Source organism: Glaesserella sp., from assembly GCF_041814905.1.
GTDB lineage: Bacteria > Pseudomonadota > Gammaproteobacteria > Enterobacterales > Pasteurellaceae > Glaesserella.
The window spans coordinates 1-53,798 of sequence record NZ_JBGXYA010000063.1; the positions used below are offsets into that span (position 1 = coordinate 1).

The window sequence follows — 53,798 nt, forward strand, 5'->3', positions numbered from 1 at the left end:
CAAACTTAATGCCGGAATTTGTAAGAAAATATTGGCAATTACACCGACAAGTAAGACGACGAATAAGGCAATCATCATACCGGATAAGAAGGACATGTCTTTCTTCGTTGTCAACACATAAGCGGAACACGCAAAGAATACAGCCGCCGTTGCCCCGAACGCTAATGCGACAACATCTCCCAAACCTGCACCGATATAGGCATTTAAAATCGGTCCTAAGCTATAACCTAAGAAACCGGTTAAAGCGAATACGCTTGCAATACCCGCCGCACTATTAGCCGTTGCATTAGTTAAGAAAAGTAATCCGTAGAAACCGATTAACATTCCCCACCAAGGCAAAGCAGGTAAATTTAATGTCATTGCCGCTAGCGCAACTACCGAAGAAAATGCTAACGTAAGCGCTAAAAGGAAATAGGTATTACGTAACACTTTATGTGTGCTGATTAACGATTCACCACGACGGACGTCTGTGACTAAACGATCTTGCATAGATTCTCCTGTTAAATAAACGTTGTTTTAGTGTAAAAAACGGTGAATAAATTACCATAACCGCCTTTAAAGTCAATGGATAAAATCAGGGCGCCTCACTTGCGCCCTTTCGTATCACAAATTATTGAACAGCCACGATTCTCTCATTTTGATAATCCACCACCACATCCTTATTCGGTAATAAGTTACCGGACAAGATTTGTTGGGCAAGGGTATTTTCAATCTCTTGTTGAATCGCACGTTTAAGCGGTCTTGCGCCGAATAACGGGTCGAAACCGGCAGCACCGATATGATCAACGGCAGCATCGGTTACTGTTACGTGGTATCCACGTTCCGCCATACGTTTGATTAAGCGTTGTAACTGAATACGTGCAATAGCACGAATATTCTCTTTATCAAGCGGATGGAATACCACGGTTTCATCGATACGGTTGATAAATTCCGGGCGGAAATGTTTACTAACGACCGACATGACAACTTCTTTCATTTCATTGTAGTTCATATCTTCCGCATTTTCTTGGATTAAATGCGAACCCAAATTCGAAGTCATAATCACCACGGTGTTACGGAAATCCACGGTTCGACCTTGACCATCAGTCAAACGACCGTCATCAAGCACTTGCAACAAGATATTAAACACATCCGGGTGAGCTTTCTCCACTTCATCTAACAAAATGACGGAATACGGACGACGACGAACGGCTTCGGTTAAATACCCGCCCTCTTCATAACCGACATAGCCCGGAGGTGCACCGACTAAGCGGGAAACACTGTGTTTTTCCATAAATTCCGACATATCAATACGCACCATTGCGTCTTCGCTGTCGAACAGGAAGTTTGCCAAGGTTTTACACAACTCCGTTTTACCTACCCCGGTCGGACCTAAGAATAGGAATGAACCAATCGGACGATTCGGATCGGATAACCCTGCACGGCTACGACGAATCGCATTCGCTACCGCATCAACGGCTTCACCTTGACCAACCACACGTTTATGCAATTCATCTTCCATTTTGAGCAATTTTTCTTTCTCGCCTTCCATCATTTTCGCAACCGGAATACCCGTTGCACGTGAAAGCACTTCGGCAATTTCTTCGTCGGTTACGCGAGTACGCAATAATTGCATACCGTTATCTTCCGATTCATGTTTCTCCGCTTCTGCAAGCTGTTTTTCCAAACTTGGAATCACGCCATATTGCAACTCAGCCATTTTTTCGAAGTTGGCTTCACGGCGAGCCTGTTCCATACGGATACGGGCGTTTTCTAACTCTTCTTTAATATGCTGAGTACCGAGCAAGGCGGATTTTTCTGCTTTCCATACTTCTTCAAGCTCTGCATATTCGCGTTCGCGAGCGGTCAGATCGTCATTTAATTTTGCAAGTCGCTGACGGCTTGCTTCATCATCTTCTTTTTGTAAAGCCTGCTGTTCCAACTTCAATTGAATGATACGACGTTCTAAACGATCTAACGGCTCCGGTTTGGAATCAATCTCCATACGTAAGCTGGAAGCCGCTTCGTCGATTAAATCAATGGCTTTATCCGGTAATTGGCGATCGCTGATATAACGATGTGAAAGTGTCGCAGCCGCAACAATCGCCGGGTCGGTAATTTGTACATGGTGATGAATTTCATAACGCTCTTTCAAACCGCGTAAAATCGCAATCGTATCTTCAACACTCGGCTCGTCCACCAATACTTTTTGGAAACGGCGTTCTAATGCCGCATCTTTTTCGATATATTGACGATATTCATCCAATGTCGTTGCCCCGACACAGTGCAATTCACCACGCGCAAGAGACGGTTTTAACAAGTTACCCGCATCCATTGCACCGTCCGTTTTACCTGCACCGACCATCGTGTGAATTTCATCGATGAATAAAATGACCTGCCCCTCTTCTTTGGCTAGTTCATTAAGAACCGCTTTGAGGCGTTCTTCAAACTCACCGCGATATTTAGCACCGGCAATCAATGCCCCCATATCGAGGGAAAGCACTCGTTTATTTTTGATACCTTCCGGCACTTCTCCGTTCACAATTCGTTGTGCCAAGCCTTCCACAATCGCCGTTTTACCAACACCCGGCTCACCGATTAACACCGGATTATTTTTAGTACGACGTTGTAATACTTGTACCGCACGACGGATTTCTTCATCACGCCCGATTACTGGGTCAAGTTTACCTGCACGGGCCCGTTCAGTTAAATCGACGGTATATTTCTGTAATGCTTGGCGGGTTTCTTCCGCATTTTGGCTGTTCACGTTATCGCCTCCACGAATTTTTTGAATGGCTGCGGCCACTTTCTCTTTGGTCAGCCCTAAATTTTTCAATAATTTGCCTAATTCATTATCTTCTAACGCTGCCAGCACAAAGAGTTCTGACGAAATAAAACTGTCGCCAAACTGCTGGGCGAATTTGTCACATTGATTCAACAAGCGAATCAATTGCTGTGACGGCTGTGTATTGCCACCGCTGACTTGCGGCAGGCGGTTAATCATCGTCTCTAATTCGCTGTTTAAACGTGCCGGAGCGACATTTAACGCAGTAAATAATGGCGCGACTGAACCGTCATTTTGCTTGAGTAAGGCAAGTAATAAATGTGCCGGTTCAATGTACGGATTATCCTTACCTACGGCTAACGACTGCGCATCTGCAATGGCGGATTGAAATTTGCTAGTAAATTTATCGATATTCATAATTCCCTCAAAATTCTGTTTATAATCATTTCACGTTTCATCTTTTACTGCCAAAACTGACAAACGATAAAACATCGACGGAACTATAAATTGGGATTGTCAAGAGGATTTCAAGAGAAAATGTGAACAACTTCACAATTTTTCTGAAATGAGAGAGATTTATTATCTTTTATTCGTCATACTGCATAGGCAAAATTGAAATCTCATTTTGCATTATTCATTGTAATACATTGATTTAATTCTACTTTTATGTGACTTTACTCGAGGAACCCACTATGAAAAAACGACTTGCCATCGCGCTTAGCCTGATTTCAGCCTCCGTCTTTGCCGCTGAACTCGCACCGGACGATCGTAAAAAGATCGAAGCAAAATTAAGTTCTCTGACCCAAGCATTCCAACAAAACAACATTGCTCAAAGCGTTGAGGTGATGCCGCCGGCTTTACTTAATTACATGGCAAAACAAGCCAAGGTGGATTCTGCAGAGTTCAAAAAAGCATTAGTCGATATTTCAAATTCGATTACCGAACAAGTCAAACTTGAAGATTACCGCTATAATATTGCCAATACATATGCTGAAAAATCGACAAACGGGCGCGATTATGCCTTTATTCCGACCGTAACCAAAATGAATATGAACGGGCAAATAATCACTGTCGACGGTTATTTATTGGGTATAGAAGAGAAGGGACAATGGCATTTTATCAACTGGGACAAAGAGTATATTCCGATTATTAAAGCGGTTTACCCCGATTTGGAAGGAATTAAAGCGCCTCAATAGTGTTAAATTTGAATAAAACAAGCGGTCCGTTTCAGTTAAAAATTTGCAAATTTTTGGCAGAAACGGACCGCTTGTGCTTGTATTCGTTACTTTTCGCGCGTACGGTTCCATAAATCGGCGTATTTGACAAAGGTCGAATGCGCCGAGAGTATCGCCAGTAAGAAGCCTTGTTTTCCGTCTAAAAAACCAGCCTTTAATAGATACATTTTCACAAAGCAACCGACGGCATGGGTGACACCTTGAAGCAGCGAGCCTTTTTTACCTGCGCCGGCTTTCTGTATTGCCCAAGCTTTAGCGTAGCCCGCCGATTTCACCAAATAGTGGTGGATGTCTTTATACGTAAAATGCAACAGGTCGCCTTTCAGTTTTTTCACTTGTGCGTTTTTCGGGTAATGTACTTTTTCGTGAACCAATTCATCGCCGTAAGCCGCAAAATCCGTACGATATAAACGTACAACGTAATCCGGATACCAACCTGAATGGCGGATTTTCCGCCCAAACACTTCACTTAAACGTCCGAGTTGGTAAACGGTATTTTTTTCGTCGTTTCTGACCGCTTGTTGAATGGATTGCGCCAGTTCCGGCGTGACACGTTCATCCGCATCCAACCAAAGCACATAATCGCCGGTAACGTATTGTTGGGCGATTTGACGTTGTTTGCCGAACCCTTGCCAATCGGAGTGTTCAAAAAACTTGGCTTGATAATTGAGCGCGATGGCTTTGGTGTTATCCGTGCTTCCGCTGTCTAAAATGACAATTTCGTCCACCCAATCTTTGACGGTTTCTAAGCATTGTGCGAGATCTTGCGCTTCGTTTTTTACAATCATTGCAACACTGAGTGTCGGCATAGTCGATCCTTTTTTATGTATAAAATAGTGATGAACATAATAACACAATCAAATCTGACTTTAAAAACAGGCATATTTATGTTATTTTCTGCAAAATTTTTATGACTTATTTTAAACAAAAGGCAATATTCAATGTCAGTTAAACTAACTACAAAACAGAAGCAATATCTTAAAGGATTGGCACACCACTTAAATCCGGTTGTGATGCTCGGCGGCAACGGATTAACGGAAGGGGTTCTTGCAGAAATAGAGAATGCCTTGAATCACCATGAATTGATTAAGGTTAAAATTGCCGGTGCGGATCGTGAAACGAAACAGCTTATCATTGACGCGATTGTGCGTGAAACGAAAGCGGCGGAAGTGCAAACGATCGGGCATATTTTGGTGCTTTACCGCCAAAGCGAAGAGAAAAAAATTACGTTGCCAAGGGCAACCAAAGCCGTTTAATCGGTAAATATTTAATGAATAACGACCGCTTGTTGTAAGCGGTTTTTTTGTCAAGGAATATCTTGTGTTAAAAAAACTTTCTGCTTTTACGTTTTTAATGTTATTGGTACCGTTAATTACTTGGGCTATCGGCTGGCAATGGTCGTTAGGTATCGAATATCATTCGTTCGATCTAGATTATTGGTTGTTTATCTTAACGGAAACGGGATCAACGCCTTATGCATTGATCACTTGCGTACTGTTTATGTTATGGCTGATATGGCTGGCGCGCAAACGCTATTCGTGGGTGTTGATCGGTTTTATTTGTGCGACGTCCGTGATTGGGACGCAAGCGATTAAAGAAGGCGCTAAATCGATATTTAAAGAGCCTCGTCCGTTTGTCACGGAAATGTTCCAAACTCAGACGGCGCATTTTTATGCCTTGCCGAAAATCGATCAAGAGAAAGAAGTTCTGAAATTTGCCAAAACGGATGATAATTTTGCGGTTATGCATCAAGCGGATGAGCTGGGCTATTCTTTCCCGTCCGGTCACACGATTTTTGCGGTGTCGTGGATGTTGGTTTTTGCCGGTTTATTATTCGGTTTGGGCGGACAAGCGGTCGTTTTAGCACAAATTTTTGCAATTTGTTGGGCGGGCTTGATGTTGATCAGCCGTTTGCGCTTAGGAATGCATTATCCTATTGACTTGTTTGTGAGTACGCTAATTGCTTGGGCTTTTCATATTCTGTTATTTACTTGGATTGTGCCTTACTTACAAACGTGGAATCTATTTAAAAAGAGAGGTTAATTATGGCATATTACTATGGGTTAGATATCGGCGGAACCAAAATTGAACTCGCCGTGTTCAATGAAAAATTAGAAAAACTATATAGCGAACGTGTCCCTACTCCGCAAACCAGCTATGAAGATTGGCTGTACACCATTGAAACGTTAGTACGCAATGCGGATCAAAAATTCGGCGAAAAAGGTTACGTCGGTTTAGGTTTACCGGGCTTTGTTAATCGTGAAAGCGGTATTGCGGAAGTGACGAATATTCGTGTTGCGGACGGTAAAACGATCATTAAAGATCTGAGTGAACGTTTAGCGCGTGAAGTTAAAGCTGAAAATGATGCTAACTGTTTTGCATTATCAGAAGCGTGGGACGAAAATAATCAACAATATTCTACCGTGCTCGGGCTGATTATCGGTACCGGTTTTGGCGGCGGTTTGGTCTTTGACGGGAAAATCCATTCCGGTCGTATCGGTATGGCAGGCGAAGTCGGACATATTCAGCTGAATTATCATGCTCTTAAACTGCTCGGCTGGGATAAAGCCCCGATTTATGAATGTGGTTGCGGTAATCGCGCCTGTTTGGATACCTATCTTTCCGGCCGTGGATTTGAATTACTCTATCGTGATTTAATCGGTGAAGCAATTGATGCCAAAACGATCATTACCCGCTTCCACCAAAATGATACAAAAACCGTGGAGTTTGTTGAGAAATTTATTGAATTAATGGCAATCAGTATCGGTAATTTAATTACTGTATTAGATCCGGATATGATCGTATTCGGTGGCGGATTATCCAACTTTGACCATCTCTATGAAGCATTACCGAAAGCATTGCCTGCACATTTAATGCGTAGTGCGAAAGTACCTGTATTTAAGAAAGCGATTCACGGAGATTCAGGCGGTACACGCGGTGCTGCGGCATTATTTTTAAAGTAATTCAATCAAGGGCAATAAGTGATTATTGCCCATTTTTGTTTGTGAGGTTGTAATGGCAATGATCACCCCGATTCCGGCATTATCGGATAATTATATTTGGATTTTACAAAAAGGCACTCAAGCCGTCATTGTTGATCCGGCGGAAGCTAAGTCCGTTATGGCATTTTTTGCAAAAAATACGCTCAAACCGACCGCTATTCTGCTTACTCATAATCACAAAGATCACACTGACGGCGTTGCAGAGATTGTCTCACATTATCCCAATATCATGGTTTACGGCCCCAGTGAAGTCAGCCAATTTACTGATAAGATTGTGCAAGACGGTGATATTTTCACGTTGCTTGATCTACCTATTCTTGTCATCAAAAGTGCCGGACATACCGCCGAACATATCAGTTATTTGGTCGATAATCGTGATTTATTTTGTGGTGATGCCTTATTTTCAGGCGGTTGCGGACGAGTATTTACCGGTGATTATCAAGCTCAGTTTGAGGCGTTACAGCGTTTTAAACAACTTAATGATACGGTCAATGTTTATCCTGCTCACGAATATACGCTCAGTAATCTGAAATTCGCTCAAACGGTCATGCCTGCCAGTTGTGAATTAATTGAATATCAAGAACGGGCAGATATCTTACGCACTCAAAACCGACCGACTTTACCCACCACCATCGGGATAGAGAAAAAAATTAATCCGTTTATGCGCGCTGAAAATTTGGCAACATTTATTGAATTAAGGAAGAAAAAAGATAATTTTTAACGATTTAGGCAGATTCCCCAAAATAATCCGTTGTGATATTATCCATCCTTTATATATTGCCGTTAAATCGATGAATTAAGAGAGTTTTCCGTGAATTTTGATCCTCAAAATATGCCACAGCACGTCGCAATCATTATGGATGGCAACGGACGTTGGGCGAAGCAGCAAGGTAAATTACGTATTTTTGGTCATCAAAATGGCGTAAAAGCGGTCAGATCTGCGGTAAATTTTGCTGCCACACATCAAATTAAAGTGTTAACACTTTATGCTTTTAGTAGCGAAAACTGGAATCGTCCTGACGCAGAAGTATCGGCATTAATGACGTTGTTTATGAAAGCGTTAGATTCCGAAGTGAAAAAACTGCATAAAAACAACATCCGCTTAAAAATTATTGGCGATAAATCCCGTTTTAGTCCTGCATTACAAAAACGTATTCAACAATCCGAGGATTTGACTGCAAACAATACGGGACTCATTTTGAATATTGCCGCAAATTATGGCGGTTATTGGGATATTGTGAACGCTGCTCAACAGTTAGCAAGCCAAGTTAAACAAGGCGAGATCGATGTTGCCGATATCACGACAGAACGCTTTCAACAAACATTGTCGACAGGATCTCAGCCACAGGTAGATCTTCTCATTCGCACAAGCGGTGAACAACGCATCAGTAATTTCTTGCTTTGGCAAATTGCATATGCCGAGCTCTTTTTTAGCCCGGTATTGTGGCCTGATTTTAATGAAGACAATTTTGCTCAGGCAATCCATGCTTATCAACAAAGAGATCGCCGTTTTGGTGGTTGTTAAAAATATTATAAAGGGAATCTTTCAATGCTTAAGGAACGTGTTTTATCAGCAATCGTATTGATTGCTCTTGCTCTCGTTGCACTATTTTGGCTTTCGCCTCTACCTTTTACAATTGTCCTTTCCGCCATCATTGTGCTGGCAATGTGGGAATGGGCCCAATTCGCGGGTTTTAAACGTCCGATTGCACGAGCTATCGTTGCCTTTGTTGCTACCTGTTTATTATTTTTTCCGATTGTGGCGGGGACTTCTTACATTCAAGCCGCTCGGTTCTTAACAAACGAAACGACTCCATTCCTGTTTGTCGGATGTATATGGTGGATTGTTGCATTCTATTTAGTGATTACTTACCCGAATTCGGCAAATATTTGGGCTAAATCGGTTAGTGCCAAATTTATCTTTGGCTTTTGTACCCTTGTTCCATTCTTGTTGGGTACCCTAGCTTTACGCTTCTATCAATATAATATTGATCAACATCAGGGAACCTATTTATTACTTTATGTCTTTTTATTAGTGTGGGGTGCCGATTCCGGTGCATATTTTGTCGGTCGCACCTTTGGTAAACACAAACTAGCTCCGAAAGTTTCTCCGGGTAAATCTTGGGAAGGTGCAATCGGCGGTGTATTAACATCCGGCATTATCGCATTTATATTCTTACAAATCGCTCCGATTAATGTCTTTGGTAAAGAGCTCGCTACCGTACCATTCATTATTTTATCGATTATCACGGTGGCCATTTCAATCTTAGGTGATTTAAGCGAAAGTATGTTCAAACGCCAAGCCGGCATTAAAGACAGCAGTAACTTAATTCCCGGACACGGTGGTATTCTTGATCGGATAGATAGCTTAACCGCAGCCGTCCCCGTGTTCGCAACCGGTTTCTTCTTTATTTTATAAGGTGAAGATGTGACTTCGGTATTAGCTTTTTTTATTTTAATTTGCGTACTGGTCTTTGTACACGAATACGGGCATTTTTGGGCAGCTAGAAAATGTGGCGTGAAAGTATTACGTTTTTCTATCGGTTTCGGCAAAATTTTATGTCGTAGAAAAGATAAACACGGTACGGAATTTGTTTTTTCGTTAATTCCGTTAGGTGGCTACGTTCACATGTACGGTGGCGAAGATGAACCGGGTTTAACACCGGATCAATCGCTAAAAAATAAGAGTGTATTACAACGCGCATTTATTGTGATTGCCGGTCCAATGGCGAACTTTATTTTTGCAATCTTCGCCTACTGGGTAATTTTCAGTGTCGGTATTCCGACTGTTAAGCCGGTTATTGGTAACGTATTACCCGACAGTATTGCGGCACAAGCAAACCTTGTTCCTGAGTTACAAATTAAACGGATTGACGGTAGAAACGTTCAGGATTGGGAAGAAACAACACTGGCATTAATCGGTAAAGTCGGCTCTAAAAGTGTCGAACTCGAGGGAAATCTGATTGATGAGGATACACCTAGAAAATTCACATTAGACCTGACAACATGGAATGTTGAAGGAAATAAAGAAAGTCCGTTAATTTCATTAGGTATCCGCCCAAAAAGCGGCAAGGTTGAACCAATTATTAGCGGCATAGTCGAAAATTCCGCATCAGCGAAAGCAGGAATCCGGGTTGGCGATAAAATTGTTTCCGTTAATCATCAATCTTTTGATTGGTCAGAGTTAATCAAGCAAGTTCAAACTGGTAAAACATTACATTTAACCGTCGAACGTGCGGGAAAACAGATAGCATTTGAACTCACACCGGAAATATCAGAAAAAGAAAAACGCTATTTAATCGGTATTACTCCGACATTTGAACCTTTAGCGGATAAGTATCGAACAGAGCTAAAGTATGATATTCTTACTGCCTTTGAGAAAAGTTTGTATAAAGTCATCTCTTTGGTCAAAGTGATTTTACAGTTTATCGCTAATTTAATTACCGGTGAACTTTCCATCACCAATATGGGCGGTCCGATTACCATGGCAAAAGGCGCAGGAATCACCGCAGAAATCGGTTTTGTTTATTATCTTGGGTTTATGGCTCTCATCAGTGTAAATTTAGGTGTAATGAACTTATTCCCGATATTACCATTAGATGGCGGGCAATTATTATTGTTAGGCGGTGAGGCAGTTCGTAGAAAACCACTGCCGGAATCGGTACATTTACGTTTTCAACAAATCGGCATTGCTTTTGTTCTTGCCCTCATGTTATTTACGTTATTCAATGATTTAATACATTTCTAACCCTTACAAGCGGTTAGTTTATGCAATAATTTTACAAAAATAGGATCATTTCGATGAAAAAACTATTACTCTCTACACTTTTAGTCGCAAACGGGATTGCTGTAGCAGCCCCTTTTGTTGTTAAAGAGATTCGCGTTGATGGTGTTCAACCGGCAACGGAGGCGGCAATCATATCAGCTTTGCCGGTTAAAGTCGGTCAAACCGCAACAGATAATGACGTAGCAAACGTAGTTAGACAGTTATTTACCCAAAATCGTTTTGCAGACGTTCGCGCAAGTCGTGAAGGAAATACCCTTGTGATCAAAATCGCCGAATATCCGATCATCAATAGTGTTGATATCGAAGGCAACTCTGCAATTCCGAAAGATCCGTTAGAACAAAATTTAAAAGCAAATTTAATCACCAAAGGCGAAATGTTTGACGCAGCTAAACTCGAATCATTCAAATCGGGATTGGTCCAACATTACCATTCCATTGGTCGTTACAATGCGACTGTCGATACCGTGATTACTCAAGCCGAATCCGGCGGTGTGAACATAAAATTAGATATTAAAGAAGGCGATGTTTCTTATGTTAAAACAATTAACTTTGAAGGAAATAACGCATTCAGCGCCGAAGAATTAACTAAAAGGCTTGATATCCAACCGGATGTGTCTTGGTGGAATATTTTTGAAAGCAGCAAGTTTGAACAACAAGCGTATAACCAAGATTTAGAGAATTTACGCGATTTCTATATGAATCAAGGCTATGCAAAATTTAATATTCAAGATACCAATATCCAGTTCAGCGACGACAAAAAAGATGTCGCGCTAACTTATAAGCTCCATGAAGGCGAACAGTACAATATCAGTGAAATCCGAATTATCGGTGATACGGCAAAATTAGATAAAGAATTAAATGAATTACTCCGTGATTTCCATCCCGGACAGCAATTCCGTAAAAGCGAGTTGAAGAAAATCGAAGACGGAATTAAACAAATTTTAGGTAATAACGGTTTTGCTTCAGCAAAAGTAGACCTCTATCCGACATTTGATGATGCAAATAAAACCGTACGTATCAGCTTTGTCGTTGATAGCGGTAGCCGTGTTTATGTCCGCAAAATTCGTTTTGAAGGTAATGACATTACTGCAGATTCAACGCTTCGTCGTGAAATGCGCCAACAGGAAGCTACTTGGTTATCCACTAACTTAGCTGAACTGGGTAAAGCCCGCTTAGAGCGTACCGGTTTCTATGAAACGGTTGAATTGAGTTATCCGAATGTGCCGAATACAACGGATCAAGTTGATTTAGTTTATAAAATTAAAGAACGCAATACCGGTAGTATCTCATTCGGTATCGGTTACGGTACGGAAAGCGGCTTAAGCTATCAAGCAGGTATCAAGCAAGATAATTTCTTAGGAATGGGATCAACAATTAGTTTGAATGGTACACGTAATGACTACGGAACAAACATCAATTTAGGTTATACCGAACCGTACTTTACTAAAGATGGTGTCAGCCTTGGCGGTAATGTCTTCTATGAAGATTATGATAACTCCAAAAACGATATTTCTGCGGCTTATAAACGTCAAACTTATGGTATAAATGGAACATTGGGCTTCCCGGTAAATGAAAACAACTCATACTACTTAGGTTTAGGTTATACCCACGATACGATTAAAAATGCACGCCGTGAATATACTCGTGAACTCTATGTTAAATCAATGAATTATGAAATTGATTCGTCATCTGATTATTACAACAGAATTAAAGCCGATGATTTCGATTTCTCTTTCGGATGGAACTATAACAGCTTAAACCGCGGTTTTTTACCGACACAAGGGACTATCGCAAATATTGGTGGACGTATTACTATTCCGGGTTCGGATAATAGATATTACAAAGTTAATGCTGATGTAAGAAATTATTATCCGCTTAACCGTGAGCATAAATGGGTAATTTCAACCAAAGCCGGCGTTGCCTATGCTAATGGTATGGGAGGTAAAAAATTACCGTTCTATCAAACCTATTCAGCAGGCGGTATCGGTTCATTACGCGGCTTTGCTTACGGAGCTGTTGGTCCACAGGCAATCTATTTAACACGCGATGATTCTGGTAGTGCGGCGTTTAATTCAGTAAACGGAGATATTGTCGGTGGTAATGCCATGGCAATAGCAAGTATTGAATTTATTATGCCTACGCCATTTGTCAGTGAGAAATATCAGAATAATGTTAGAACGTCATTATTTTTTGATGCGGCAAGTGTATGGAATACTAAATGGAAGCATTCTACTTATCCGTCATTACCTGATTATGGTGACTATAAACGGATCAGATCATCCGCCGGTATTTCGTTCCAATGGAACTCGCCGATAGGGCCTTTAGTCTTCTCATATGCGAAACCAATCAAAAAATATGATGGTGATGAAATTGAACAATTCCAGTTCAGTATTGGCAGTACATTCTAAACAGTAATCGGTTTCCGTTCGTTATAAAACCCGAGTGTCACTATTTCGTGAACAATATGTTTTATAACGAACTCACCTTATTTTAAACATTAAACAAGGATATTTTATGAAAAATTTATTTAAACTATCAGTAATCACTGCAGCACTTGCATTTGCAACCAACGCCACAAACGCAGCAGACAATATTGCCTATGTGAATCCGGGTTTCCTAATGCAAAATCATCCGCTACTTGCTGATCCTAATTCTGAATTCGTGAAAGAAATGAAAGCTGAAGAAGCAAAATTTGCAGAAGCGGAGAAAAAATTAGCTGATGAAGAAAAAAAATTAGCGGATGATGCAAAGAAATTACAAGATGAAGAAAAAAAAGTATCTGATTCACTACAGAAAAAAGCTGCAGCATTAGAAAAAGAAGCACCAAGATTACGTAGTGCAGATATCAAAAAACGCCAAGATGCAATTAATGCGGAAGGTAAAGCATTTCAAAATAAAATTGATGCTCTACAAAAACGAGAAACGGCATTTAGAAAAAATGTAGAAGAATTCCAAAAACAATTTGGCGGTATTCAACGAGGTTTAGCCGAAAAACAAGCTAAAATTCAACAAAGCATCATGGGTGAAGTGGAAAAAGCAATTGCAGATACGGCAAAAGCGAAAGGTTTCACCCTAGTATTGGACTCAACCGCCGTTTTATATACTCAAAATGAAGCGAATGATTTAACCGAAGAGGTATTTAAAGCTTTAGGTGGTCAAATTAAACCTCAAGCTGAAAATGTTAAACCTGCAACCGAAACACCGGCAGTGAGTAAATAATGGCAGTATTCCGTTTACATGATTTAGCGGAGCAGATCGGCGGAACCCTAAGGGGTGACGCCGATTTAGTTATTTCTAGTATTGCTCCTTTAGAAAAAGCAGACTCGTCACAAATTACCTTTATTTCTAACGCAAAATATCGCGCCCAATTAGCCGAAAGCAAGGCGGGAGCAATTATTGTAAGTGAAGGCGATGTAGAATTTTGTACAGATACGCAAAATCTGATTATCACAAAAAATCCGTATGTTGCTTATGCTTTACTTGCACAATATATGGACAGTACACCTAAAGCAGCACAAGGCATTGCACCAAGTGCTGTCATTTCACCGGAGGCTAAATTAGGAAATAATGTCTCTGTTGGTGCAAATGCCGTAATTGAAAGTGGCGTAGAGATTGCAGATGACGTAACAATCGGTGCAGGTTGCTTTATCGGCAAAAATACCAAAATTGGTGCAAGAACCCAGCTTTGGGCAAACGTATCGATTTATCATAACGTACAAATCGGCAGCGATTGTTTAATTCAGTCTTCTGCGGTAATCGGCGGTGACGGTTTTGGCTATGCTAACGACAAAGGTCAGTGGATTAAGATTCCACAAACCGGTGGTGTAATTATCGGTAACCGCGTAGAAATCGGGGCTTGTACCTGTATCGACCGCGGAGCATTGGACTCAACGGTCATTGAAGACAATGTGATTATTGATAACTTATGCCAAATTGCCCATAATGTTCACATTGGTTTCGGTACAGCCGTTGCCGGTGGTGTAATTATGGCTGGCAGCCTGAAAGTCGGTCGTTTCTGCCAAATTGGTGGAGCCAGTGTAATTAACGGACATATGGAAATTTGTGACGGAGCAATCATTACCGGAATGGGAATGGTTATGCGCCCGATTACTGAGAAAGGCATTTACTCCTCCGGCATCCCGTTACAACCAAATAAAGAGTGGCGCAAAACGGCAGCTCTCACAATGAATATTGACGAAATGAATAAACGCCTAAAAGCCGTAGAAAAACGCTTGGCGGAATAATTTAAATTAAACATTTATTGAACAACGTGCAATGAAGAGGTCTAGTGTGACAACTGAAGTACAAACTGAAAACAGAGAACCAAAAATTATCGAAGTAGCTGAAATCATGAATATGCTCCCCCACCGCTATCCGTTTTTATTAGTGGACCGTGTGGTTGATTTCGAAGAAGGTAAATGGCTTAAAGCCGTAAAAAATATCAGTGTAAATGAACCTTGCTTTACCGGGCATTTTCCAACACAACCGATTTTTCCGGGCGTATTAATTCTGGAATCTATGGCACAAGCCACCGGCGTATTGGCTGTGAAAAGCTACGGCAAATTAAAAGAAGACGAGCTCTATTACTTCGCATCCATTGATAAAGCTCGTTTCAAACGCCCTGTAGTACCGGGAGATCAAATGCTGATCGAAGTGAATTTCTTAAAAGAGCGCAGAGGAATCAGCTTGTTTACAGGCAAAGCATTTGTTGATGGAAAAATCGTCTGTGAAGCAGAATTAATGTGTGCTCGCAAATAATATCAACCCTATAGTAGAGGGATACTTCTATGCAATTTATTGATTCTTCAGCAAAAATCAGCCCGCTTGCAGTCATTGAAGAAGGTGCGGTAATCGGTCCTCAAGTCGAAATCGGTCCGTTTTGTATAATCGGCAAAGAGGTAAAAATCGGAGCCAGAACAAAAATTCACTCGCACGTTGTCATTCAAGGCGATACACAAATCGGTGAAGATAACCATATTTTCCAATTCGCAACTATCGGTGAAATTAATCAAGATTTAAAGTATCAAGGCGAACCGACCAAAACTGTCATCGGCAACCGTAACCGAATCCGTGAAAGCGTGACCATTCATCGAGGAACAATCCAAGGTGGCGGCGTAACTAAAATCGGTGACGATAACCTGTTTATGATTAACAGCCATATTGCGCACGACTGTCAAATTGGTAATCGCTGTATTATTGCCAACAACGGCACGCTAGCCGGTCATGTCACCTTAGATGATTTTGTCATCGTCGGCGGAATGTCGGCAATTCACCAATTCGTTGTTATCGGCTCACACGTTATGTTGGGCGGAGGTTCTATGGTTAGTCAGGATGTTCCGCCATATGTTATGGCGCAAGGTAACCATGCACAACCATTCGGGGTAAACTTAGAAGGTTTAAAACGCCGCGGTTTTGAAAAAGCCACCATGCACGCTATCCGTAACGTCTATAAGTTAATTTATCGTAGCGGTAAAACATTGGATGAAGTGATGCCGGAAATTGAACAATACGCCAAAACAGAAGCTGCCGTCAGCCTGTTTTTAGACTTCTTCAAACGTTCGACCCGCGGTATTATTCGTTAATTACGGTACTTCGCCGGCATAACAAGCGGTGCGTTTTGGCAGGAAATTTGCAAATTTCCGGCTCAAACGCACCGCTTGTTTTATTCCCACATCTGACGAATAAACGGCAAAATCGTGTCCAATGCCTGCGGAATAGAAATTAACGTAAGATTTTTTTCTGTCGCTTTACCCGCTGGCGGGCAGAAGGCAATGTGTTTATTTTTATCATTAATCGGCTGCCAACGGCGTGGAATTGCAGATAAACGACTCGGATAAAAGCCGATTGTCGGAATGTTCAATGCACCACAGATATGCAAAGGCCCGGTTGACCCCGAAATAAACAAATCCGCACACGCTAAAGAACGAGTAAAATCTACCAACCCATCATTTTTGTCATACACCACAATATGGGGGCTAGCGATTAATGCTTTCAATTCATGCGCTTTTTCACTTTCGTTCGGTCCAGCCGTTAAGACAACTTGACAGTCAAATTCAGTGAGAATCGCCTTAATCATTTGCGTATATTGATTTAACGACAAACTATTCGCCGAACCACCGGTACTGCTATGCACAAACAACCATTTTTTATGAAGCGATAACCCTAATTCCGTCGAAAGCTTTGCTTTCTGCGTTTGAATCAATTCGGATTCAAACACCAAATAAGGTGGCGACGGTTCAACAATCGGATAATGATGATCACGCAAAAATCGGCGAACTAAATCCAAATTGTATTCAAACTCTGCTTTTTCCGAACGAGAACGACGTTGGCGCAAACGGTGGTTATAGAGAAATTGAAACAACTTCGTTGCCGGTGCCAAACGATAAGCAATTCTACTTTTCCAAACAAGTTTGGCGTTATACCAATCAGAAACAAAGCTAATCACTGCATCAAATTTCTCGGCCTTTACCGCCTCAATGACTTGTTGATTTTTTTTAGGATCTTTCTTATCACTGCTGTCCGGTAACACGTCATCAATATAAGGACACATTTCAGCCAATGCCGCAGTATATTTTGGTACTAATGCAACGATTTTGGTTTGAGGTAGCGATTTTTTCAGCATCGCAAAAGCCGGCCACGTCACCATAAAATCACCGATTTTATCATTTCGAATTACAAGAATTTTTTGCATTGTTTTTACCGTTTGGAATAATTTTTGACTATTTTAATCTTCAATCCGCTTTTTCTCTAGGCTTCATACCGATTTGTACTTTAAATTTTTTCATTTTCCGCTAGAATACCGCCTTTGAACGCAAACATTTTCTGCGTAAACTATCTACTCTTACAATTCAAAAATATAGGAAACTGTATGTCAGCCACAATTCTAGAAACTCTTCCGCTTGGTCAAAAAGTCGGTATCGCATTCTCCGGAGGTTTAGACACAAGTGCAGCATTACTTTGGATGCGCCAAAAAGGTGCCGTACCTTACGCTTATACGGCTAACTTAGGTCAGCCTGATGAAGACGACTATAATGCGATTCCTAAAAAAGCAATGGAATACGGCGCGGAAAATGCCCGTTTGATTGACTGCCGTTCACAATTGGCACATGAAGGTATTGCGGCAATTCAATCCGGTGCTTTCCATATTTCAACCGGCGGGATTCCTTATTTCAACACAACTCCGCTTGGTCGCGCCGTCACCGGTACCATGTTAGTTGCTGCAATGAAAGAAGATGATGTAAACATCTGGGGCGACGGTTCTACGTTTAAAGGTAACGATATTGAACGTTTCTATCGTTACGGTTTATTAACCAATCCAAAATTGAAAATCTACAAACCGTGGTTAGACCAAACTTTCATCGATGAGCTCGGTGGTCGCCACGAAATGTCCGAATTCTTAATTGCCAACGGTTTCCAATATAAAATGTCGGTCGAAAAAGCCTACTCTACCGATTCAAATATGTTAGGCGCGACTCATGAAGCAAAAGACTTAGAATTACTCAGTACCGGCATGAAAATCGTTAAACCAATTATGGGTGTTGCATTTTGGGATGAATCCGTTGAGATTAAACCGGAAACTGTTTCCGTCACCTTCGAAGAAGGCGTACCGGTTGCCTTAAACGGTAAACGCATGGAGGATGCCGTTGAATTAATCATGGAAGCTAACCGTATCGGTGGTCGCCATGGCTTGGGTATGTCAGACCAAATTGAAAACCGTATCATTGAAGCAAAATCCCGTGGTATCTATGAAGCACCGGGAATGGCATTGCTTCATATTGCGTATGAGCGTTTAGTGACCGGTATCCACAATGAAGATACCATTGAACAATACCGCATCAACGGCTTACGTTTAGGTCGTTTGTTATACCAAGGTCGTTGGTTCGATCCGCAAGCATTAATGCTACGTGAAACAGCCCAGCGCTGGGTTGCCAAAGCGATTACCGGTACAGTCACTTTAGAATTACGTCGTGGTAACGACTTCTCAATCCTGAATACTGAATCACCGAATCTAACTTACGAACCTGAACGTTTAAGTATGGAAAAAGTGGAAGATGCGCCGTTCACTCCGGCAGATCGTATCGGTCAATTAACCATGCGTAATTTAGATATCGTTGATACTCGTGGCAAACTAGGCATTTATACTGAAACAGGATTACTTTCCGTTCAAAATAATGTCTTACCACAGTTAGGAAATAAATAAATGATGATGTAATCGTGAAAATCGCACTTGATACTTTAATTAAGTGCGATTTTTTATTCTAGTATTTATCTAAATAAAGGAGAAAAACAATGCAAAAAACCAAAAACAGACCTAAAGGCCGTCAACTAATTCCGGCAACGAAGTCATTTACTCAAAATAGTCCGATTTTTATTCCACTCTTTTTAGCCGATCCAACCCAAAAAAGACAAATTGTATGGGAATTATTGTTAGAAAGCGGAGAAAGAGAAGCGGGTAAGGTTAAGCGCAATGTGATTAACCTCCCTAGGGATCTGCCTGTCGGTCACCACCAACTTACGGTGATCATCGGTAAAAATACCTTATCAAACGGATATGAAATTTTCCATTGTCAATTGCATATCCAACCCGATAATTAATTCTGTAGGAAGAGTCTTTACTCTTCCTTTTTCTATCTATTTGCAAATTTTTCGTTAAAACTGACCGCTTGTTTTAACTATTTTCCAATCAAGCTGTTGTCTATAAAAAATCATTGACATAACCCGCCTTTAATATCAAAATAAGTTGATATTAAACTTTGTTGATATTTAATTTATTAAAAGGATCCCTATGACTATCTCCATTATTTCCGCCGCCGAAGCCAAAAGAAAGCTAGAAGAGAATGCTCTCTTAATTGATATCAGACAACCGGATGAATATCAGCGAGAACACATTAAAGGCTCGGTATTACATCCTCTTCAGTTACTTCAAGCTAGTGGCTTACCGAATGCCGCGCAGCAACACACTACATTAATTTTTCACTGTAAATCAGGAATGAGAACTCAAAGTACTCATAAACTAATATCTCAGTTAACCAAAAGCAATAATTTTGACGTATTTATTCTCGAAAATGGTTTGGATGGCTGGAAAAAATCAGGATACGACACCATTATCGATCACTCCCAACCGATTGAATTAATGCGCCAAGTGCAAATCACCGCCGGATTACTTGTGCTACTTGGCGTCACGTTAGGCTGGTTTGTTACTCCAATATTTTACTTACTATCCGCATTTATTGGTGCAGGCTTAATTTTCGCCGGCATTACCGGTCTCTGTAGTATGGCAAAATTACTTTCTTTAATGCCATGGAATAGATGTTAGAGAGATATCGGAAATGGATGAGAAATTTGAAAAGTATAACGAAGCAACGACTTTTTTAAAATTGTTAGCAAATCCGAATCGCTTAGCCATATTATGCCATTTACAACACAAAGCCTTTAACGTCACTGAATTAACACTTGCGCTCGGTATGCCACAAGCTGCTCTGTCTAATCAATTAGCGATTCTACGTGAATCAGGTCTAATTGATTGTGATATAAAGCATCGGGAGAGGATTTACTATATTAAAGATGCTAAAGTGATTGAAACAATTCAATTATTACACCGTTTTTTCTGTGATGAGAAAGCAAAATCGTCCAAAGCCGCATAATAAAAAAGCTCCTTACGGAGCTTTTTTATTAAGGTTACTCATATTCTTCCAACCAAATGGTTAGAATAGCTTCAAGAATATGTTCATTTGACGCTTCCGGATCATCATCAAAATCTTCCATCTCGCAGATCCACTTGTGCATATCGGTAAAACGCACGGTAGTTGGATCTAAATCCGGGTTCATATCATACAGATTTTCTGCGATCATTCTTACATCTGTCCATTTCATTAGTGTGCCGCCTCATTTGCGTGGTTTAAGTTATATTTTGGAATTTCAACAACGAGATCTTCTTCACCTACAACACATTGACAGGACAAACGGCTATCCATTTCTAAGCCCCACGCTTTGTCTAACATATCTTCTTCTTGATCCGATGTTTCATTTAATGAATCAAACCCCTCACGAATCACCACATGACAAGTAGTACAAGCACAAGAACCGTCACAAGCGTGATGAATTTCAACTCCTGCATTGTGAGCAACTTCTAATAAATTTTCACCCGGCTGTGCTTCCACAACCATACCTTCCGGACAAAATTCTTCGTGTGGAAGAAAAACAATTTTTGGCATAATATCCTCTTAATTTTTTGATTTTTAAATTCCCCCTCCTGTTTACGGGAGGGGGTTAGGGGGAGGGGAACTATCTAAAACAAGCGGTAATTTTTACCCCCACCCTACCCCTCCCCCGCAAGCAGGGGAGGGAACATAATAGATTAATTAATCACCTCATCAATCGCCTTACCGGCCAAGGCTTTTTGAATGGATAGATTCATTCTTCTTGCAGCAAACTCTTGTGTTGCAGCATCCAAATCTTTAATTCCCTGCTGAATTGCTTGGCGATCTGTTTCCTGTTTTGCAGAAATCAATTTTTGTAATTCCGCTTCAATCCGTTTAAATTCATCAACCGAAAGCAACACTGCACCGTCTTCTTGTAACGCAATAATCACGCTGTCAATCACACGATCTGCTTCCACACGCTGTTCCGCAAGCTGACGGGCTTCCATATCTTGCTTCGCATTCGTCATTGACGATTTAATCATTTCAGTGACTTCTTCGTCCGTTAAACCGTAAGATGGCTTAATTTGGATAGAGGCTTGTACTTTGGTTGATTTTTCCATTGCAGTGACACTCAGTAGCCCGTCCGCATCAACTTGATATGTCACGCGAATATGTGCCGCACCTGCGACCATCGGCGGAATACCACGCAAGGTAAAACGTCCAAGTGAACGACAATCATCGACTAACTCACGTTCGCCTTGTACAACGTGAACCGTCATCGCTGTCTGCCCATCTTTGAATGTGGTGAACTCTTGCGCTTTTGCCACAGGAATGGTGGTATTGCGTGGAATGATTTTTTCCACCAATCCCCCCATTGTTTCGATCCCTAGCGAAAGTGGCACCACATCTAGCAACAACATTTCTGCATCAGGCTTATTGCCGACTAAAATATCCGCTTGAATAGCCGCACCCAACGCCACCACTTTATCTGGGTCAATAGAGGTTAATGGCGTTTTGCCGAAAAACTCACCCACTTGTTCACGCACAAAAGGCACTCTCGTTGAGCCACCAACCATCACCACTTCACGCACATCTTGAGCTTCCACCCCAGCATCTTTCAAGGCTCGACGACAAGTCATTAACGAGCGTTTAACAAGCGGTTGGATTAGCTCATTAAATTGCAAACGGCTGATTTCCCCCTGCCAATTTGCAAATTTTGCGGTAAAACTATCCGCTTGCGATAAAGCAATTTTGACTTGCGTTGCAAGGGTAAGTAGCTCACGTTGCTCACTTGCTGTATTTGGCCGAATACCTGCTTGTTCCGCAATCCAATTCGCTAATAAATGGTCAAAATCATCGCCACCTAAAGCAGTATCGCCACCTGTTGCCAACACTTCAAAGACGCCACGGCTTAGACGCAAAATCGAAATATCAAAAGTACCACCGCCTAAGTCATACACGGCAATCACGCCTTCTTGACCGCTATCCAAGCCATAAGCGATTGCGGCAGCCGTTGGTTCATTCAATAAACGTAACACATTCAGCCCAGCCAAACGTGCCGCATCTTTGGTACTTTGACGTTGCGCATCATCAAAATAGGCAGGCACGGTAATCACCACGCCGGCCAATTCGCCTGCCAAGCGTTTTTCTGCAAATTGATTTAAGTGACTTAAAATATCCGCAGACACTTCTATCGGGCTTTTATTGCCTTGTGGCGTTTGAATTAATGGCAAGCCGTTATCCGTCGCAACAAATTGATAAGGCAAATTTGGATAACGTTGCTCAACGTCCGCCAAAGAACGCCCAATTAAACGTTTCACGGAAATCACCGTGTGTTGCGGATCAGTTGCCGCTTGTTCAAAGGCTTCTACACCAACCAGTTTATTCTCAGCCGCATAATGCACCACTGATGGTACTAACGCACGCTCTTTCTCATCAAGTAATACCTGAGCCTGTCCGCTACGCACCGTTGCTACTAAAGAATTTGTCGTCCCAAGGTCAATCCCCACCGCCAAGCGATGTTGGTGCGGCGCTGCCATTTGTCCCGGTTCTGCGATTTGAAGTAATGCCATTTTATTATCTCTCTATAACTCATTCCCCTCCCCCGTTTACAGGGAGGGCTAGGGAGGAGGGATTGCCCGTTAGGACAACTACAAGCGGTTTGATTTTGAAAAAATTTTGCAAACTTCGTTTGCAATCCCCCCATCCACCTTCGGCACCTTCCCCCGTAAACGGGGGAAGGAATTATGTTAATTCACCGCATACCCCATATCATCAGGCGTAAATGTCGCTTGATAATGGCGTTCAATCGGTTGTTTTTGTTTTGTCTCTAAATTTATCACTTGATTGCCGTTTAAATCTGCAATCTCAGCTTGCCAATTTTCGCTACGCAAGCCGTGGTAAAAACTGGCAATATCAGCGGTTAATGCCCAGCCGATAAATTGTGAATAGTTTAAGCCAATACTTTCCCACTTCTGTTTTTTCGGGTGGAAATAATGAACTAAACCGACTTTTTCTCCTAATCCACCACCATTTACCGCAAAATAACCGCCAATAGCATCATCAGCAATCAATAAATGAAACGGTCTTTCGCCTGATTGTTCAAAGGTTTTACCAAAATTCCACTCAAACAAACCGCGTGGCAGTTTTTCATTGCCCGAACCTAAAATGCGTAACCAGCCGTGATCGATTAAAATACCGCCCGTTTCATAAATCACCGCACCAAGTGGTGTACTCGTCGGCAACTGCATTCCGACCAATTCTGCCCCTGCATTCTCTACATCTCTCGGCAGAATTTCATAATGGTTATTCGCTTGCTTGAACCACTCTTGCATAATTGTCCAAGCGGATTTTTGTTTATCGTTCAGTTCTTCGAGGGTTTTCATGTTATAACTCGTATTTATAAACTAATTGATCTGTTTGTTTGGCGAGTTTATCGTATAATTTTTGTGCTTGTTTATTTGATTCATCGGTAAACCAATATACTCGGGAATAGCCATTTTGCTCGGCTAATTGATATAAATGTTCAATTAATTTACGTCCCAAACCTTTTCCACGATATTCCACCGCAACAAACAAATCTTCTAAATAATAAACTTTACCTATTTTCCAAGTATTAATCTGTGTGTGATAGTGCATAAATCCAACAAGTTTGTCATCATCAAACACACCACAACTTTCTATGATCGTAGGCTGAGCTGTTAATCGTTGCCAAAGGGTTTGAGTAATATCTTCGGTTAATGCTGTTTGATAAAAAACAAGATATTGCTCCCATAAAATACGCCATTCGGCATAATTGCATTGTTGTAGTGGGCGTAATTGGTACATATTGTTCCTTTAAAACTCAAACAGCTTCTCTTCTACTCGCTCAACTTCTACCAATAATTTTTTAATAAAACGAAGTTTGTCGTTAATGGCTAGTGCATCCGCCCATTGTTGGGCATTAAGAGCTTGCTCAAGTTGTTGCAAAATGGCTTTTTGTTGTTGCTCAATCTCTTGGGTGAAAGCGGTGAGATCCGCTTCGTTTTTTGCGATTTCAATGCTTTCTAAGGTTTCACGCCATTCCATTTGTTGCATTAAAAATGCCATATCTCTATTGCTTTTTTGCTCAATATCTTGCTGTTCACCTGTATGAATAGCGATGATCGCTTCAGCACGCAAAATCGGATCTTTGAGAATATGTAACGCATCATTAATTTCCGCCGATTTCTGCATTGCTAAACGCTGTTCTGTCGCAGAACTTGCCACAAAATTATCGGGGTGAAGCGATTTTTGTAAGGCTAAATAACGCTCAGACAGTTGAGCATTATCCAGTTGGAATTGCACAGGCAGATCAAAAAGCGTAAATGGATTTGACATCAGAACCTCTTAGACGTTAAAACTTTCACCACAACCACATTCGTTTTTCACATTTGGGTTATTGTACTTAAATCCTTCGTTTAATCCTTCTTTGACAAAATCTAATTCTGTACCGCTTAGGTAAACAAGGCTTTTTTCATCGACGATAATTTTAACACCATGTTGTTCAAAAACGTGATCATCTTCGTTTAATACATCAACAAATTCAAGGACATAAGCTAACCCTGAACAGCCAGATGTTTTAACACCCAGCCTTAAACCAATGCCTTTGCCACGGTTTTCAAGGAAGGTACGAACACGATCTGCTGCGGTTTCTGTTAGGGTAATACTCATTTTTTCTCCTTGTGAATATAGCTAATTTTAAAAGAAACGTTTTATATTCCCTCTCTCCCGTTTATGGGAGAGGGAAAATCATTCCTTTTAAAATTAACAATAAACGAAAATGCAAGCGGTCAGATTTTGCAAATTTTTTGCAAAAACCAACCGCTTGTTAAAAATTACTTACCGTTTTTCTCTTTGTAATCTGCAATCGCTGCTTTGATTGCATCTTCTGCAAGAATTGAGCAGTGTACTTTTACTGGTGGTAATTCAAGCTCTTCTGCGATGTCGCTGTTTTTGATTGCTTGAGCTTCATCTAATGATTTACCTTTTACCCATTCAGTAATGAGTGAGCTTGACGCAATCGCTGAGCCGCAACCGTAAGTTTTGAAACGTGCATCTTCAATGATACCTTGTTCGTTTACTTTAATTTGAAGTTGCATTACGTCACCGCATGCTGGTGCACCCACCATACCTGTACCGATATCGGCCGCTTTTTTATCAAATGAACCTACGTTGCGTGGGTTCTCATAGTGATCAATCACTTTATCGCTGTATGCCATATTTAAATTCCCCTATTATTAATGATGAGACCACTCAATTGAGTTTAAGTCGATACCTTCTTTGAACATATCCCAAAGTGGTGAAAGTTCACGTAATTTGGTTACTGCTTTTTTCACGATTTCGATAGTGTGATCGATCTCTTCTTCCGTTGTCCAACGACCGATTGAGAAACGGATTGAGCTATGTGCTAATTCGTCGTTTAAACCTAATGCACGAAGTACATAAGATGGCTCTAAACTTGCAGAAGTACACGCAGAACCAGAAGATACCGCAATGTCTTTTAATGACATCATCATTGACTCACCTTCAACAAAGTTAAAGCTGATGTTCAAGTTGCTGTCCACACGTTTACCCGCTTCCATTGTACCGTTCACATACACTTCTTCCATATCTTTGAAACCGTTGTATAAACGGTCACGAAGTGCTTTGATACGAGGCATTTCAGTTGCCATTTCTTCTTTTGCGATACGATATGCTTCACCCATACCGACAATTTGGTGAACAGGTAGTGTACCTGAACGCATACCACGCTCGTGACCACCACCGTGAATGATCGCTTCTAAACGCACACGTGGTTTACGGCAAACATATAAACCGCCGATACCTTTTGGCCCGTAAAGTTTGTGGCTTGAGAAAGACATTAAATCTACGTTTAATGCTTGAACGTCCACAGGGATTTTACCTACAGATTGCGTTGCATCAACGTGGAAAATGATTTTTTTCGCACGGCAGATCTTACCGATCTCTTCGATTGGCTGGATAACGCCGATCTCATTGTTCACGTGCATTACTGACACTAAAATGGTATCCGGACGAATTGCTGCTTCGAATTTTGCAAGGTCAATTAAACCCGTTGTTTCAGGCTCTAAATAAGTCACTTCAAAACCTTCACGCTCTAACTGACGGCAAGTATCTAATACTGCTTTATGTTCTGTTTTAACGGTGATGATATGTTTGCCTTTGGTTTGGTAGAAATGTGCTGCACCTTTAATCGCAAGGTTGTCAGACTCAGTCGCACCTGAAGTAAATACGATTTCACGCGCATCTGCACCGATTAAATCGGCGATTTGATTACGAGCGATATCTACCGCTTCTTCTGCTTCCCAACCAAATTTGTGAGAACGAGAGGCCGGGTTACCAAACACGCCGTCCTTTGTCATATATTCCATCATTTTTTTTGCAACACGTTCATCTACCGGTGTAGTTGCTGCATAGTCCAAATAAATTGGTAATTTCATTGTTACTCCTAACTAAATAATAGGCTTTTTATATGTTTTTAGTGATTGTGATGATCATGACAATGGGCAACTTCACAATCATGATCGCTGTTTTCTTCGACTAATTCCGCCAAGGTTATTGTATGCAGGAATTCTTCTATTTGAACTTCAAGACGCTCCCATAAAGAATGGGTTAAACAACGGCTATTATTGCTACAATTACCGCTACCTTTACATTTGGAAACATCAACACTTTCATTGACTGCACCAATAATCATACCGACATTGATCTCTTCAGGGGGTTTCCCAAGCTGATAACCGCCACCCGGACCTCGTACACTGTGAACAATTCCCTCACGGCGAAGCTGTGCGAAAAGTTGTTCTAAATAAGAAAGAGAAATTGCTTGGCGTTCGGAAATATCGGCTAAGCTGACAGGTAACGATTTACCGTGTAATGCAATATCTAAAATTGCCGTTACTGCATATCGACCTCTTGAAGTTAATTTCATACTCCACCCTTATTTAAGAATGATTAATATTTGATGTGAGAATTTTATATATTCCCTACTAATTTAGTCAAGTATTTTAGCTTATTAGACTGAAAGGTTTTATAAATGGATTGGGTCAAAGGAAAGCTTAAACGAGGCGGATTCTACCTCATTTTGTTCCTAACGGGAAGTCTGTGTTTTATATAAAATAAAAGGTCTGAATCATATCGATTCAGACCTTGATAGAACGCAGCTATTATAGCAAATTAGTTATAATCATATTGATAATAGTCTTCACTATTTGATGCTTTGCGCTTCACGCCATTTAAAATGAAGCCATTCACTGTAACACCGGCTCTAGCAAAGACATTGCGTGCTTTTTCAAGCTCTTTGATGGTTGTTTTCTCGAAGAAACCGATGAGGAATGTTGTACCGACATAGCGTCCGATAATTGCAGGATCCGTCACGGCTAAAACCGGTGGAGTATCAATAAGTACTAAGTCGTATTTTTTAGACGCCCATTCTAATAATTTTTCGAAACGATTGGTCGATAAGAGTTCCGACGGATTAGATGGGGCTCCGCCTTTAAGAATAACATCAAAATCGCCGTTTGGTACTTTTTGTACAACATCTTCAAACGGAATATCTTTAGACAGTACTTCAGACAAACCTATGCCTCTTTCAACTCCTAAAATTGCCCCCATATAGCTTCTACGTAAATCAGCATCAATTAACAGCACTTTTTGTCCTGCTTTTGCAACAATGTTCGCAAAATTTGAAGCGATAAAACTTTTACCAACACCAGGAGATGTACCTGATAGCATAACAATATTATTTTTAGCCTCCAACATCGCAAAATGTAAACTTGTTCTTAAGCTACGTAATGCTTCGATTGACACATCTGTTGGTGATGACTCCGACAGTAATTGTAGCTTACTTTGTCCACCTTTTTTGAAGGTTAAAATATTTAGCGTGATTTTATCTTGATTTGTAGAATACGGAATTGTTGCATAGGTCGGTAAACCGATTTTATCCGCTTCTGCTGTACTTTCAATGCCACGATTAAATAGCATTCTCACAACGGCAACACTGACTGAGAGCATAAAACCAAGCATAGTAGCGAATATCACTACAAACACTTTTTTAGGTGCAACAGGATTCGGTAACACTTGGGCAACATCTAAAATACGAACATTACCAACAACCCCTGCTTTAACTACGTTCAGTTCCTGCGCTTTATTTAGTAATTGAACATAAATCTGCTGCTCTACTTCTAAGTCACGCGTCAAACGAATGACTTCTTTTTGTGTATCCGGTAAAGATTCTAACTGTTTAGTTAAGCGATCCCGTTCACTCAACAGTACGTTACGTTGCTCTAATAAAGAAACATATGTCGGATGATTTTTTGTATATTTTTGAGATATATCACTTTCTCTGATAGTTAATTCATTTAAATCAGCTTCTAATTGAACTAAAGTATCAAGAAAAGATTTTGCTTCCAAACCTAAATCAACCGATCCATGTTTCTGGCGGTATTCATTCAAGTTATTTTCAGATTCAGCCAGTTTCTCTCTCACTTCAGGTAAGCGATTTTCTAAAAACACTAAACTTTTAGAAGCTTCTTCAGAATTTCTGGCAATATCTTGTAAAATATAGTTCTCAGTCACACTTTTCACGATACGCTTAATTAAGCGCTGATTTTCACCATTTAAGCTGACTTCAATCACACCGGTTTGCTTTCCTCTTTCAATTACAGAAAGTTCACGTTGCAATCTCTCAATAGCATCTAATTCAGATATTTTTTCAACCGAGAAACGTTGTCCGATATTTCCTTTTAAAATACTAACCTGAATAGAAAAGTTATCGTTTTCATACTTCTGATTAATATTCCCTTCCAATAGTAGCTGATCACCCTCTTTATCGAACAAACGATATTGTTGAGCTGTTGGTCCAATCTCTAAGATAACGGTTTCAAAACCTTCCATTGGTTCGAAATGAGGAATCGCTAATTCTGAAGATTCACCAGACAAACGAGATAACCCTTTGCCAATAACAGGAGTTGAAAAAATCGGACTAATTCTTGTATCTAAATTCAATTCCTTAACTGCTTTTTCTAAAATCATACGAGATTTTACGATCGCAATCTCAGTGTTTGCTGATGCATCTTGTTCAGAAATCGTAGAAAACTCCTGAAAAATCCCACCTGAATTTTTTGCTTCCACTTGAATCAATGCATTCGCCGTATAGATTGGGGTCGCCAATAAAGCATAGCCAACTCCCAATCCCGCAAATAACAAGGTGCATAGTATGATGAACCATTTGTAATCAAGCACTGTTCCAAATAATTTGGATAGATCAATACGATCGTTATCTTTTTCTTGAGACATTCTTTTACCTTTAAAAGTTACTGTAATTTAGATTTCCAACTTTCCGTTGCTTCTTCCATGAGATTATAAACAAACTCGAATGTATCTTTAGTCTGTTTATAAGGATCCGGAATTTCCTTTTGCAACCAATGTCCATAAAGCATTATCTTTCCTCTCGCCGCTGGTGCAATACTTGCAACTGCATCAATATGCTTCTGCTCCATAACTAATATCAAATCAGCATTCCGACAAAGTTCCTCTGTGAGTTGCTGGGCTGAATGCCGTGTTAAATCTAAATGACATTTAGATGCTGTTTCAATCATCGTAGATTCTGCCGAGCTACCGACTAATCCACTGTTTTTTGTAGCAATCCCTGCCGATTCAATATGTTTGTTAGGAAAAGCTTGTTCAAATAAGACCTTACCTAGAGGGGAACGGCAAATGTTCCCCATACAAACTATTAATATATTCCTAAACATTACCAATTCTTAACTCTTAACATACTCTCTGTTAGTCCATTGAATCCATCGATTGTCGGTAATACTTGTGAGATTACACGATTCCAACGAGTGACTGGCGCGGTTGTCACATAAACAACATCATATGGTTTTAGGAAGAAGTCCGTTCCTAAAATATAAGATGTTGGATTTGTCACATCTAACTGATAAATACTGGCAACAGTCTCAATCTGTTGACCATCATCCAAGGTAGTAAACTTAGTTTCCCCTCTTTGGCTACGAATAACAAAAATACCTGTTGCATCCGCGGCTAGCTTATCAATACCACCACTAGCAGAAATTGCCTCCATCAGGGTCATACCATTTTTACTGATGGTAAGGAATTGAGGTTGAGTAACTTCACCCACCACAAATACTTTCTGAGTATCGTTACTTGGAACATGTACAATATCACCATCTTTTAATAAACGATTTTGAGTGAGATCGCCACGTTGAATCAGTGCTTCTAAAGAAACAACCTCATCACGCCCTTTACTGGTAATTGTAACATTATGCCAATCTGCGGTATCCGATAAGCCCCCTGCTTTGTTCACTGCATCCAATAAAGTTAAAGGTATATTACTGATAAATTGTTGCCCTGGGCTTTTAACTTCACCGGTAATATAAGCTTTCTGCGAACGATAAGAAACAACCGAAACTTCAACCTGAGGGCTTACAATATAATTAGCCAAACGACTTGTTAATCTATCACGAATTTGGCTTACCGTTAAACCAACCACTTTGAGATTGCCGACATAAGGATAGAAAATCGTTCCGTTCGCATGTACCTGGTTACCTGATTCTGCCGCTGAACGGTAAGAACCTGCGGGGGTAGTCAATTCCGGATGATCCCATACAGTAATATTGAGAATATCACCAATACCAACAACATATTGGTAGGCATTGATCTGCTGATCTAGACTCACATTATTTTTCGCCGTCGCTTTAATCGGAGCTAACGTTTTGAGTAATTGAGGAGTAATAAAATAAGCATCCACCGCTTTTTCTGTATCCAGTTTCTCTCCCGTTACCTGTACGTCTTTCGATCGAACAGGGTTATGAGAACTAGGAGCAATAAGAGAACAACCGCTAATAGATACGGAAACTCCTGTAATTAATAAAATTTTCGTTAGATTTTTCATAATCAATAATTCAGGTTTAAAGTTAATCACAATAAAATCCAAAGCCGTTAATACTAGGCGTTTTGCATTTTCCAAACAAGATCTTCAAGATGGCTAACCGGATTATATCCGGCTGGTGCATCTAACAATAATGAACGTATTTGTTCACATTGATTTTCTACACTTGCCTCTTCTAATTTATCAAGTAATCGTAATAAATCAGGAAGTGGCAAATATCCCTCTTGAGCAGTCATAATTCGTTCATGTGCTGTCTTTTCAACATTATCATCCCCGATTAGAAGCTCTTCATAGAGTTTTTCTCCAGGTCTTAGTCCTGTAAATTTGATTTCAATATCACCGTTCGGATTACTTTCGTTCTTAATTGTTAACCCGGATAAATTAATAAGATTTGCAGCCAAATCAACGATTTTAACCGGTTCACCCATATCAAGAATAAAAACATCCCCCCCTTTTGCCATTGCTCCAGCTTGAATAACCAACTGTGCAGCTTCAGGAATTGTCATAAAATAGCGAATAATACGTGGATCCGTAACAGTAATAGGACCACCTTGTTCAATTTGCTTTTTAAATAAAGGAATTACAGAACCAGACGAACCAAGCACGTTCCCGAAACGAACCATCGAAAAAGTTGTTTCATTTAATACACCATCAATCATGTTTCCTTTTTCTTTTGCTAACGCTTGCAAACAAAGCTCTGCAATACGTTTTGTTGTTCCCATTACATTGGTTGGACGAACCGCTTTATCTGTTGAAATCAATACAAAAGATTTTACTCTAGCTTTAATAGCCGCTTTTGCGGCATAAAAAGTACCGAAAATATTATTACGAACACCTTCAACAACATTATATTCAACCATTGGAACATGTTTATATGCAGCCGCATGATAAACTGTTTCAACTCTCAAAATTTTCATAATTTCCGTTAGTTTATGAAAATTCTGAACACTACCCAGTAGTGGAAGAATCTCAATATTATCTAGTTTTTTCTCTGCACAAATTTCCCGAAGATCCCGTTCAATCGCATAAAGAGCATACTCTGATACTTCGAATAAAATAAGTTTCTTAGGTTTATTTCTAATAATTTGCCGACATAATTCAGAGCCGATGGAACCGCCGGCTCCAGTTACCATGACCACTTGATCTTGAATATTCTTGCTAAATAACTCCGGAATTGGCTCAACCGGCTCTCGACCTAATAGATCAATGATATTAACTTCTTTCATATCTGAAAGGTTAATTTTTTCATCAACTAATTGCTCTAAACCCGGAATTTCCATGATTTTTGCTGAAGAATTTGATAAAAATTGGACTATTTCATTTTTTCTTTTTCTATCAACAGAAGGTAATGCAATTAATACCTGATCAATTTGATAACGCTTAATTGCATCAAATGCTCTATTCGCAGAATAAACTTTTAAACGGTCTATTCTTGTATTACTTAAATTATTATTATCGTCAATAAAGAAGATAGGAATATACTCATGAGAGCTAAACAATAGTTGTGCAATTTGCTGCCCTGCATCACCCGCTCCATAAATAGCAATACGTTTACGAGGAAGATCTGAATGCATTACATATCGAATGAAGAAACGAATAACAGAACGGCTTCCCCATACCCATGCAAACATTAAAAAGCCAAACATTAATGGAATTGAAGTCGGTACAAATGCAGAAGTATATATACCCAAAGCAAATAGACAAACAATTGTCATAACAGTTGCAATTCCCAACCTTGCAATTAAAGCTTCAGTAAAACCTCTCAACACAAAATGATATACACCGCAAAATGCAAGGCAAATAACAGCTAAAAGCGAAACCCAAATTTCACCATAAAGCAGGTTAGGAACAGCTTCGGCATTCCAATCAAATAAACGTACTGCATAGCTCACCCAAATTAAGATAGGAAAAGCAAGCAAATCCATAACAGCTAAACCGACTTGCTTTACCACCCTTGGTGAGAACATTAATGAAGTAAAAAATGAACGTAACATACGGAAACCACTATTGTGATAATTGCTCAATAACCGTTGAAATAGCCTTGACGGTTTTATCTAGACTTTCTTTACTCAATGTCGGGTGAACTAAGAACATCAAACTGGTTTCTCCTAACTGTTTTGCATTAGGTAAACGTTTAGTCGGACGCCAAGGAGTATTATCAAATGCTTTTTCTAAGTAAATTTCAGAACAAGAACCACTATAGCAAGGAATGCCAAGCCCATTGATACTTTCCATAATGCGATCTCGAGTCCAACCTTCCGGTAAACGTTCATTGTTTACTTGTACATAACATTTATAGGCAGCATGTTTAAATTCTGCCGGCGCTTTGTTGACCGTAAAATACGGAGAATTCTCAAAAGCCGCCAAAATACGTTGCATATTCTCATTACGTTTACGAGTCCATTCCTGCATACGTTTTAACTGAATACGACCAATAACAGCCTGTACTTCCATCATACGCCAGTTAGTGCCGAAAGAATCATGTAACCAACGGAAACCCGGTGGATGTTGTCTGTTATAAACTGCATCAAAACTTTTACCATGATCTTTATATGACCACATTTTGTCCCATAACGTTTCATCATTGGTAGTGACCATACCGCCTTCACCGCCAGTTGTCATAATCTTATCTTGACAGAAAGACCATGCACCGATATGACCGATAGAACCTGCCGATTTACCTTTATAACTTGCCCCATGAGCTTGAGCACAGTCTTCAATAACATATAACCCTTTTTCTTGAGCCAATTCCATAATCGGATCCATATCACACATCAAACCGGCCAAATGTACACAAATAATAGCTTTAGTGTTTGGGGTTAACACTGCTTCAATGGTACGACGGGAAATATTCTGTGAATCTAATTCCACATCGGCAAAAACAGGATTTGCCCCGGCAGTAACAATTGAACTGGCTGAAGCTAAAAACGTACGTGATGTTACAATCACATCATCTCCGGCTCCAATATTTAATGCTTTTAAAGCAACATCAAGAGCAACGGTTCCATTAGTTAACGCTACCGCATATTTTGTTTGAGCGAATTGAGCAAATTCTTTTTCAAATTCACGACATTCTTGTCCTGTCCAATAATTCACTTTATTTGACAAAATCGTTTTCGAAACTGCATCAGCTTCTTCCTGCGTAAACGACGGCCATGGTTCTAAACTTGTATTTAACATAAACTTTCCTTAAAAATTAAATATTGACGAAATGATATATTTCATCCCAACTTGAAAATACTTTTTGAGGTAAATAGTTTTCACTCAAATCAAAACTTTGTTTATGGATATTGAATCCTCTATCTTTCAAACATATAGTTTTCCAACCTAACTTATTAGGTGTAACAAAATCTTTTTTAGTGTTATCACCAATATAAGTATATTCATTACAGTCTAATTTTTCTTCGATCTTTAAGAAATTTACTTCATTTGGTTTTTCACTTCCTATTTCTTCTGAAATAATGATTTCACTCATATAATCCGTCAGCCCAAGAGCTTGAATTTTATTTCGCTGAGAAATAGATCTGCCATCCGTAATAATTGCAAATTTATGGGTAAAACTGACCGCTTGTAAAAATTTTTCCACACCGTCATATAGTTTAATATGAGGTATATGATATCTATACCAATCTAATAACATTGCTAACGTTACTTCAGGATAAGAAGCCAAAATATATTCAAATACATTATCACCCGAATGATATAAACTTATCATTTTTTCATATAATTTTTGTGGATTATTTTTTTCTACTTGCTGAGAAATAAAATTATAACCCGATTTTAGAAAATCATACTCCGAATATAAGGTATCATCCAAATCAAATACTATTGCTTTATTTTTCATAGTCATGAACTAACACTTCCGCATCATACCTTAGCATAAGAAGATTATTTTCCCAATCATCAAAATCTTCTATCGACTCATTTAACAAATATTCTTTAATACACCATTGTGGATAATTTGCACCGGCTAAATAACTTAATGGGTAACCGCCACCAAAACGTGGATTAATTTCAATTCCTAATATTTCTTCAGTATGTTTATGACAGAATACTTGAACGGTTAAACACCCCATCGCGCCGTCAATAAATTTAAGTTTATTTTTAAACTCATTGACAATTTTATTTTTCTTCGTCATCCCCTTATTAATTTCACCGGCACGAACAAAAATACGTTTTCTTGGCACAACACATTTTAAATTTGACGAACGATCAAAATAGCAGTCGACAGTGAATTCATCATATTCTTCAGGCGAAATATACTGCATAAACATTAACTTTTCGTTATTTAGATGTTCTGCTGTAATATCTGAATAACTATATGCAGTAAAAATCCCTTTACTCAGACTCCCATCACAAGGTTTCGCAAATACGGGAAATTTTAGGTTATCTTTCGCATATTGCTTTGGAATATTAATACCATAGTGGTCAAATAAATCATTTGTAAGACGCTTATCTCTACACTTTGTAATAAGAGAAAAATCACTCACTAATAATATAATACCTTTTTCTGCAAAATCCGCTTTATATTGGCTGAGTATTAATAATTCCGTATCAATCGTTGGCACTACCAATTTGATATTTTGTTTTAAACATAGTTTCAATAAAGAAGGAATATAATTTTCATCCGTCACTCGTGAAACTTGGAAATAACCATCTGAAACATGGCAAGCAGGAGCCAAAATAGGATTTAAATCCACTGTAAAGACTTTAGAGTCTGGAAAATATTGTTTTAGCTCTTTTTGAAACGCCTGAACCAGAGACACGCGTTGTCCCGCTGATGTAATAAGAATATTCATATTAGTCCTTTTTAGTTCCTTCAAATCTTGGCATTGTTGCATCACCGGCTGCACTAATATCTTCTTTAGCAACCACTTTTTTTACTGTTTTCCATAAAATTTGAATATCCAACCATAATGATTGGTTTTCTACATACCAAGTATCTAATTCAAATTTTTGTTCCCAACTGATTGCATTTCGTCCGTTCACTTGTGCATAACCTGTAATACCTGGTCTTACATTATGGCGTTTGCGCTGTTCTTCGTTATAGAGTGGAACATAATCCATTAAGAGAGGACGGGGACCAACCAGACTCATATCGCCTTTTAATACATTCCAGAGTTCAGGCAACTCATCTAAACTGGTTGATCGAAGCATTTTACCAAAATCTGTCAAACGCTCTGCATCCGGTAAAAGATTTCCTTTCTCATCAACTGCATCCTTCATCGTTCTGAATTTAATCATCTCAAAAGGCTTTCCGTCTAAACCTGGTCGAATTTGACGGAACAATACTGGTGAACCTAAGTTTTTTTTCACTTTATATGCAATAAAAACATATAAAGGAGATAATATAATTAACCCCAAAAGCGAACCTAATATATCAATTAATCTTTTAAGCATTTTGCCACCTTTAATTTCCATTAAGTAGATCGTGATAAGCTTTTAATGTTTTTTTAGCCATTATCTCACTAGTAAAACATTCCAATGCTTTTTGCTGACCGGCTACAGCAAATTCTTTTCTTTTCTTAGGATCAAGTATTAATTCATGCAGATAATCACGTAATTGTTCAATATTTCCGTTTTCAAAAATATAACCATTTTCGCCATGAGTAATTTGCTCATAAGCGCCCCCAGTATTACTTCTCACTACACAGCATCCCATTAACATTGCTTCAACAATAACCAAACCAAACCCTTCTACACGAGAAGGAAGGACCATAATATCAATCATCGGATATATTTCTGTTAATGGTTGGAAAGGTAAAATTTTAACCATGTTATTCAACTGTGTCTCATCTATTTTTTGCTTTACCGCATTTAAATGGCTTTCTGTTGAAGAACCCACAAAGATAATTTCAATGTTATCTTTTAATTCTGATGGTAAACCGCCTATTGCCTTTAATAAAATATCGTGTCCTTTATTATATTCAAACGAAGCAACCAACCCGATAATTAACTTATCCGTTGAAATATGCTGATTAGTTTTTAATTGAAATTTTTCTTCTTCACTACTGTTTCTATAGTATTTACTTTTAGGTACGCCATTGTGAATTAGATATAAATCTTCACTACGATATCCATAACGATTCTTTAAGATATCGTAGACTTCTTGACTAATAGCAATTTCTTTATTTGCTGGATAATCCAATATTGGTAACTTCTTATCTATACCATGCCGAGTTCTTATAAATTTAAGCCCTAAAAACTTAGGTATAAATGACAATATTGGGGTATGCAAATGAATAATATCAAAATTATATTGTTTAAGTATTTTTCTACATTTCAAGATACTACGAATTAAATTAAATACATAAACTATCTTACTTGTTTTATTAATCGGAAAATCAATTTCTATAAATTTTATTCCTGTATTTAGCAAACGATTAAATTGCCCTACATTTTCTTTAGACTCTTTATATCTCGCTCCGTAAGACAACAAATAAACATCATGTCCATTTTTTATAAGTTCTTCTGTAAGATCAATTAAATATGTTGTAACTCCACCAAGAAAAACAACTCTTGAAATCATTGCAATTTTCATTTTTACCTCAAACCAATTACATTATCTTTATTTTTATAGTTATATTCTTTAACAACACAGAAAATAACAATCAGAAATACAGGGAGCCACACAATTGGTAATCGAAACACAGATGAAGGAACCCAAACTAACCAGCAAAAATTAGTTAATACAAAAGTAGAAAATACTTTCTGTGAAAAGTTGACAGCTCTACTTGTAAACACAACAAAAAACGAATACAAAATAAACAAAATAAATAGAACAAATCCAAAAAATCCGAATGCCAAATATATTTCAATAAATAAACTATGCGGATTTGTATAACCTAATCCATAACTTAATGGAATTTTATCAAAGTATGCAGCATAGTCTCTTGGTCCATAACCTAACCAAATAACTTTAAAGTTATCAACAAAGGCTGTATATATCTCTGTTCTATAACCAACCGATTGATCTTGATCTAATGAAAATAATGCCAATAAAACCCTTTCTGCCGGACGTTCTAGCCAGCTAATTTGAGTTAAAGAATATAAAACCTGCTCTAACCATTCTAAATTAAATAAAAATAAAGAAATAACAAATGCAAAAAACACATATAACATCTTTAAAAACTTATTCGCATTCAAGAAAAGCACTAAAAAGACCATCATAAGATAGCTTAATAAAGCAGCTCGAGAAGCACTTACAAAAACAACCATTCCAGCTAAAGATAAGAGAAAATATCCAATCAATCTTATTTTCCTATCTTTTTGGTCTAAGATGTAAAAAAAAGAAACTACAGCAGCCAACGAAGCTATAACTACTGCTTGGTCATTTGTATTAAAAAATAGTCCTTTATATGCTTCATCTAGAATACTTAATTCTTCATTTCCTGAAACAAATTGAAACCCAAAAACAAATTCAATAACAAATGCGATTAATATTATTGATATCAAAACCAAAAGAAGCATTCTAATATTTTTATCTAATTCTTTATTATCTAAAAAAAGATAAAGATACAAATATAAAAATATCAGATAACCAAAGAAAAACACATCAAGAACTTTCTGTATAGAAAAACTTAGTAACGTTGATAGAATCCCAAAAGAAAAAATAAATAGAAATATTACTATAGATAATAAAATTCTTTTATCTATGTTTACAGAAATAAGTGTGACAAGACCTAAAACAAAGTAAGCTCCTGCCAAACCTGTATCTAAACGAGGTACACCGATGTGGTTAGCTAACATAGGAGATAATAAAAGCAAGAGTAAGCTTATCCATAAGATTCCACTTTGAATAAAACTTTTACTAAGGCTCATTATTACTTACCTCATGAATTAACTGATTAATAACCAAATATGAAGTTGGTCTAAAAAACTTCTCTTTCCCAATTTTTCGATTAATTTCTCGCATACGTTTTAACTGTTCTTTATTATTTGCTATACCGCTCAACACACTCGATAATCCATGGAAATCTCCCGATAGATATTGAATTCCTCCGCCTTGCGCCAGTAAAGCTTGAACTTCTTTATTTTCCTGACAGCTTACAATAGGCAGACCACAACAAAAATAATCGGATAATTTATTTGTAACACTTTGCTCCGCCGTTTTCTTTAATGGATTAATAGCAACATCTGATTCAACTAACATACTCATCGCTTCTTTATAAGAATGAGAGCCAAGAAAAGAAACATTAGAGCCCAATTCTTTATTTAAATCCTGCAATTTTTGTTCTTCCGGTCCACCACCAATGAATTGAATATCTACATATTGTTTACACAAAGGAGCAGCTCTTACTACTGTTTCTAAATCATAACTTCCTGACATAGTTCCAATATAAGTAACTAACAGCCTCTCCGATTCTTGTTTCTCATTATTTTTTTCATATAGTTCATCTGCTCCTATAAATACTACTTTAGCTAAGGTTTCAGGTAATTTGCGAATATTAGCTCTATCCAAATAGGTTTGAGAAACTGCAACTAAAGCATCTGCATAGCTATATGTTTTATTGGCATAATTAACTATAGGTGATAATAATAGTTTTCCAATTGATGTTGAAAGCATTGGAATTGGACCCGCAATAGCTTCCGGCCAAATATCCTGAACATCAATAATTAATTTGTATCCTCTCTGACTTTTTAGTTTACCTAAAATATAATTCGTTTTGATTAATGGATAAGCTGAATAAGCCACATCAATTTTTTTATTGTAACTCAGCAAGAATTTTTCAAAATTCTTACAAAATATATTATGACTCATAAAACGCTGAATACTTACATTCGTTTTATAACCAGGTTCATCCAGTAAAACTACATCAACATCATCTAATTTAGTAATGCTATCCCGCTGCTTTTTAAGAAAATGAGAAAATCGGCTAGTTACTAATGTCACATCAAATTCTTTGGATAACAATTTGGCAATAGTAATAAAACGATTAGCTCCCGGCTCATCAGGAAATGTAAGATACGGTGCAACAAGTAAAATATGTTTTCTATTTTCTTCTAGCATTTTTAAATCCTTTTATCCATTCAACAGCTTTCGTAACATCTTCTCTTTTGGGCACCAACATACTTAATGCCTTTGTATTCGTAACCTTATTAAATGCTCTCGCTCGTAAAATTAAATCACTAGTATAAGCAATTGATGTAGCAATGGCTGCGCCATAAATCCCCCACAATGGAATAAATATCAAATTTAAAATAAGATTAATTGAAAAAACCCAATAAGAATTATATAAATTTATATTTGCAAACCCTCTTGCGATTAGATCATTAGCAAGTACCCTCGAAGGAGTCCACGCTAATATTCCGGGTAATAGAAATAACGCAATATAGAAAGAATCTACATATTCTACACCAAAAAAATATTTAAGAATAAGAGGTAAAAAAATAATAAAACCAACACCAATTATTGCAGTAACGATTAAGGTAAATCTTGCTGCTTCTAAAGTAAGATATGCAACTTTTTGTTCGTCTTCACCATCACCGAATCGCTTTGATAATTTTGGTAATAAAATTGTACTTACTGCTTGTGATGGCAGCCATAATTTTTCTACTAGTTGTGATCCAACTGTATAAACACCAACTAGCGCAGGGGAAGTAAAAGCACCTAATAATAATAAAGATGCTCGATAATTTAATAAGGTTACAATATTACTCACATGAGTTCTTAGACTATGCCCTAAAAAATTGTTTATAAATTCTTTAATAGGATACACCTCTATACTAAACTCTTTGAATAAAATTGCTAATACAATAAATAATACTAACCAATTAGCAATAATAAAAGCATATAAAATAGATTCTACTGTTGCACCAATTAATATTGCTATCATTACAACAACAAATAATACTATTGGCTGAACAATACATGCAAGATTGAATAATTTAAATTGCTGAATTCCTTGTAACAAGGATGGCAAAACAGTCAAAAACGTTAAAGGTAATAATGAAAGAGTTGACACATAAAACAATTCTAAAGGGATGTCTTGAAAGAAAAGCTCGCCGAAAAAATACAAAAACAATACTGTTAATAAGCTACCTAAAATTGATACCACAGATAAAAATAAAAGATTAATATAAAATGCTTGATTTTTATTAATCATCCGTCTACCTAGACCAAAAATATTGGCATTTTGTATTCCGAATGTAATTATTTGTGACAACATAGAAGGAATCAATATTGCTAATGTATATTGTCCCATACCCAAGTTACCTAAATAACGAGCAATAATAATTAAGGTTGCAACTTGTACTAAACCAACAAAAATCTGTCTAATAAAGACAGTGGAGACTAATCTCAACATACTTACATATTCTCATTTAAACATTGGCGATAAACTCGCTCCATGTTTTTTACAAAAGCTTTCTCTGCAAATCTCTCTATACAACGAGCTCTGATCGCTTCTGCATCATATTCATGATAATCTTCTAAGAGATCAGAAATACCTTTAGCCAAAGACTCGACATTATTAACTTCAACAAAGATTCCATCACCTTCGACTAAAATTGATTCGGTTCCTCCACAACGAGTGGAGACTACCGGCAAACCTTGTGATAATGCTTCAATAGCAACGACACCAAAAGTTTCAATATGACTAGAGACGACATAAAAAAGGCTTTCTTGCATTAAATAACAAACTTCAGCTCGAGATAAACGACCAAGCAAAGTAACTTTTTCTTGTAGACCAAGTTCTGTAATTAGCTGCTCTAATCTTTCTTTTTGAGCACCGTTACCACCAATAGCTAATCTTAAATCAGGATGATTTTGATGAATTAAAGAAAATGCCCTAATTAACACATCAAACCCTTTTTTCTCATGTAAAAAACCAACTGCACAAATTTGATTTTTTTTAGGCTTAATCTGATAGTTATTTACAAAAAACTCATCTAATAAGTTAGGAATAACTTGCCAATCATCACCAGTTAACTCTTGTTTTAAAGTTTCCGCCAAATTTGCACTCACTGCTATTTTAGCCTTAGCTAACTTTGCCGACGTTTTTAAAATATCCCATTTCCAGTTTTCAACTAATTTTCGTCCAAACACCGTACTATGTTCTGTAATACAAAATGGAATGTTATATTTTTCATAAATTTTTGCGGCTAAAGGACCAGCAGAAACGATACTATGTACATGAATAAGATCCGGTTTTCCTTGCTCTTTTATATATTTTTCAAACGCAGTCAATCCTGCTTTTACCCATAAGTTTAAATCAATATAAGGAACCCGAGGGAACCAACGAACACCATGTTTTAAATAAGCAATAATGTCCCCATCTTCCCAAACTTCGATTTGAAAGGATCCTAAAATCACCTTCGCTCCAGATGTGAGCGAACGCAATTGAGGAACTACCACACCAACTTTCATCCCGGCTTTAGCTAAAGCTTTAGCTTGTTCTCTAAAAAAACTACCATTGAGATCGTTATCATTCAATGGATACCAGGAAGGCAAAAATAAAATATGCATTTATAGATCCTTATAAATTGAAATCAATTTTTTAGCATAATTTTGTGGATCACACTCCGCTAGGATGAGGTGATAAGCATTATTTACATACTGTTCCGTTGTCTCCGGATTTTCGATTACTTCTTTAATCGCATTTGCCATAGCTTCCATATTACCTGGTTCAATAAGGTAGCCTGTTTGCCCATTAATAACAATCTCACCTATAGCGACTGCATCAAAAGAACATACCGGTACTTTCATTACCATTGCTTCTACAATTGAATTTGAGAGCCCTGCACCGGAATCCCGATCCATAACCAGAGAGCTGACAAAAATATCTATTTGATCCATAAATGGTGAAATATCTTTCACGTTACCCAAAAAAGTCACTTTATCGCTAATACCGAGTTCTACAGCTAATCTTTTTAATTCAGGTAAATGAGTTCCATCCCCACCAACAACAAAACGTACATTCTGTTTTAGGATATTATTATCTAAAAGATAATGAGCTAATCGAATAAATAAATCGACGCGTCTACTCTCTCTTAGAGCTGACAATGTCCCTATAACCAATTCTGATTTATTCAACGGTTTCATCGGTTTTTTTGTTGGAATCAAACGATAAGCGTTGTAAACATAAGATGTTCTATGTTCAGGAAAACCAAAACGGATTAGTTTTTGCTGCTCCCTTTTACAGTTTCCGATACCACGTACATCCATTTTGGTAAACATTGGAACAACTTTGGGGTAAGTATCTTTATCAATACCACGAGAAGTCCAAAATACTTTGATTTTATTACGATTTCTAGATAACAATTTTGCCAACCAAATAAATACAACAGGTCTTGCCATCTGGGAGTGGATGATATTAATGTCATGCTGGTTAATTACTTTAACCATTTTCATAATATATTGAATTAACTTAAATGGATTACGGGTATGACATTCGGCTTCGAACTGTTCAACATTCATTTCTGCAATCACATCAGATACCGGACCTTTTTTCCCAAAAACAAAGACTTTATCCGTTACAGCTCGTAATTCTTTAGCTGCAATCATTGTCGCTATTTCTGTTCCCCCTACTTTACCCATGTCACTGACAAGAAGAACTCTAAAATCTGCTTTTTCCATATATTTATTCCAATATTCACTCTGACAATTTGTTATTTAGTTATACTTAAATAAACATGCATAGACAAATTAAAGGCATAACACGGTGATCTACCGAACTCCTTTCATTTATCTATGCGATGTCGATTTTAAAAAATTATAAACGGAAGACAGTAAAACCTTTCTCTTGCAGTTTATCGCGAGGGAAAAGACTTTTAACGTCGGTCACCACCGGGTTATCACATGAGGTATAGGAATACAGCTCATCTGCAGTCAATGCTCTGAATTCCTTGTGACCTACCGCAACAACAAGTGCATCAACTCTATTTTTATCGCTGATTTTACATAGTTCAATACCATATTCGTCTTTCACTTCTTCTGGATTTGCCCAAGGATCATCAACCAGTACTTGAATTCCCCATTGTTTAAATTCATCAATCAAATCCACCACTTTGCTGTTACGGATATCCGGACAATTCTCTTTAAAAGTAACCCCTAATATCCCCACTTTAGCACGAGCAACATCTACACCATTTTCTACCATTAATTTAATAGTGCTTCGTGCAGTACGGCGAGCCATACTATCATTAATACGACGCCCCGCTAAAATAACTTCAGGGTGATATCCAACCTCTTCTGCTTTGTGTGTTAAATAATAAGGGTCAACACCAATACAATGCCCACCGACTAAACCTGGACGGAATGGTAAGAAATTCCACTTACTGCCTGCAGCTTCCAATACATCAAGGGTGTCAATTCCGATACGGTCAAAAATAATAGATAGTTCATTGACTAAGGCAATATTCAAATCACGTTGCGTGTTCTCTATTACTTTTGCCGCTTCTGCAACTTTAATACTTGCCGCTTTATGAGTCCCTGCAGTAATGATACTTAAATAGACTTGATCAACAAGTTCTGCGACTTCCGGCGTACTACCACTCGTAATCTTTTTGATTTTAGTTAAGGTATTAACTTTATCACCCGGATTAATACGTTCAGGACTGTAACCTGCAAAAAAATCCTGATTGAATTTCAAACCGGAAACCTTTTCAATTACAGGAATACAGACTTCCTCTGTTGCCCCCGGATATACTGTTGATTCATAAACAACAATATCTCCTTTTTTTATTACTTTACCAATGGTTTCACTTGCTTTTAATAAAGGTGTCAGATCAGGACGATTAACATGATCAATCGGAGTAGGGACAGTAACAATAAAAAAATTACACTGTTTTAAATCAGCTAGTTGAGTAGTATAAGTCAGATGTTTTGCTGCTTTTAACTCTTCCGGGTAGACTTCAAGAGTGTGATCCTGACCTTGATTCAATTCATCAACGCGTTTTTGGTTAATATCAAAGCCGATTGCCTCTCTCACTTTGCCAAACTCAACAGCAAGCGGTAAACCAACATAACCTAAGCCGATAATACCTAATTTTACATCATTCAAATTCATAATATGCTTATCCTAAATATAATAACGAATCCGTTTATAAAACAATCTACATAGCATCTGTAGTATCAAAGTAAGAACACCACATATCTCCTACATTGATCAATGATAAAAAATAAAAAAATTAGTACAGATAAAAGCAAGATTAATGCATTGCCTTGAATATTTCTATATAAATCAGATTAGACCTGTTCAACATTACCGCGTTAAAAAAACCTGAATATAATTTAATAAAAACAACAATAAACACAAAAATTTACAATTTGAAATTATTCCTTAAACGAAAACCTTTAACTGTACAATTAACAACCACAAACATTTCCGAAATCCGAAAACATAAATAATCTGCTTAAAAAACAGATTGTTACATAACCGCAAAAATGGTGATACAGAATCTTTTATATAAGTGCTTTAAAAGTCGAATTAGTTTCATAAAATACAAATCATTTAAAAAAATACAATTAAACAAAAAAGTCACACAAAAGAAAACTTAAATACAGTCAAACCCTATTTTTGTATAAAAATGTATTTTATCTTTACAAAAACAAGATCTTAATCTCGCTTTTGTAGAAATAAAAAAAGTAGAAATAAAAAAGGACTAACTTCTATAAAATATAGAACTTAGTCCTTGAATTAGGTCACTTCACCTTTTGGGTCACATGCCCCCGTCTTTCAAGATAATCTCACTTAAGCTTATTTAGCGTGTTGAGAGCTGAAAAATCAGCGTTTCTGCTTGATAAGCAAACTCAAACTTTGCAGATAATTGATAGCCGTTCTCAACGACTTTAATCTCACTTGTAATTTGACAAGGTTCTGACTCTGCCGCATGCGCTTTACTAATTAGATAACTTAAAGCATCTTGAGCTTCTGCTTCAGAGGTATAAATTTGGTTGATTTCTGCAATACGATCTCGATTATCAATAATAGTCCCAACATCATAGCAACATGCGGCTTCTTCCTTCTCAGTCATATTCTAACCCTCTCATTGAATTGAAAATAAAAATCGACAATATTCTACTCTGCTTATCATTTAACTTCAATTTATGAAAAATCCATTTACAGAAGTTCCATAACAACTGGTCGGAACACTCACACTTATACGTAAATTTCATTGATTTATAGACTTAGCTTCGTAGAATTTTGCAGCTTTTTTATTTTGTAACAATCTTTACAATTACAGAGACAAATAAATCTTATGATCACCTTATGAGGATTCCCCCTAATGACTAAATTTACAAAAACAGCTCTTGCCTCTCTTCTCACTTTTTCTTCTGCTGGCGCATCGGCTGCAGCATTCCAATTAGCCGAAGTATCGACCTCCGGTTTAGGTTTGGCATATGCAGGCAATGCCGCCGTTGCGGATAATGCCTCCGTTGTTGCAACAAACCCAGCTTTAATGACCAAGTTCAAACAGATTGAAATTTCTGCCGGCGGTATCTTAGTGGATGCTGATGTGGATATTGAAGGCTCTTACCTCGGTCAAAACGCAGATGCTAAAAATATTATTCCGAGTGCCGTCGTTCCGAATCTCTATATTGTGGCACCAATTACAGACCGTTTTACGATCGGTGGTGGTATGAATGTTAACTACGGCTTAAAATCTAAATTCCAAAAAGAATACAGCGCAGGTTTATTCGGTGGTCAAACAAAATTAACTGCAGCAAACTACAACTTAAGCGCAGCTTACGACCTTGGCTATGGTTTTAGTTTTGGTGCAGGTTTGAATGCCGTTCATGCAAAAGCCAAACTAGAACGTTATGCCGGCTATGCAAGCAACTTAATTAATGCCCGCGTCGGAATGCCCGTTACAAATAGCTCAACGATTATGGGTAAATTAAAAGGTGACGAATGGGGCTTTGGCTGGAACATTGGTCTTTCTTACGATATCAACGAAAAAAACCGTTTAGGTATTGCCTACCACTCGGCAGTTAAAATCGACTTTGACGGTCAATATTCTAACGAATTACCAGCCCTTTTAGGCGGTTTAGGCGGCACATCCATTCCGGGTTCTTTAGCACTCAAATTACCGGCATACTGGGAAGTATCCGGTTATCATAAATTAACCGACAAATTTGCCGTTCAATACAGCTATAAACGTAGCGACTGGAGTAAATTCCAAGAACTTCATGCCACCAATAATGCCGGCGTAACATTACTGCATAAAGATGAAAAATTCAGCGATGCCTCACGCCTTGCTTTCGGTGTCTCTTATGATGTAAACGACGCATTCATTCTACGTGCAGGTATTGCCTTTGATGAAAGTGCCAGTGTCGAAAAACCGTCTATTTCTATCCCGGATACCGATCGTACATGGTACGCACTCGGCGCCACATATCGCTTTACACCGAATTTATCCGTTGACGTTGCTTATGCACACTTACGTGGTAGCAAAACCAGCTTCACTGAAACGGAGTCAACCCGCATAGGCCCGGTTAGTGGTTCGTTTAAATCAAAATCAACCGCTAATCTTTACGGTTTAAACGTAAACTACAAATTCTAATTTTCAGTTGATGTGATTGAAAAGGCGTGTACACTAAGTGGCACGCCTTTTTCTATGGAGATCACAATGAAATCCGCTATTTTTTATCAATTCTATCCTTCTCCTGTCGGTAAATTGTTGCTGATAGCAAACTCAAAAGGACTACTCGGCATTGAATTTGAACAAGAACAAAATGCCGATATGGTTCAAGATTGGCAATCTGCCGAACATGCAAGCGGTGAGATCCAAGCCGTTTTTTGCAAAACGACGGATAGCTTGAATCGCTATTTTGCCGGCGAAACCTTAGACTTCAGCCAATTAGATTTCTTAGCGCCACAAGGTACCGCCTTTCAACAAGCGGTATGGAAAAAATTGCTGGCAATTCCTTACGGCAAAACCACCAGCTACAGAGAAATTGCCTTATCGCTTAATAACCCGAAAGCGGTCAGAGCCGTGGGCGGAGCGGTCGGCAGAAACCCGATTTCGATTTTAATTCCTTGTCATCGGGTTTTAGGAAAAACGCAAAATTTAACCGGGTTTGGAGGTGGACTTCCTGCCAAACGTTATTTGTTACAACTGGAAAAAATCGAATACAAAGACAAAGGCATTGAATTTGTCCAACATAAAAATAAAAAATGGTCTTAATTTGTAAAATTATTCACAAATCCGACCGCTTGTAATACAAGGAAATATAATGACAAAACACAATATTGCGACGCAACTCGTCCATGCAGGACGCAAATCCCGCTATACACAAGGCTCGGTAAACAGCGTGATTCAACGAGCCTCTTCGCTTGTTTTTGAAACCGTTGCCGATAAAAAAGAAGCGACACGTAACCGCTATAAAGGTGGTTTGTTTTATGGCAGGCGTGGCACCTTAACCCATTTCGCCCTACAAGATGCCATGAGCGAATTGGAAGGCGGAGCCGGTTGCTATCTTTACCCATGTGGCGCCGCCGCTGTCAGTAATAGCATTCTCGCCTTTGTGTCTCAAGGTGATCATGTGTTAATGAGCGGTGCAGCTTACGAGCCGACACAAGACTTCTGTAACCAAATCCTCAAACGGATGGGCGTGGAAACCACCTACTATGATCCGCTGATTGCCGACAGTATTGCGGCGTTAATTCAGCCGAATACCAAAGTACTTTTTTTAGAATCGCCAAGTTCATTAACCATGGAAGTCCCTGATATTCCTGCAATGGTTAACGCTGTAAGAGCAAAGAATCCGGACATCGTGATTATGATCGATAATACTTGGGCGGCAGGCGTACTCTTCCCTGCTTTGGAATACGGCATTGATATTTCCATTCAAGCGGGAACCAAATATTTGGTCGGGCATTCCGATGCTATGATTGGTACGGCGGTTTCTAACGCCCGCTGTTGGGATCAGTTGCGTGAAAATTCTTATCTGATGGGACAAATGGTTGATGCCGATACGGCTTACGTTACCGCACGCGGTTTGCGCACGTTAGGTATACGTTTAAAACAGCATGAAGAAAATAGCCTTCAAGTCGCCAATTGGCTGGCGCAACGTCCTGAAGTAAAAGCGGTGTATCATCCTGCCTTGCCAAGTTGTCCCGGTCATGAAAACTTCAAGCGTGATTTTAAAGGATCAAGCGGTCTGTTTTCGTTTGAACTTTGCAAAACCCTTTCCGATGATGAACTGGCGAATTTCCTTGACCATTTTGAGATCTTCTCCATGGCGTATTCTTGGGGCGGTTTTGAATCGTTAATCTTGGCCAATCAGCCTAAAGAGATTGAGCGGATTCGCCCTGCCATTGAACGGAAATTAAGCGGCACGCTGATTCGCGTACACATCGGTTTGGAAGCGGTGGAAGATTTGATTGCCGATCTTGAAGCCGGATTCGGGCGGCTTCATCTCACGGCTTAGCGCAAACCTTCCGGCACCCCACGACATCGAAAGACAAGCGGTCAGTTTCCAATAAAAATTTGCAAAATTTCAGAGATAACTGACCGCTTGCGTCAATAAAACTTGTCATGCAAACGTTTGCCTTGCGCCTTATCTTTGTGTAAAATCCGCCATCTTTTTTCAGTGAGGTTTTACTATTATGTCTTTTCTTTCTCGTTTCCAACTGGCTGAACGTGGCTCAAACGTTCGTCAAGAGGTTATCGCAGGTTTAACCACCTTTTTAGCGATGGTTTATTCGGTTATCGTTGTACCGAATATGTTGAGTGCAGCCGGCTTTCCGGCAGATTCCGTGTTTATCGCCACCTGTTTAGTCGCAGGTTTAGGATCAATTCTCATCGGCTTATGGGCAAATGCACCAATGGCGATTGGCTGTGCGATTTCACTTACCGCTTTCACTGCATTTAGCTTAGTGTTAGGTCAAGGTATCAGTATTCCTGTTGCACTTGGTGCGATTTTCTTAATGGGTGTAGTTTTTACCCTTGTGTCCGTTACAGGTATTCGTGCTTGGATATTACGTAATCTGCCGTCAAGCATTGCACACGGTGCAGGTATCGGTATCGGTTTATTCCTATTATTAATTGCGGCAAACGGTGTCGGATTAGTGGTGAGTAACCAAGCGGGCTTACCGGTAAAAATGGGCGAATTTACCTCATTCCCTGTGATGATGTCATTAATCGGTTTAGCAGCGATCATTGGTTTAGAACGCTTACAAATAAAAGGCTCTATCCTTTGGGTAATTATTGCGATTACGATTATCGGCTTAATCTTCGACCCGAATGTAAAATTTGGCGGTGAAGTGTTCAAATTGCCTACCTTCGGTGAAAACTCTCAATTCTTAAATTTAGACATTATGGGCGCATTAAATACTGCGATTTTACCGGTGGTATTTGCGCTTGTTATGACTGCAATCTTTGATGCAACGGGTACGATTCGTGCTGTTGCAGGTCAAGCAAACTTATTAGACAAAGACGGACAAATCATCAATGGTGATAAAGCATTAACGTCCGACTCTTTAAGTAGCGTACTTTCCGGTTTATTCGGTACTGCACCGGCGGCAGTATATATTGAATCCGCAGCAGGAACAGCGGCAGGCGGAAAAACAGGTTTAACGGCGATTGTTGTCGGTGTGTTATTCCTATTTATGCTGTTCTTCCAACCGTTAGCGTTCTTAGTACCGGGTTACGCAACTGCACCTGCGTTAATGTATGTGGGTTTATTAATGTTAAGCAACGTGTCTAAATTAGACTTCGATGATTTTATCGGTGCAATGTCCGGTTTAGTGTGTGCGGTATTTATCGTCTTAACTGCAAATATCGTCACAGGTATTATGTTAGGCTTCGCAACGTTAGTGATTGGACGAGTTATCTCCGGTGAATTTAACAAATTAAATGTCGGTACTATTGTTATTGCCGTTGCACTTGTTGCATTCTATGCATTAGGCTATGCCATTTAATTTATCTTAAATGCGAAAAAGGCGAACAATGTTCGCCTTTTTTATCGAATAAAAATGAGAAAAAACGCTAACAAGCGGTCGCTTTCTTCATATTTTTTACAAATTCCCCGAGTTCCGCTAACAACTTTTCTTGATTCTCCAAATTCCGTTCAATAATTTTCACAATGGCAGAACCTGAAATAGCTCCATCCGCTCCCATCGCTAACGCCTGTTTAACCTGTTGCGGCTCAGCAATTCCAAAGCCCTGTAAAATCGGCGCAGCATTTGCCTGTTTGAGTTGAACAATCAAATTATCAAGATTCACTGCATGGCTTTGATTTTCTGCGCTGGTCACGCCGGCACGGGATACTAAATAGGTATAGCCTTCGGTTTTGGTTGCTATCTGTTGAATTGTATCTGCATCAGCATTTGGCGGACAAATAAAGACCAACTGAATCCCATATTTTTTCGCACTTTCGGCAAATTCAGCGGAAGAGGCAACCGGTACATCGGCGACTAACACCGCATCCACGCCAGCTTGTTGGCAACGGGCGAAGAAAACGTCTGCCGTCGGCACGTAAATTAAGTTGGCACACAGTAATAACCCAATCGGTATCGTCGGATATTTTGCTCTTACTTTTGCCAATAGTTCAAAACAGGCATCCGTGCTAAAACCGCCCTCTAATGCACGTTTGTTTGCGGCTTGAATCACAGGACCGTCGAGTAACGGATCGGAGAAGGGAAAGCCGAGCTCTAAGGCATCCGCTCCATTTTCAATCAAGGTTTCAATAATCTCAAAAGAACGGTCGAAATCAGGATCACACAAGGTGACAAACGGCACAAACGCCCCTTCGTTTTTCGCTTTTAATTGCGGAAAAAGTGTATCAAAACGGCTCATTGTGCCCCCCCATTTAAAATTTTATCTACCGTGAAAATATCTTTATCGCCCCTGCCCGACAAATTAACGACTAACAACTGCTCTTTATCAGGGTTTTGTCGAATTAATTTCAGCGCATAAGCCAAGGCGTGCGAAGATTCCAACGCAGGAATAATCCCTTCGTTACGGGCTAATAATTGGAAAGCATCGAGCGCCTCTTGGTCAGTAATTGACACATAATTCGCTCGACCAATCGCATTGAGATGTGCGTGTTGCGGACCGACGGAAGGGAAATCCAACCCTGCCGAAATCGAATACGACTCTTCAATCTGCCCATCTTTGTCTTGCATAATCGGGGATTTCATACCGAAATAGATGCCGACAGAACCATGTTTTAACGGTGCACCGTGTTCGCCCGTTTCAATTCCTTTACCTGCGGGTTCCACGCCAATCAGCTTGACATTCTCTTCCGCAATAAAATCGGTAAACATACCAATCGCATTTGAACCGCCACCAACTGCCGCAATCACTGCATCCGGTAAACGCCCTTCTTTTTCTAAGATTTGACGTTTAGTTTCTTCACCAATCATTTTCTGAAACTCACGAACAATAGTTGGGAACGGATGTGGTCCTGCGGCAGTTCCAAGCAAATAATGCGTGGTTTCATAGTTTGCTGCCCAATCTCGCATTGCTTCACAACACGCATCTTTTAAAGAACACGAGCCTTTCTCGACCGGAACCACTTCCGCCCCCATTAAACGCATACGGAACACATTCGGCGATTGGCGTTCTACATCCTTCGCCCCCATATACACCACACAAGGCATATCTAACATGGCACAGGCAAGTGCCGTTGCTACACCATGTTGTCCTGCGCCTGTTTCTGCAATAATACGGGTTTTGCCCATTCGTTTTGCCAATAAAATTTGTCCTAACACTTGGTTAGTTTTATGTGCGCCACCGTGTAGCAAATCTTCCCGCTTTAAATAGAGTTTGGTTTTTGAGCCTTTGGTCAAGTTACGACATAACGTCAATGCCGTCGGACGACCTGCGTAGTTTTTGAGTAAGTCGGTAAATTCTTTTTGAAATTCAGGATCTTGCCGTGCATCGACAAAGGCTTGTTCAAGCTGTTTCAACACTGGCACAAGAATTTCGGGTACATACATACCGCCAAATTCGCCAAAGTAGGGATTAAGAAGTGTAGTCATATTGCTTCCTTGATAAATTCAAAATCAGTCAAAGTGCTCGAAGTGTACTATTAAACTAGTACAAAAGAAAGCGGAATGTAGAATTTTTTGTGAAAGTGACCGCTTGTTTTGATAGCAAGCGGTCAGATTTGAAGGATTTTTTGCAAATAGGATTAACTCTGATGGCGCACGTTTTCAACGTGTGCCGCATGCTTCTTATACTCATGATAGGCACTCGTTACAAACGAGCGCCATCATTTTTACAAAAACTAACCTTTTACTACCGACAAAGGTGCAAAGCTTTGTGCCACCGGCATCACTTCAATACGATTAATATTGACATGTGGCGGTTGTTGATTAAGCCACAGCACAATATCGGCAATATCCTCAGGCTTCACATATTGTACGTTTTCGTACACTTTTGCCGCTTTATCATCATCACCTTTAAAACGCACATTAGAGAACTCCGTACCACCGCATAAGCCCGGCTCAACATTGCTGACTCGAATC

53 protein-coding genes and 1 pseudogene are annotated in these 53,798 nt (G+C 39.0%); 21 read left to right on the forward strand and 33 right to left on the reverse strand.

Translation table 11 applies throughout. The annotated features are described in order from the left end of the window. A partial coding sequence (locus tag ACEYJ7_RS09095) for a Bax inhibitor-1 family protein (protein ID WP_373778780.1) occupies positions 1 to 489 on the reverse strand: 489 nt, incomplete at its 3' end. Positions 490 to 610: 121 nt separating this feature from the next. Continuing rightward, the gene (gene clpB / locus ACEYJ7_RS09100) at positions 611 to 3,181 is read right to left on the reverse strand and encodes an ATP-dependent chaperone ClpB (RefSeq protein ID WP_373778781.1); all 2,571 of its coding nucleotides are present in this window, start codon (positions 3,179 to 3,181) and stop codon (positions 611 to 613) included. Between the two features lie 275 nt (positions 3,182 to 3,456). Here clpB and ACEYJ7_RS09105 point away from each other — a divergent pair, with 275 nt between their 5' ends. Further along, the gene (locus tag ACEYJ7_RS09105) at positions 3,457 to 3,960 is read left to right on the forward strand and encodes a hypothetical protein (RefSeq protein ID WP_373778782.1); all 504 of its coding nucleotides are present in this window, start codon (positions 3,457 to 3,459) and stop codon (positions 3,958 to 3,960) included. Positions 3,961 to 4,046: 86 nt separating this feature from the next. On the opposite strand, the gene ACEYJ7_RS09110 is transcribed toward ACEYJ7_RS09105, so the two are convergent. After that, positions 4,047 to 4,808 carry a glycosyltransferase family 2 protein gene (locus tag ACEYJ7_RS09110; RefSeq protein WP_373778784.1) on the reverse strand — a complete coding sequence of 254 codons (762 nt, stop codon included), beginning with the start codon at positions 4,806 to 4,808 and terminating at the stop codon, positions 4,047 to 4,049. A gap of 132 nt (positions 4,809 to 4,940) precedes the next feature. Between ACEYJ7_RS09110 and yhbY the strand changes: the two genes are divergently transcribed. From yhbY to lpxA, 12 genes are all read left to right on the forward strand, one after another. Then, positions 4,941 to 5,255 carry a ribosome assembly RNA-binding protein YhbY gene (gene yhbY / locus ACEYJ7_RS09115; RefSeq protein WP_373778785.1) on the forward strand — a complete coding sequence of 105 codons (315 nt, stop codon included), beginning with the start codon at positions 4,941 to 4,943 and terminating at the stop codon, positions 5,253 to 5,255. A 97-nt stretch (positions 5,256 to 5,352) separates the two neighbouring features. Then, the gene (locus ACEYJ7_RS09120) at positions 5,353 to 6,042 is read left to right on the forward strand and encodes a phosphatase PAP2 family protein (RefSeq protein WP_373778837.1); all 690 of its coding nucleotides are present in this window, start codon (positions 5,353 to 5,355) and stop codon (positions 6,040 to 6,042) included. 2 nt (positions 6,043 to 6,044) lie between these two features. Then, on the forward strand, positions 6,045 to 6,962 hold the full coding sequence (gene nagK / locus ACEYJ7_RS09125; RefSeq protein WP_373778786.1) for an N-acetylglucosamine kinase: 918 nt from the start codon (positions 6,045 to 6,047) through the stop codon (positions 6,960 to 6,962). A gap of 52 nt (positions 6,963 to 7,014) precedes the next feature. Next, the gene (gloB, locus tag ACEYJ7_RS09130) at positions 7,015 to 7,722 is read left to right on the forward strand and encodes a hydroxyacylglutathione hydrolase (protein WP_373778787.1); all 708 of its coding nucleotides are present in this window, start codon (positions 7,015 to 7,017) and stop codon (positions 7,720 to 7,722) included. A 90-nt stretch (positions 7,723 to 7,812) separates the two neighbouring features. Next, on the forward strand, positions 7,813 to 8,526 hold the full coding sequence (gene uppS, locus ACEYJ7_RS09135) for a polyprenyl diphosphate synthase (RefSeq protein WP_373778788.1): 714 nt from the start codon (positions 7,813 to 7,815) through the stop codon (positions 8,524 to 8,526). A 24-nt stretch (positions 8,527 to 8,550) separates the two neighbouring features. Continuing rightward, positions 8,551 to 9,420 carry a phosphatidate cytidylyltransferase gene (locus ACEYJ7_RS09140; RefSeq protein WP_373778789.1) on the forward strand — a complete coding sequence of 290 codons (870 nt, stop codon included), beginning with the start codon at positions 8,551 to 8,553 and terminating at the stop codon, positions 9,418 to 9,420. A 9-nt stretch (positions 9,421 to 9,429) separates the two neighbouring features. Beyond that, the gene (rseP, locus tag ACEYJ7_RS09145; protein WP_373778790.1) at positions 9,430 to 10,749 is read left to right on the forward strand and encodes an RIP metalloprotease RseP; all 1,320 of its coding nucleotides are present in this window, start codon (positions 9,430 to 9,432) and stop codon (positions 10,747 to 10,749) included. A 53-nt stretch (positions 10,750 to 10,802) separates the two neighbouring features. Further along, on the forward strand, positions 10,803 to 13,196 hold the full coding sequence (gene bamA / locus ACEYJ7_RS09150) for an outer membrane protein assembly factor BamA (protein ID WP_373778791.1): 2,394 nt from the start codon (positions 10,803 to 10,805) through the stop codon (positions 13,194 to 13,196). 106 nt (positions 13,197 to 13,302) lie between these two features. Further along, a complete protein-coding gene (locus tag ACEYJ7_RS09155) occupies positions 13,303 to 14,007 on the forward strand; it encodes an OmpH family outer membrane protein (RefSeq protein WP_373778792.1) in 705 nt (234 codons plus the stop codon). Further along, positions 14,007 to 15,032, forward strand: a complete 1,026-nt coding sequence (gene lpxD / locus ACEYJ7_RS09160; protein ID WP_373778793.1) for a UDP-3-O-(3-hydroxymyristoyl)glucosamine N-acyltransferase — start codon at positions 14,007 to 14,009, stop codon at positions 15,030 to 15,032. The genes ACEYJ7_RS09155 and lpxD overlap by 1 nt, the downstream gene beginning before the upstream one ends. Positions 15,033 to 15,063: 31 nt before the next feature. Further along, positions 15,064 to 15,546: a 3-hydroxyacyl-ACP dehydratase FabZ gene (fabZ, locus tag ACEYJ7_RS09165; RefSeq protein WP_373778795.1), complete on the forward strand. Its 483-nt coding sequence runs from the start codon at positions 15,064 to 15,066 to the stop codon at positions 15,544 to 15,546. A gap of 29 nt (positions 15,547 to 15,575) precedes the next feature. Beyond that, positions 15,576 to 16,370, forward strand: a complete 795-nt coding sequence (gene lpxA, locus ACEYJ7_RS09170) for an acyl-ACP--UDP-N-acetylglucosamine O-acyltransferase (RefSeq protein ID WP_373778796.1) — start codon at positions 15,576 to 15,578, stop codon at positions 16,368 to 16,370. A gap of 80 nt (positions 16,371 to 16,450) precedes the next feature. On the opposite strand, the gene ACEYJ7_RS09175 is transcribed toward lpxA, so the two are convergent. After that, a complete protein-coding gene (locus ACEYJ7_RS09175; RefSeq protein ID WP_373778798.1) occupies positions 16,451 to 17,479 on the reverse strand; it encodes a glycosyltransferase family 9 protein in 1,029 nt (342 codons plus the stop codon). Between the two features lie 177 nt (positions 17,480 to 17,656). Between ACEYJ7_RS09175 and argG the strand changes: the two genes are divergently transcribed. The 4 genes from argG (at position 17,657) to ACEYJ7_RS09195 (ending at position 20,432) form a co-directional block, all read left to right on the forward strand. Further along, entirely contained in the window at positions 17,657 to 18,988 is a 1,332-nt protein-coding gene (gene argG, locus ACEYJ7_RS09180) for an argininosuccinate synthase (protein ID WP_373778799.1), read from the forward strand. Positions 18,989 to 19,077: 89 nt separating this feature from the next. After that, complete coding sequence (locus tag ACEYJ7_RS09185) at positions 19,078 to 19,383, forward strand: hypothetical protein (RefSeq protein ID WP_373778800.1); 306 nt, start codon at positions 19,078 to 19,080, stop codon at positions 19,381 to 19,383. A 190-nt stretch (positions 19,384 to 19,573) separates the two neighbouring features. After that, positions 19,574 to 20,104 carry a rhodanese family protein gene (locus ACEYJ7_RS09190; protein ID WP_373778801.1) on the forward strand — a complete coding sequence of 177 codons (531 nt, stop codon included), beginning with the start codon at positions 19,574 to 19,576 and terminating at the stop codon, positions 20,102 to 20,104. Between the two features lie 13 nt (positions 20,105 to 20,117). Then, positions 20,118 to 20,432 (forward strand): ArsR/SmtB family transcription factor, encoded by a 315-nt coding sequence (locus ACEYJ7_RS09195; RefSeq protein ID WP_373778802.1) that lies wholly within the window; start codon positions 20,118 to 20,120, stop codon positions 20,430 to 20,432. Positions 20,433 to 20,466: 34 nt separating this feature from the next. Here the strand turns inward: ACEYJ7_RS09195 and iscX are convergent, their stop codons facing one another. The 26 genes from iscX to ACEYJ7_RS09325 all read right to left on the reverse strand — a co-directional run bounded on the left by iscX (position 20,467) and on the right by ACEYJ7_RS09325 (position 46,353). Next, positions 20,467 to 20,661, reverse strand: a complete 195-nt coding sequence (iscX, locus tag ACEYJ7_RS09200) for a Fe-S cluster assembly protein IscX (protein ID WP_005711410.1) — start codon at positions 20,659 to 20,661, stop codon at positions 20,467 to 20,469. Further along, positions 20,661 to 21,002: an ISC system 2Fe-2S type ferredoxin gene (gene fdx / locus ACEYJ7_RS09205; protein WP_373766320.1), complete on the reverse strand. Its 342-nt coding sequence runs from the start codon at positions 21,000 to 21,002 to the stop codon at positions 20,661 to 20,663. Before fdx ends, iscX begins: the two co-directional genes overlap by 1 nt. Before the next feature lie 143 nt (positions 21,003 to 21,145). Next, positions 21,146 to 23,002: a Fe-S protein assembly chaperone HscA gene (gene hscA, locus ACEYJ7_RS09210; protein ID WP_373778804.1), complete on the reverse strand. Its 1,857-nt coding sequence runs from the start codon at positions 23,000 to 23,002 to the stop codon at positions 21,146 to 21,148. A 177-nt stretch (positions 23,003 to 23,179) separates the two neighbouring features. After that, complete coding sequence (locus ACEYJ7_RS09215) at positions 23,180 to 23,815, reverse strand: DUF2625 family protein (protein ID WP_373778805.1); 636 nt, start codon at positions 23,813 to 23,815, stop codon at positions 23,180 to 23,182. Between the two features lies 1 nt (position 23,816). Then, positions 23,817 to 24,257 (reverse strand): GNAT family N-acetyltransferase, encoded by a 441-nt coding sequence (locus tag ACEYJ7_RS09220; RefSeq protein WP_373778806.1) that lies wholly within the window; start codon positions 24,255 to 24,257, stop codon positions 23,817 to 23,819. A gap of 9 nt (positions 24,258 to 24,266) precedes the next feature. Next, positions 24,267 to 24,788 (reverse strand): Fe-S protein assembly co-chaperone HscB, encoded by a 522-nt coding sequence (gene hscB, locus ACEYJ7_RS09225; protein ID WP_373778808.1) that lies wholly within the window; start codon positions 24,786 to 24,788, stop codon positions 24,267 to 24,269. Positions 24,789 to 24,797: 9 nt separating this feature from the next. Continuing rightward, positions 24,798 to 25,121 (reverse strand): iron-sulfur cluster assembly protein IscA, encoded by a 324-nt coding sequence (gene iscA / locus ACEYJ7_RS09230; protein ID WP_010785898.1) that lies wholly within the window; start codon positions 25,119 to 25,121, stop codon positions 24,798 to 24,800. 164 nt (positions 25,122 to 25,285) lie between these two features. Beyond that, positions 25,286 to 25,669, reverse strand: coding sequence for a Fe-S cluster assembly scaffold IscU (gene iscU, locus ACEYJ7_RS09235; RefSeq protein ID WP_135674867.1), 384 nt, complete (start codon positions 25,667 to 25,669; stop codon positions 25,286 to 25,288). Positions 25,670 to 25,687: 18 nt separating this feature from the next. After that, the gene (locus tag ACEYJ7_RS09240) at positions 25,688 to 26,908 is read right to left on the reverse strand and encodes an IscS subfamily cysteine desulfurase (protein ID WP_373778809.1); all 1,221 of its coding nucleotides are present in this window, start codon (positions 26,906 to 26,908) and stop codon (positions 25,688 to 25,690) included. A gap of 38 nt (positions 26,909 to 26,946) precedes the next feature. Then, complete coding sequence (locus ACEYJ7_RS09245) at positions 26,947 to 27,396, reverse strand: Rrf2 family transcriptional regulator (protein WP_373778811.1); 450 nt, start codon at positions 27,394 to 27,396, stop codon at positions 26,947 to 26,949. A gap of 245 nt (positions 27,397 to 27,641) precedes the next feature. Beyond that, positions 27,642 to 29,762, reverse strand: a complete 2,121-nt coding sequence (locus ACEYJ7_RS09250; protein ID WP_373778812.1) for a polysaccharide biosynthesis tyrosine autokinase — start codon at positions 29,760 to 29,762, stop codon at positions 27,642 to 27,644. A 17-nt stretch (positions 29,763 to 29,779) separates the two neighbouring features. Then, positions 29,780 to 30,220, reverse strand: coding sequence for a low molecular weight protein-tyrosine-phosphatase (locus ACEYJ7_RS09255; protein ID WP_373778813.1), 441 nt, complete (start codon positions 30,218 to 30,220; stop codon positions 29,780 to 29,782). After that, positions 30,220 to 31,380, reverse strand: a complete 1,161-nt coding sequence (locus ACEYJ7_RS09260) for a polysaccharide export protein (protein WP_373778815.1) — start codon at positions 31,378 to 31,380, stop codon at positions 30,220 to 30,222. The genes ACEYJ7_RS09255 and ACEYJ7_RS09260 overlap by 1 nt, the downstream gene beginning before the upstream one ends. A 53-nt stretch (positions 31,381 to 31,433) precedes the next feature. Continuing rightward, complete coding sequence (locus ACEYJ7_RS09265; protein WP_373778817.1) at positions 31,434 to 33,371, reverse strand: polysaccharide biosynthesis protein; 1,938 nt, start codon at positions 33,369 to 33,371, stop codon at positions 31,434 to 31,436. A 10-nt stretch (positions 33,372 to 33,381) separates the two neighbouring features. Continuing rightward, positions 33,382 to 34,557 carry a DegT/DnrJ/EryC1/StrS family aminotransferase gene (locus ACEYJ7_RS09270; protein ID WP_373778819.1) on the reverse strand — a complete coding sequence of 392 codons (1,176 nt, stop codon included), beginning with the start codon at positions 34,555 to 34,557 and terminating at the stop codon, positions 33,382 to 33,384. Positions 34,558 to 34,573: 16 nt separating this feature from the next. Then, on the reverse strand, positions 34,574 to 35,227 hold the full coding sequence (locus ACEYJ7_RS09275) for an HAD family hydrolase (protein ID WP_373778820.1): 654 nt from the start codon (positions 35,225 to 35,227) through the stop codon (positions 34,574 to 34,576). Next, entirely contained in the window at positions 35,211 to 36,176 is a 966-nt protein-coding gene (locus ACEYJ7_RS09280) for an ATP-grasp domain-containing protein (RefSeq protein ID WP_373778822.1), read from the reverse strand. Before ACEYJ7_RS09280 ends, ACEYJ7_RS09275 begins: the two co-directional genes overlap by 17 nt. A 1-nt stretch (position 36,177) precedes the next feature. Next, a complete protein-coding gene (locus tag ACEYJ7_RS09285; protein WP_373778838.1) occupies positions 36,178 to 36,777 on the reverse strand; it encodes a sugar transferase in 600 nt (199 codons plus the stop codon). 10 nt (positions 36,778 to 36,787) lie between these two features. Next, a complete protein-coding gene (locus tag ACEYJ7_RS09290) occupies positions 36,788 to 37,918 on the reverse strand; it encodes a glycosyltransferase family 4 protein (RefSeq protein ID WP_373778823.1) in 1,131 nt (376 codons plus the stop codon). A gap of 2 nt (positions 37,919 to 37,920) precedes the next feature. Next, entirely contained in the window at positions 37,921 to 39,198 is a 1,278-nt protein-coding gene (locus tag ACEYJ7_RS09295; protein ID WP_373778824.1) for an O-antigen ligase family protein, read from the reverse strand. After that, a complete protein-coding gene (locus ACEYJ7_RS09300; RefSeq protein ID WP_373778826.1) occupies positions 39,188 to 40,387 on the reverse strand; it encodes a glycosyltransferase in 1,200 nt (399 codons plus the stop codon). Before ACEYJ7_RS09300 ends, ACEYJ7_RS09295 begins: the two co-directional genes overlap by 11 nt. Beyond that, positions 40,371 to 41,684, reverse strand: a complete 1,314-nt coding sequence (locus ACEYJ7_RS09305) for a flippase (RefSeq protein ID WP_373778827.1) — start codon at positions 41,682 to 41,684, stop codon at positions 40,371 to 40,373. The genes ACEYJ7_RS09300 and ACEYJ7_RS09305 overlap by 17 nt, the downstream gene beginning before the upstream one ends. A gap of 2 nt (positions 41,685 to 41,686) precedes the next feature. Next, the gene (locus ACEYJ7_RS09310) at positions 41,687 to 42,844 is read right to left on the reverse strand and encodes a glycosyltransferase (RefSeq protein ID WP_373778828.1); all 1,158 of its coding nucleotides are present in this window, start codon (positions 42,842 to 42,844) and stop codon (positions 41,687 to 41,689) included. After that, positions 42,845 to 43,954 carry a glycosyltransferase family 4 protein gene (locus tag ACEYJ7_RS09315; RefSeq protein ID WP_373778829.1) on the reverse strand — a complete coding sequence of 370 codons (1,110 nt, stop codon included), beginning with the start codon at positions 43,952 to 43,954 and terminating at the stop codon, positions 42,845 to 42,847. 136 nt (positions 43,955 to 44,090) lie between these two features. After that, positions 44,091 to 45,386, reverse strand: coding sequence for a nucleotide sugar dehydrogenase (locus tag ACEYJ7_RS09320; RefSeq protein WP_373778830.1), 1,296 nt, complete (start codon positions 45,384 to 45,386; stop codon positions 44,091 to 44,093). 694 nt (positions 45,387 to 46,080) lie between these two features. Then, a complete protein-coding gene (locus ACEYJ7_RS09325) occupies positions 46,081 to 46,353 on the reverse strand; it encodes a YfcZ/YiiS family protein (protein ID WP_373778831.1) in 273 nt (90 codons plus the stop codon). Between the two features lie 252 nt (positions 46,354 to 46,605). On the opposite strand from ACEYJ7_RS09325, the gene ACEYJ7_RS09330 reads away from it, so the two are divergent. From ACEYJ7_RS09330 to ACEYJ7_RS09345, 4 genes are all read left to right on the forward strand, one after another. Then, positions 46,606 to 47,883 (forward strand): porin, encoded by a 1,278-nt coding sequence (locus tag ACEYJ7_RS09330; protein WP_373778832.1) that lies wholly within the window; start codon positions 46,606 to 46,608, stop codon positions 47,881 to 47,883. A gap of 66 nt (positions 47,884 to 47,949) precedes the next feature. Then, positions 47,950 to 48,507, forward strand: coding sequence for a methylated-DNA--[protein]-cysteine S-methyltransferase (locus ACEYJ7_RS09335; RefSeq protein ID WP_373778833.1), 558 nt, complete (start codon positions 47,950 to 47,952; stop codon positions 48,505 to 48,507). Between the two features lie 49 nt (positions 48,508 to 48,556). Further along, on the forward strand, positions 48,557 to 49,753 hold the full coding sequence (metC, locus tag ACEYJ7_RS09340) for a cystathionine beta-lyase (protein WP_373778834.1): 1,197 nt from the start codon (positions 48,557 to 48,559) through the stop codon (positions 49,751 to 49,753). A gap of 178 nt (positions 49,754 to 49,931) precedes the next feature. Beyond that, a complete protein-coding gene (locus ACEYJ7_RS09345; RefSeq protein ID WP_373766295.1) occupies positions 49,932 to 51,245 on the forward strand; it encodes an NCS2 family permease in 1,314 nt (437 codons plus the stop codon). A gap of 67 nt (positions 51,246 to 51,312) precedes the next feature. On the opposite strand, the gene trpA is transcribed toward ACEYJ7_RS09345, so the two are convergent. From trpA to ACEYJ7_RS09360, 3 genes and pseudogenes are all read right to left on the reverse strand, one after another. Further along, on the reverse strand, positions 51,313 to 52,122 hold the full coding sequence (trpA, locus tag ACEYJ7_RS09350) for a tryptophan synthase subunit alpha (protein WP_373778835.1): 810 nt from the start codon (positions 52,120 to 52,122) through the stop codon (positions 51,313 to 51,315). Then, positions 52,119 to 53,309, reverse strand: coding sequence for a tryptophan synthase subunit beta (gene trpB / locus ACEYJ7_RS09355; protein ID WP_373778836.1), 1,191 nt, complete (start codon positions 53,307 to 53,309; stop codon positions 52,119 to 52,121). The genes trpA and trpB overlap by 4 nt, the downstream gene beginning before the upstream one ends. Before the next feature lie 248 nt (positions 53,310 to 53,557). Next, positions 53,558 to 53,798 (reverse strand): annotated as a pseudogene (locus ACEYJ7_RS09360) (NADP-dependent 3-hydroxy acid dehydrogenase); the annotation flags it as partial.

Excerpts from the sequence above, each read along its gene's own strand:
- ACEYJ7_RS09195 (WP_373778802.1), top strand. The coding sequence starts at position 20,118 with ATGGATGAGAAATTTGAAAAGTATAACGAAGCAACGACTTTTTTAAAA.
- nagK (WP_373778786.1), top strand. The coding sequence starts at position 6,045 with ATGGCATATTACTATGGGTTAGATATCGGCGGAACCAAAATTGAACTC.
- ACEYJ7_RS09155 (WP_373778792.1), top strand. The coding sequence starts at position 13,303 with ATGAAAAATTTATTTAAACTATCAGTAATCACTGCAGCACTTGCATTT.
- ACEYJ7_RS09120 (WP_373778837.1), top strand. The coding sequence starts at position 5,353 with ATGTTATTGGTACCGTTAATTACTTGGGCTATCGGCTGGCAATGGTCG.
- ACEYJ7_RS09220 (WP_373778806.1), bottom strand. The coding sequence starts at position 24,257 with ATGTACCAATTACGCCCACTACAACAATGCAATTATGCCGAATGGCGT.
- lpxD (WP_373778793.1), top strand. The coding sequence starts at position 14,007 with ATGGCAGTATTCCGTTTACATGATTTAGCGGAGCAGATCGGCGGAACC.
- fabZ (WP_373778795.1), top strand. The coding sequence starts at position 15,064 with ATGAAGAGGTCTAGTGTGACAACTGAAGTACAAACTGAAAACAGAGAA.
- gloB (WP_373778787.1), top strand. The coding sequence starts at position 7,015 with ATGGCAATGATCACCCCGATTCCGGCATTATCGGATAATTATATTTGG.
- trpB (WP_373778836.1), bottom strand. The coding sequence starts at position 53,309 with ATGACTACACTTCTTAATCCCTACTTTGGCGAATTTGGCGGTATGTAT.
- ACEYJ7_RS09190 (WP_373778801.1), top strand. The coding sequence starts at position 19,574 with ATGACTATCTCCATTATTTCCGCCGCCGAAGCCAAAAGAAAGCTAGAA.
- ACEYJ7_RS09295 (WP_373778824.1), bottom strand. The coding sequence starts at position 39,198 with ATGAGCCTTAGTAAAAGTTTTATTCAAAGTGGAATCTTATGGATAAGC.
- ACEYJ7_RS09245 (WP_373778811.1), bottom strand. The coding sequence starts at position 27,396 with ATGAAATTAACTTCAAGAGGTCGATATGCAGTAACGGCAATTTTAGAT.
- ACEYJ7_RS09335 (WP_373778833.1), top strand. The coding sequence starts at position 47,950 with ATGAAATCCGCTATTTTTTATCAATTCTATCCTTCTCCTGTCGGTAAA.
- ACEYJ7_RS09300 (WP_373778826.1), bottom strand. The coding sequence starts at position 40,387 with ATGCTAGAAGAAAATAGAAAACATATTTTACTTGTTGCACCGTATCTT.
- hscA (WP_373778804.1), bottom strand. The coding sequence starts at position 23,002 with ATGGCATTACTTCAAATCGCAGAACCGGGACAAATGGCAGCGCCGCAC.
- ACEYJ7_RS09215 (WP_373778805.1), bottom strand. The coding sequence starts at position 23,815 with ATGAAAACCCTCGAAGAACTGAACGATAAACAAAAATCCGCTTGGACA.
- ACEYJ7_RS09265 (WP_373778817.1), bottom strand. The coding sequence starts at position 33,371 with ATGTTACGTTCATTTTTTACTTCATTAATGTTCTCACCAAGGGTGGTA.
- ACEYJ7_RS09280 (WP_373778822.1), bottom strand. The coding sequence starts at position 36,176 with ATGAATATTCTTATTACATCAGCGGGACAACGCGTGTCTCTGGTTCAG.
- ACEYJ7_RS09260 (WP_373778815.1), bottom strand. The coding sequence starts at position 31,380 with ATGAAAAATCTAACGAAAATTTTATTAATTACAGGAGTTTCCGTATCT.
- ACEYJ7_RS09240 (WP_373778809.1), bottom strand. The coding sequence starts at position 26,908 with ATGAAATTACCAATTTATTTGGACTATGCAGCAACTACACCGGTAGAT.
- ACEYJ7_RS09305 (WP_373778827.1), bottom strand. The coding sequence starts at position 41,684 with ATGTTGAGATTAGTCTCCACTGTCTTTATTAGACAGATTTTTGTTGGT.
- ACEYJ7_RS09110 (WP_373778784.1), bottom strand. The coding sequence starts at position 4,808 with ATGCCGACACTCAGTGTTGCAATGATTGTAAAAAACGAAGCGCAAGAT.
- iscA (WP_010785898.1), bottom strand. The coding sequence starts at position 25,121 with ATGAGTATTACCCTAACAGAAACCGCAGCAGATCGTGTTCGTACCTTC.
- ACEYJ7_RS09250 (WP_373778812.1), bottom strand. The coding sequence starts at position 29,762 with ATGTCTCAAGAAAAAGATAACGATCGTATTGATCTATCCAAATTATTT.
- fdx (WP_373766320.1), bottom strand. The coding sequence starts at position 21,002 with ATGCCAAAAATTGTTTTTCTTCCACACGAAGAATTTTGTCCGGAAGGT.
- argG (WP_373778799.1), top strand. The coding sequence starts at position 17,657 with ATGTCAGCCACAATTCTAGAAACTCTTCCGCTTGGTCAAAAAGTCGGT.
- iscU (WP_135674867.1), bottom strand. The coding sequence starts at position 25,669 with ATGGCATACAGCGATAAAGTGATTGATCACTATGAGAACCCACGCAAC.
- ACEYJ7_RS09345 (WP_373766295.1), top strand. The coding sequence starts at position 49,932 with ATGTCTTTTCTTTCTCGTTTCCAACTGGCTGAACGTGGCTCAAACGTT.
- iscX (WP_005711410.1), bottom strand. The coding sequence starts at position 20,661 with ATGAAATGGACAGATGTAAGAATGATCGCAGAAAATCTGTATGATATG.
- ACEYJ7_RS09185 (WP_373778800.1), top strand. The coding sequence starts at position 19,078 with ATGCAAAAAACCAAAAACAGACCTAAAGGCCGTCAACTAATTCCGGCA.
- ACEYJ7_RS09330 (WP_373778832.1), top strand. The coding sequence starts at position 46,606 with ATGACTAAATTTACAAAAACAGCTCTTGCCTCTCTTCTCACTTTTTCT.
- ACEYJ7_RS09140 (WP_373778789.1), top strand. The coding sequence starts at position 8,551 with ATGCTTAAGGAACGTGTTTTATCAGCAATCGTATTGATTGCTCTTGCT.
- trpA (WP_373778835.1), bottom strand. The coding sequence starts at position 52,122 with ATGAGCCGTTTTGATACACTTTTTCCGCAATTAAAAGCGAAAAACGAA.
- ACEYJ7_RS09105 (WP_373778782.1), top strand. The coding sequence starts at position 3,457 with ATGAAAAAACGACTTGCCATCGCGCTTAGCCTGATTTCAGCCTCCGTC.
- yhbY (WP_373778785.1), top strand. The coding sequence starts at position 4,941 with ATGTCAGTTAAACTAACTACAAAACAGAAGCAATATCTTAAAGGATTG.
- ACEYJ7_RS09270 (WP_373778819.1), bottom strand. The coding sequence starts at position 34,557 with ATGTTAAATACAAGTTTAGAACCATGGCCGTCGTTTACGCAGGAAGAA.
- metC (WP_373778834.1), top strand. The coding sequence starts at position 48,557 with ATGACAAAACACAATATTGCGACGCAACTCGTCCATGCAGGACGCAAA.
- ACEYJ7_RS09175 (WP_373778798.1), bottom strand. The coding sequence starts at position 17,479 with ATGCAAAAAATTCTTGTAATTCGAAATGATAAAATCGGTGATTTTATG.
- ACEYJ7_RS09325 (WP_373778831.1), bottom strand. The coding sequence starts at position 46,353 with ATGACTGAGAAGGAAGAAGCCGCATGTTGCTATGATGTTGGGACTATT.
- ACEYJ7_RS09310 (WP_373778828.1), bottom strand. The coding sequence starts at position 42,844 with ATGCATATTTTATTTTTGCCTTCCTGGTATCCATTGAATGATAACGAT.
- hscB (WP_373778808.1), bottom strand. The coding sequence starts at position 24,788 with ATGTCAAATCCATTTACGCTTTTTGATCTGCCTGTGCAATTCCAACTG.
- ACEYJ7_RS09290 (WP_373778823.1), bottom strand. The coding sequence starts at position 37,918 with ATGAAAATTGCAATGATTTCAAGAGTTGTTTTTCTTGGTGGAGTTACA.
- clpB (WP_373778781.1), bottom strand. The coding sequence starts at position 3,181 with ATGAATATCGATAAATTTACTAGCAAATTTCAATCCGCCATTGCAGAT.
- ACEYJ7_RS09255 (WP_373778813.1), bottom strand. The coding sequence starts at position 30,220 with ATGTTTAGGAATATATTAATAGTTTGTATGGGGAACATTTGCCGTTCC.
- ACEYJ7_RS09275 (WP_373778820.1), bottom strand. The coding sequence starts at position 35,227 with ATGACTATGAAAAATAAAGCAATAGTATTTGATTTGGATGATACCTTA.
- lpxA (WP_373778796.1), top strand. The coding sequence starts at position 15,576 with ATGCAATTTATTGATTCTTCAGCAAAAATCAGCCCGCTTGCAGTCATT.
- ACEYJ7_RS09315 (WP_373778829.1), bottom strand. The coding sequence starts at position 43,954 with ATGGAAAAAGCAGATTTTAGAGTTCTTCTTGTCAGTGACATGGGTAAA.
- bamA (WP_373778791.1), top strand. The coding sequence starts at position 10,803 with ATGAAAAAACTATTACTCTCTACACTTTTAGTCGCAAACGGGATTGCT.
- ACEYJ7_RS09285 (WP_373778838.1), bottom strand. The coding sequence starts at position 36,777 with ATGCTTAAAAGATTAATTGATATATTAGGTTCGCTTTTGGGGTTAATT.
- ACEYJ7_RS09320 (WP_373778830.1), bottom strand. The coding sequence starts at position 45,386 with ATGAATTTGAATGATGTAAAATTAGGTATTATCGGCTTAGGTTATGTT.